This window comes from Streptomyces sp. NPDC030862 (assembly GCF_055571835.1).
This window is the reverse complement of record NZ_JBVIEN010000010.1, coordinates 1-55,599: the sequence shown is the minus strand read 5'-3', so window position 1 is coordinate 55,599 and position 55,599 is coordinate 1. Positions and strand designations below refer to the sequence as shown.

At 72.7% G+C, this 55,599-nt stretch carries 56 protein-coding genes (1 of these 56 only partly in view); 34 read left to right on the top strand and 22 right to left on the bottom strand.

Translation table 11 applies throughout. The annotated features are described in order from the left end of the window. The 10 genes from ACZ42X_RS25730 to ACZ42X_RS25685 all read left to right on the top strand — a co-directional run. Window positions 1-1,048, top strand: the 3' portion of a protein-coding gene (locus ACZ42X_RS25730) for a hypothetical protein (RefSeq protein ID WP_468294580.1). It extends 23 nt beyond the left edge of the window; the window shows 1,048 of its 1,071 coding nt (coding positions 24-1,071); the start codon falls outside the window, past its left edge; the stop codon is at window positions 1,046-1,048. Window positions 1,049-1,115: 67 nt separating this feature from the next. Further along, a complete protein-coding gene (locus ACZ42X_RS25725; RefSeq protein WP_468294577.1) occupies window positions 1,116-1,427 on the top strand; it encodes a hypothetical protein in 312 nt (103 codons plus the stop codon). A gap of 116 nt (window positions 1,428-1,543) precedes the next feature. After that, window positions 1,544-2,368 carry a helix-turn-helix domain-containing protein gene (locus tag ACZ42X_RS25720; RefSeq protein ID WP_468294574.1) on the top strand — a complete coding sequence of 275 codons (825 nt, stop codon included), beginning with the start codon at window positions 1,544-1,546 and terminating at the stop codon, window positions 2,366-2,368. Further along, window positions 2,365-2,610, top strand: a complete 246-nt coding sequence (locus ACZ42X_RS25715) for a DUF397 domain-containing protein (protein WP_468294571.1) — start codon at window positions 2,365-2,367, stop codon at window positions 2,608-2,610. Before ACZ42X_RS25720 ends, ACZ42X_RS25715 begins: the two co-directional genes overlap by 4 nt. 109 nt (window positions 2,611-2,719) lie before the next feature. Continuing rightward, window positions 2,720-3,187: a hypothetical protein gene (locus ACZ42X_RS25710; RefSeq protein WP_468294568.1), complete on the top strand. Its 468-nt coding sequence runs from the start codon at window positions 2,720-2,722 to the stop codon at window positions 3,185-3,187. Window positions 3,188-3,218: 31 nt separating this feature from the next. Next, a complete protein-coding gene (locus ACZ42X_RS25705) occupies window positions 3,219-3,788 on the top strand; it encodes an RNA polymerase sigma factor (protein ID WP_468294566.1) in 570 nt (189 codons plus the stop codon). After that, window positions 3,785-4,525, top strand: a complete 741-nt coding sequence (locus ACZ42X_RS25700) for a hypothetical protein (protein WP_468294563.1) — start codon at window positions 3,785-3,787, stop codon at window positions 4,523-4,525. The genes ACZ42X_RS25705 and ACZ42X_RS25700 overlap by 4 nt, the downstream gene beginning before the upstream one ends. 161 nt (window positions 4,526-4,686) lie before the next feature. Then, window positions 4,687-5,208 carry a hypothetical protein gene (locus ACZ42X_RS25695; protein WP_468294560.1) on the top strand — a complete coding sequence of 174 codons (522 nt, stop codon included), beginning with the start codon at window positions 4,687-4,689 and terminating at the stop codon, window positions 5,206-5,208. Window positions 5,209-5,484: 276 nt separating this feature from the next. Further along, window positions 5,485-6,141 (top strand): RNA polymerase sigma factor, encoded by a 657-nt coding sequence (locus ACZ42X_RS25690; protein WP_468295189.1) that lies wholly within the window; start codon window positions 5,485-5,487, stop codon window positions 6,139-6,141. Continuing rightward, window positions 6,141-7,301 carry a hypothetical protein gene (locus ACZ42X_RS25685; protein WP_468294557.1) on the top strand — a complete coding sequence of 387 codons (1,161 nt, stop codon included), beginning with the start codon at window positions 6,141-6,143 and terminating at the stop codon, window positions 7,299-7,301. Before ACZ42X_RS25690 ends, ACZ42X_RS25685 begins: the two co-directional genes overlap by 1 nt. Before the next feature lie 213 nt (window positions 7,302-7,514). On the opposite strand, the gene ACZ42X_RS25680 is transcribed toward ACZ42X_RS25685, so the two are convergent. Further along, window positions 7,515-8,381, bottom strand: coding sequence for a L,D-transpeptidase family protein (locus ACZ42X_RS25680; protein ID WP_468294554.1), 867 nt, complete (start codon window positions 8,379-8,381; stop codon window positions 7,515-7,517). Window positions 8,382-8,569: 188 nt separating this feature from the next. Here ACZ42X_RS25680 and ACZ42X_RS25675 point away from each other — a divergent pair, with 188 nt between their 5' ends. After that, entirely contained in the window at window positions 8,570-10,150 is a 1,581-nt protein-coding gene (locus ACZ42X_RS25675) for an acyl-CoA mutase large subunit family protein (protein ID WP_468294551.1), read from the top strand. A gap of 596 nt (window positions 10,151-10,746) precedes the next feature. Beyond that, a complete protein-coding gene (locus ACZ42X_RS25670) occupies window positions 10,747-11,445 on the top strand; it encodes a DUF2637 domain-containing protein (protein WP_468294548.1) in 699 nt (232 codons plus the stop codon). A gap of 37 nt (window positions 11,446-11,482) precedes the next feature. On the opposite strand, the gene ACZ42X_RS25665 is transcribed toward ACZ42X_RS25670, so the two are convergent. Both ACZ42X_RS25665 and ACZ42X_RS25660 read right to left on the bottom strand, forming a co-directional pair. Beyond that, entirely contained in the window at window positions 11,483-12,814 is a 1,332-nt protein-coding gene (locus tag ACZ42X_RS25665; protein ID WP_468294545.1) for a polysialyltransferase family glycosyltransferase, read from the bottom strand. After that, a complete protein-coding gene (locus ACZ42X_RS25660) occupies window positions 12,811-13,794 on the bottom strand; it encodes a glycosyltransferase family 2 protein (RefSeq protein WP_468294542.1) in 984 nt (327 codons plus the stop codon). Before ACZ42X_RS25660 ends, ACZ42X_RS25665 begins: the two co-directional genes overlap by 4 nt. A gap of 176 nt (window positions 13,795-13,970) precedes the next feature. Here ACZ42X_RS25660 and ACZ42X_RS25655 point away from each other — a divergent pair, with 176 nt between their 5' ends. From ACZ42X_RS25655 to ACZ42X_RS25600, 12 genes are all read left to right on the top strand, one after another. Continuing rightward, window positions 13,971-15,260: a DUF6716 putative glycosyltransferase gene (locus tag ACZ42X_RS25655; protein WP_468294539.1), complete on the top strand. Its 1,290-nt coding sequence runs from the start codon at window positions 13,971-13,973 to the stop codon at window positions 15,258-15,260. Then, entirely contained in the window at window positions 15,257-16,483 is a 1,227-nt protein-coding gene (locus ACZ42X_RS25650) for a cytidylyltransferase domain-containing protein (RefSeq protein ID WP_468294536.1), read from the top strand. The genes ACZ42X_RS25655 and ACZ42X_RS25650 overlap by 4 nt, the downstream gene beginning before the upstream one ends. A 13-nt stretch (window positions 16,484-16,496) precedes the next feature. Continuing rightward, window positions 16,497-17,384 (top strand): N-acetylneuraminate synthase family protein, encoded by an 888-nt coding sequence (locus tag ACZ42X_RS25645; protein ID WP_468294533.1) that lies wholly within the window; start codon window positions 16,497-16,499, stop codon window positions 17,382-17,384. Then, window positions 17,381-18,427 carry a hypothetical protein gene (locus ACZ42X_RS25640; RefSeq protein WP_468294530.1) on the top strand — a complete coding sequence of 349 codons (1,047 nt, stop codon included), beginning with the start codon at window positions 17,381-17,383 and terminating at the stop codon, window positions 18,425-18,427. The genes ACZ42X_RS25645 and ACZ42X_RS25640 overlap by 4 nt, the downstream gene beginning before the upstream one ends. Window positions 18,428-18,620: 193 nt before the next feature. Next, complete coding sequence (locus ACZ42X_RS25635; RefSeq protein WP_468295186.1) at window positions 18,621-19,847, top strand: amidohydrolase; 1,227 nt, start codon at window positions 18,621-18,623, stop codon at window positions 19,845-19,847. 289 nt (window positions 19,848-20,136) lie between these two features. Next, window positions 20,137-21,180: a BMP family lipoprotein gene (locus tag ACZ42X_RS25630; protein ID WP_468294527.1), complete on the top strand. Its 1,044-nt coding sequence runs from the start codon at window positions 20,137-20,139 to the stop codon at window positions 21,178-21,180. Between the two features lie 193 nt (window positions 21,181-21,373). Further along, entirely contained in the window at window positions 21,374-22,966 is a 1,593-nt protein-coding gene (locus tag ACZ42X_RS25625) for an ABC transporter ATP-binding protein (RefSeq protein WP_468295185.1), read from the top strand. Then, complete coding sequence (locus ACZ42X_RS25620) at window positions 22,963-24,072, top strand: ABC transporter permease (RefSeq protein ID WP_468294525.1); 1,110 nt, start codon at window positions 22,963-22,965, stop codon at window positions 24,070-24,072. Before ACZ42X_RS25625 ends, ACZ42X_RS25620 begins: the two co-directional genes overlap by 4 nt. Continuing rightward, the gene (locus ACZ42X_RS25615; protein WP_468294522.1) at window positions 24,069-25,340 is read left to right on the top strand and encodes an ABC transporter permease; all 1,272 of its coding nucleotides are present in this window, start codon (window positions 24,069-24,071) and stop codon (window positions 25,338-25,340) included. The genes ACZ42X_RS25620 and ACZ42X_RS25615 overlap by 4 nt, the downstream gene beginning before the upstream one ends. After that, the gene (locus ACZ42X_RS25610; protein ID WP_468294519.1) at window positions 25,337-25,729 is read left to right on the top strand and encodes a cytidine deaminase; all 393 of its coding nucleotides are present in this window, start codon (window positions 25,337-25,339) and stop codon (window positions 25,727-25,729) included. Before ACZ42X_RS25615 ends, ACZ42X_RS25610 begins: the two co-directional genes overlap by 4 nt. 80 nt (window positions 25,730-25,809) lie before the next feature. Continuing rightward, window positions 25,810-27,087 carry a thymidine phosphorylase gene (locus ACZ42X_RS25605; protein ID WP_468294516.1) on the top strand — a complete coding sequence of 426 codons (1,278 nt, stop codon included), beginning with the start codon at window positions 25,810-25,812 and terminating at the stop codon, window positions 27,085-27,087. A gap of 93 nt (window positions 27,088-27,180) precedes the next feature. Further along, window positions 27,181-27,528, top strand: a complete 348-nt coding sequence (locus ACZ42X_RS25600; protein WP_468294513.1) for an STAS domain-containing protein — start codon at window positions 27,181-27,183, stop codon at window positions 27,526-27,528. Here the strand turns inward: ACZ42X_RS25600 and ACZ42X_RS25595 are convergent. The 3 genes from ACZ42X_RS25595 to ACZ42X_RS25585 all read right to left on the bottom strand — a co-directional run bounded on the left by ACZ42X_RS25595 (window position 27,461) and on the right by ACZ42X_RS25585 (window position 30,522). Continuing rightward, entirely contained in the window at window positions 27,461-28,426 is a 966-nt protein-coding gene (locus ACZ42X_RS25595) for a sigma-70 family RNA polymerase sigma factor (protein WP_468294510.1), read from the bottom strand. The genes ACZ42X_RS25600 and ACZ42X_RS25595 overlap by 68 nt on opposite strands. Before the next feature lie 68 nt (window positions 28,427-28,494). Beyond that, window positions 28,495-29,145, bottom strand: coding sequence for a L,D-transpeptidase family protein (locus ACZ42X_RS25590; RefSeq protein WP_468295182.1), 651 nt, complete (start codon window positions 29,143-29,145; stop codon window positions 28,495-28,497). 87 nt (window positions 29,146-29,232) lie between these two features. Beyond that, entirely contained in the window at window positions 29,233-30,522 is a 1,290-nt protein-coding gene (locus tag ACZ42X_RS25585; RefSeq protein ID WP_468294507.1) for an MFS transporter, read from the bottom strand. A 62-nt stretch (window positions 30,523-30,584) separates the two neighbouring features. Here ACZ42X_RS25585 and ACZ42X_RS25580 point away from each other — a divergent pair, with 62 nt between their 5' ends. Then, on the top strand, window positions 30,585-31,544 hold the full coding sequence (locus ACZ42X_RS25580; RefSeq protein WP_361420867.1) for a LysR family transcriptional regulator: 960 nt from the start codon (window positions 30,585-30,587) through the stop codon (window positions 31,542-31,544). A gap of 57 nt (window positions 31,545-31,601) precedes the next feature. Here ACZ42X_RS25580 and ACZ42X_RS25575 read toward each other — a convergent pair whose 3' ends face one another. Then, entirely contained in the window at window positions 31,602-32,375 is a 774-nt protein-coding gene (locus ACZ42X_RS25575; protein ID WP_468294504.1) for an alpha/beta fold hydrolase, read from the bottom strand. 110 nt (window positions 32,376-32,485) lie between these two features. On the opposite strand from ACZ42X_RS25575, the gene ACZ42X_RS25570 reads away from it, so the two are divergent. Continuing rightward, complete coding sequence (locus ACZ42X_RS25570) at window positions 32,486-33,631, top strand: adenosine deaminase (RefSeq protein WP_468294501.1); 1,146 nt, start codon at window positions 32,486-32,488, stop codon at window positions 33,629-33,631. Between the two features lie 138 nt (window positions 33,632-33,769). Then, window positions 33,770-34,084: a hypothetical protein gene (locus tag ACZ42X_RS25565; RefSeq protein WP_468294498.1), complete on the top strand. Its 315-nt coding sequence runs from the start codon at window positions 33,770-33,772 to the stop codon at window positions 34,082-34,084. A gap of 77 nt (window positions 34,085-34,161) precedes the next feature. Here ACZ42X_RS25565 and ACZ42X_RS25560 read toward each other — a convergent pair whose 3' ends face one another. The 5 genes from ACZ42X_RS25560 to afsQ1 all read right to left on the bottom strand — a co-directional run bounded on the left by ACZ42X_RS25560 (window position 34,162) and on the right by afsQ1 (window position 37,905). Then, window positions 34,162-34,362, bottom strand: a complete 201-nt coding sequence (locus tag ACZ42X_RS25560; protein WP_361420856.1) for a PspC domain-containing protein — start codon at window positions 34,360-34,362, stop codon at window positions 34,162-34,164. 77 nt (window positions 34,363-34,439) lie between these two features. After that, window positions 34,440-34,994, bottom strand: a complete 555-nt coding sequence (locus tag ACZ42X_RS25555) for a VanZ family protein (protein WP_468294495.1) — start codon at window positions 34,992-34,994, stop codon at window positions 34,440-34,442. 79 nt (window positions 34,995-35,073) lie between these two features. Then, window positions 35,074-35,730, bottom strand: coding sequence for a hypothetical protein (locus tag ACZ42X_RS25550; protein ID WP_468294493.1), 657 nt, complete (start codon window positions 35,728-35,730; stop codon window positions 35,074-35,076). Next, window positions 35,717-37,195 carry an ATP-binding protein gene (locus ACZ42X_RS25545; protein WP_468295180.1) on the bottom strand — a complete coding sequence of 493 codons (1,479 nt, stop codon included), beginning with the start codon at window positions 37,193-37,195 and terminating at the stop codon, window positions 35,717-35,719. The genes ACZ42X_RS25550 and ACZ42X_RS25545 overlap by 14 nt, the downstream gene beginning before the upstream one ends. 32 nt (window positions 37,196-37,227) lie before the next feature. After that, complete coding sequence (gene afsQ1 / locus ACZ42X_RS25540) at window positions 37,228-37,905, bottom strand: two-component system response regulator AfsQ1 (protein WP_361420847.1); 678 nt, start codon at window positions 37,903-37,905, stop codon at window positions 37,228-37,230. Between the two features lie 170 nt (window positions 37,906-38,075). Here afsQ1 and ACZ42X_RS25535 point away from each other — a divergent pair, with 170 nt between their 5' ends. Further along, window positions 38,076-38,819, top strand: coding sequence for a SigE family RNA polymerase sigma factor (locus ACZ42X_RS25535; protein WP_468294490.1), 744 nt, complete (start codon window positions 38,076-38,078; stop codon window positions 38,817-38,819). A 189-nt stretch (window positions 38,820-39,008) separates the two neighbouring features. Here ACZ42X_RS25535 and ACZ42X_RS25530 read toward each other — a convergent pair whose 3' ends face one another. After that, entirely contained in the window at window positions 39,009-39,710 is a 702-nt protein-coding gene (locus ACZ42X_RS25530) for a uridine kinase family protein (RefSeq protein WP_468294487.1), read from the bottom strand. Between the two features lie 66 nt (window positions 39,711-39,776). On the opposite strand from ACZ42X_RS25530, the gene ACZ42X_RS25525 reads away from it, so the two are divergent. Then, a complete protein-coding gene (locus ACZ42X_RS25525) occupies window positions 39,777-40,124 on the top strand; it encodes a hypothetical protein (RefSeq protein ID WP_468294484.1) in 348 nt (115 codons plus the stop codon). 99 nt (window positions 40,125-40,223) lie between these two features. On the opposite strand, the gene ACZ42X_RS25520 is transcribed toward ACZ42X_RS25525, so the two are convergent. Genes ACZ42X_RS25520 through deoC form a run of 3 tightly spaced genes read right to left on the bottom strand, consistent with a single transcriptional unit; the run spans window position 40,224 to window position 43,514 of the window. After that, complete coding sequence (locus tag ACZ42X_RS25520) at window positions 40,224-41,132, bottom strand: aldehyde dehydrogenase family protein (protein WP_468294481.1); 909 nt, start codon at window positions 41,130-41,132, stop codon at window positions 40,224-40,226. Then, window positions 41,125-42,558, bottom strand: a complete 1,434-nt coding sequence (locus ACZ42X_RS25515) for an aldehyde dehydrogenase family protein (RefSeq protein WP_468294478.1) — start codon at window positions 42,556-42,558, stop codon at window positions 41,125-41,127. The genes ACZ42X_RS25520 and ACZ42X_RS25515 overlap by 8 nt, the downstream gene beginning before the upstream one ends. Window positions 42,559-42,563: 5 nt before the next feature. Continuing rightward, window positions 42,564-43,514 (bottom strand): deoxyribose-phosphate aldolase, encoded by a 951-nt coding sequence (gene deoC, locus ACZ42X_RS25510; RefSeq protein WP_468295177.1) that lies wholly within the window; start codon window positions 43,512-43,514, stop codon window positions 42,564-42,566. A gap of 260 nt (window positions 43,515-43,774) precedes the next feature. Here deoC and ACZ42X_RS25505 point away from each other — a divergent pair, with 260 nt between their 5' ends. The 3 genes from ACZ42X_RS25505 (at window position 43,775) to ACZ42X_RS25495 (ending at window position 46,519) form a co-directional block, all read left to right on the top strand. Continuing rightward, entirely contained in the window at window positions 43,775-45,154 is a 1,380-nt protein-coding gene (locus tag ACZ42X_RS25505) for a hypothetical protein (protein ID WP_468294475.1), read from the top strand. Between the two features lie 90 nt (window positions 45,155-45,244). Beyond that, entirely contained in the window at window positions 45,245-45,883 is a 639-nt protein-coding gene (locus tag ACZ42X_RS25500; protein WP_468294472.1) for a class F sortase, read from the top strand. A gap of 30 nt (window positions 45,884-45,913) precedes the next feature. Continuing rightward, a complete protein-coding gene (locus ACZ42X_RS25495; protein WP_468294469.1) occupies window positions 45,914-46,519 on the top strand; it encodes a PH domain-containing protein in 606 nt (201 codons plus the stop codon). A gap of 39 nt (window positions 46,520-46,558) precedes the next feature. On the opposite strand, the gene ACZ42X_RS25490 is transcribed toward ACZ42X_RS25495, so the two are convergent. The 4 genes from ACZ42X_RS25490 to ACZ42X_RS25475 form a co-directional block, all read right to left on the bottom strand. Beyond that, window positions 46,559-47,749, bottom strand: a complete 1,191-nt coding sequence (locus ACZ42X_RS25490) for a hypothetical protein (protein ID WP_468294466.1) — start codon at window positions 47,747-47,749, stop codon at window positions 46,559-46,561. Between the two features lie 168 nt (window positions 47,750-47,917). Beyond that, window positions 47,918-49,567 carry a phospho-sugar mutase gene (locus ACZ42X_RS25485; RefSeq protein ID WP_468294463.1) on the bottom strand — a complete coding sequence of 550 codons (1,650 nt, stop codon included), beginning with the start codon at window positions 49,565-49,567 and terminating at the stop codon, window positions 47,918-47,920. 135 nt (window positions 49,568-49,702) lie between these two features. Then, on the bottom strand, window positions 49,703-50,527 hold the full coding sequence (locus tag ACZ42X_RS25480; RefSeq protein ID WP_468294460.1) for a purine-nucleoside phosphorylase: 825 nt from the start codon (window positions 50,525-50,527) through the stop codon (window positions 49,703-49,705). A gap of 232 nt (window positions 50,528-50,759) precedes the next feature. After that, window positions 50,760-51,197, bottom strand: a complete 438-nt coding sequence (locus tag ACZ42X_RS25475; RefSeq protein ID WP_071965776.1) for a gamma-glutamylcyclotransferase family protein — start codon at window positions 51,195-51,197, stop codon at window positions 50,760-50,762. Between ACZ42X_RS25475 and ACZ42X_RS25470 the strand changes: the two genes are divergently transcribed. Both ACZ42X_RS25470 and ACZ42X_RS25465 read left to right on the top strand, forming a co-directional pair. Then, window positions 51,196-52,866 (top strand): NAD(P)H-quinone dehydrogenase, encoded by a 1,671-nt coding sequence (locus ACZ42X_RS25470; protein ID WP_468294457.1) that lies wholly within the window; start codon window positions 51,196-51,198, stop codon window positions 52,864-52,866. The two genes, ACZ42X_RS25475 and ACZ42X_RS25470, sit on opposite strands and share 2 nt — an antisense overlap. A gap of 188 nt (window positions 52,867-53,054) precedes the next feature. Beyond that, window positions 53,055-54,020, top strand: coding sequence for a DeoR/GlpR family DNA-binding transcription regulator (locus ACZ42X_RS25465; protein ID WP_468294454.1), 966 nt, complete (start codon window positions 53,055-53,057; stop codon window positions 54,018-54,020). A gap of 54 nt (window positions 54,021-54,074) precedes the next feature. Here the strand turns inward: ACZ42X_RS25465 and ACZ42X_RS25460 are convergent, their stop codons facing one another. Beyond that, window positions 54,075-54,680, bottom strand: coding sequence for a TetR/AcrR family transcriptional regulator (locus ACZ42X_RS25460; RefSeq protein WP_468294451.1), 606 nt, complete (start codon window positions 54,678-54,680; stop codon window positions 54,075-54,077). Window positions 54,681-54,806: 126 nt separating this feature from the next. After that, a partial coding sequence (locus tag ACZ42X_RS25455; RefSeq protein ID WP_468294448.1) for an acyl-CoA carboxylase biotin carboxyl carrier protein subunit occupies window positions 54,807-55,599 on the bottom strand: 793 nt, incomplete at its 5' end.

The following is a 55,599-nucleotide window of genomic DNA, read 5'->3' as shown; positions in this document are numbered from 1 at the left end:
CGGGACGGTGGAGCAGCTCTCCGCCGGACAGAAGCTCGACAAGGCCTTCGAGAAGCTCGGCAAGGAGAAGTCGCTCTCCTTCGAACTCGACCTGGACGCCGACGCCGCCACCCTGAAGGCGCTGGACGAGTCCTCCGAGCGCGAGCCCGGAGAGGAGCCCCTGCCCGACGAGGCGGCGAACCTGTTCAGCGGCGCGAAGGTCTCCTTCACCGTGGAGTCGAAGAAGCCGCTGGCCGAGTCCGCCGACGAGAAGGACCTCGTCGGCATGGCCATGAAGGTGAGCAACCCGGACGGCGACCTCATCGAGTACCGGCTCGTCGGCGACTACGCCTACGTCCGCAGCGACACGAAGGCCCTCTCCAAGGCCTTCGGCGCGCCCATGCCGACCGCCGACGAGCTGCCCCCGGACGCTCCGGAGGCGCTCAAGCACGTGCTCGAAGGCAAGTGGGTGAAGATCAGCGCCAAGGAGATGAAGGAGGCGCAGTCCGAGCTGAACCCGGACACGGCCGGAAAGCCCTCCCCGGAGCCCTCCCTCGACGCCAAGACGGAGAAGAAGCTCCTGGAGGCCCTGCGCGGCGTCTTCGCCCGCGACGTGGACTTCAAGACCTCCGGCGACAAGGACGGCACCGAGCACATCACCGCCGTGGCGCCCTTCCGCACGCTGGTCACCGACCTGGTCAACCAGGTCCGCAAGTTCGAGAAGGACCTGCCGCCGGGCATGCAGGAGCTGCCGACGGAGAAGGAGCTCAAGGAGCTCCCGAACGAGCAGGCCTCGGCCGACTTCACGCTCAAGAACGGCGAGCTCACCGAGGTGTACGTCGACCTCGCCAAGCTCGCGGAGAACGCCAAGGTCAAGAAGTTCGGCCTGGTCCTCAAGATGAGCTCGGGCGAGAAGCCGACGGCTCCCGCCGGAGCCACCGAACTGAACCTCGACGAGATCATGAGCGGCTTCGCCGGCGCCATGATGCAGGACGAGGAGTTCTCGGAGGAGGAGTTCCCCGAGGAGGGCTTCACGGCCGAGGAGCCGCCCGAGGGCGGCACCGCGTAGGCCCGCTGATGCGGGGGACCCGTCGTACAGGTGGGACAGGCCCTGTACGGCGGGAGGTGCGACGCGCATGGCGCGGCGGCGGCGACTGGACCCCGTGGAGATCGTCGTCCGGGTCGGCGACACCGACCCGGACGTGGGCGGGAACGAAGAGGCGTACCAGGAGTGGGTGTACCGCGCCCGCGAAGCCGGCTGGGACGTGGTGGAGTCCACCGGCTTCCGCGAGCCGCGCGACGGCGGCACGGAGTGCGGCCTCGTCGACGTCGAGGGACTCGCGTACCACGTCCACTACGGCCTCCGGGTGCGCGTGGACCTCTCGGCTGGGGAGCCGCCGGTGCTGGGGTACGCCGCGTGGGCGGAGCCCGTACGGGGTGACGACTGACCCGTACAGTCCGTGACTGTACGAGCGCGAAGAGTGGACGGTGCGCGTCACGGTCTGTGAACATGGGTGACTCGCCACGGGGGTGGACACCGCGCGAACGACCCGGGGGTCACCGGATGACAGAGAGCACCACCGAACCCGAACCGTCCGAGAGTCTCAAGACCTTCGGCGCCGTACTCCAGGCCTTCCGTGAGAACAGGGGCCACACGCAGGAGTCGCTGGCGCCCATCCTGGGGTACTCGGCGCACTACCTGGCCTCTGTCGAGCAGGGCAGACGCTTCCCGACCCGGCAGTTCGTGGACAAGGCCGAGGAGGTCCTGGAAGCCTTCGGCGCGCTGCGCAAGGCGTACCGGCACCTCACCCGGAAGCCGGGCCTCGCGATCTGGTTCCGCAAGTGGGCGCTGCTGGAGGCGTCGGCGCTGAGCCTGGACACGTACGAACCGAGGGTCGTACCGGGGCTGTTGCAGACGGAGGCGTACGCGCAGGTGCTCTTCCGCGGGCAGTTGCCGCCGCTGAGCGACGAACAGATCGAGGCGCAGCTCGCGGCGCGGCAGGAGCGCCAGGCCCTGCTGCGGGACCGGCCGAACACGGCGTACAGCTTCATCATCGAGGAGCACCTCTTCCGCCATGAGGTGGGCGGGGCGGAGGTGACGCGGGGGCTGCTGGACCATGTGCTGGAGGTCACGGAGCTCCGGAACGTGGACCTGCAGGTGCTGCCGCTGGCGCGGGGGCATCACGCGGGGCTGGACGGGCCGATGCAGATGGCGGAGACGCCGGATCACCAGTGGCTGGCGTACTTGGAGGGGCAGGAGCACGGGCAGTTCATCGCCGATTCCAAAACGATCAGCGTGCTGCAGATGCGCTATGGGAAACTGCGGTCGCAGGCCCTCACCCCTGAGGATTCCAGGGGCCTGCTGACGCGACTTCGAGGAGCGCTATGAGCACCAACGAACTGGTCTGGTTCAAGAGCAGCTACAGCGGCGGATCGGGTGACAGCTGCGTCGAGGTCGCCCTCTCCTGGCACAAGTCCAGCTACAGCGGCGGCTCCGGCGACGACTGCGTCGAGGTCGCCGCCTGCCCCTCCACCATCCACGTCCGCGACTCCAAGGTCCCCTCCGGCCCCCAGCTCGCCCTGACGCCCGGCGCCTGGACCTCCTTCGTCTCGTACGCGACCACGCGCTGACCCCCGGGCCGCCGCCTGCCGACATCCACCGCCGTCCACCCGCCGGGTGGGCGGCGGTGCTGCGCGCTGCCCGTGTGACGCTTCCGCCCCCGCCGTCGCTTGGTCTCACATGCAGGGAGACTTCAGCACACTGCCCGGCGCCCAGGACGTCCGCGCCCACGTGGCGGGCTTCGTCGCGCGGCTGACCGAGCGCAACCGGCAGCTGCCGCTCGACTACAGCGTCGCCAGCCTGCGGCTCGTCGACTTCATGGTGGACGGGCTGCGGCGCGACCGGCCGGAGCGGGAGCGGGTCGAGGCGGTGCTGAGGGGGCTCGGGGCGTACACCGGCGAGGTCGTCGTGCGCCGGGCGGGGGCGCGGTGGGTCGACTTCGACGCGCACCAGCGCGCGTACTTCGGGCAGCCCCTCGGCATCCGCATGCCCGACGGGCGGGTCTGGAACCCGCTCGGCAAGGTGGTGAACCGGTTCGAGGCCGGGCCGGAGGAGTCCGTGCAGCGGTTCTACCTGATGCTGCACGGCCGTCGGGCGGGCCGGAAGGTGGCCGCTGTGACACTTCCGGGCGCGCGCACGCAGAGCTAGGAGGGGGAACGGTCGGCACGAAGAGGGAAGTGTGGGGGCGTACGACGCGTACGACGCGGAGCTCGGCGCTGCCGTCGAGCGCGCCCAGCGCGGCGACGAGGACGCCTTCGCCCGGGCGTACCGGCTGGTCCACCCGGGACTGCTCGGTTACGTGCGCGGGCTCGTCGGCGACGACGCCGAGGACGTGGCCGCCGAGGCGTGGCTGGAGATCGCCCGCGACCTCGGGCGGTTCCGTGGTGACGGAGCCGGTTTCCGGGGCTGGACCGCGACGATCGCCCGTCACCGGGCGCTCGACCACCTGCGCAAGCAGCGGCGCAGCCCTCGCACGACGCTGATCGAGCAGGACGTACTGGACATGCCGGGCGGCCAGGACACGGCCGCCTCGGCGCTGGAGACCCTGTCGACCGAGCAGGCGCTCGCGCTGATCCGCGGCTTGCCGCGCGACCAGGCCGAAGCGGTCCTGCTGCGGGTCGTCGTGGGGCTCGACGGGCCCGCCACCGCGCGGGTCCTGGGCAAACGGCCGGGGGCGGTGCGCACCGCCGCGTACCGAGGACTGCGGAGACTCGCCGGGCGACTGGCGCAGGGCGGAGCAAGGCAATGAGACGGGAACCGGACGAGCCGCCGGAGGCGGCGGCAGCGCTGTGGGCGGCCGCCATGAGAGGCGACGACGCCGTCGATCCGGTCCGCGAGGAGCAAGCGCTCGCGGCCTTCCGTGCCGCGCGTGCCGCGGATGGCCACGCACACGCCCACGGCGTCCGCGGGGCCCGGCGGCGTGACGACTGGCGGCCGGGCCGCACCGAGGTGCGGCGCCGCCGTTCGCTGCGGGCGGCGGCCATGGGCCTGGCGGCGACGGTGCTGCTGGGCGGGGTCGCGGTGGCCGCGCAGACGGGCGCGATCCGCACGCCGTTCGGCGACGGCGGCCGTGGCGGCTCGGTGCCCCGGCCCTCGTCGGTGCCGACGGCCCCGCGCGAGGTGCCCGCGCCGCCGCTCACGGAGCAGGAGCCCGGGCGGTCGGGCGCGTCGCCCACACCCTCGGTGGGTACGCCGGAGGCGACGCGCCCCGGCGAGGCCGGGGAGGACGAGGGCCGGCCGACGACGGGCGACGACGACGAGCGGAAGGCGGGGCAGCCGCAGACCGGATCCGGCTCCGGGTCTGGTGCTGCGGCCGGGTCCGGGGCCGGGGCCGATACCGGGCCTGAGGCGCAGCCGGCCAAGGGCGCGGCGAGCGGCGGCGGCGAGGGTACCGGCGACACCGGCGACACCGGCGACACCGGCGGCGACAGCGGCGGCGAGGGTCGGAGCGGCGGGAAGCCGGCGGGCGGCGGCAAGCGGCCCTGACGGAGGGCACGCGGGGTGCGGTGCGGCGGATGAGCGCCACGCCGCCGCCGCGGGTCCTCCCGCGGTCGTACGGCACACTCGAGCACCGCCAATAGGCCGTGCCCGCCGGGGTATTGGGGAGTGGCGGCGGTAAGCCGCTCATCCCTGAGGAGGTAGGTGCCGTGCACGCCTTCAAGCGCTGGCTCGACCGAAGCCTGATCGCGCAGGCGCTATTGATCTTTCTGGTGGTGCTGGGGGTCCGGGCCGCGGTCGACCGGGACGAGCATCCGGTCTGGTGGGTGGTTCACGGCGTGCTGTACACCGCGGTCGCGGTCGCGGTCATCGCCGCGCAGCGCCGCAAGACCGCCCGCGCGGTCGGCACCGACCCGGGCGGGCTCGCCGAGCTCAACCGCAAGGTCAGGCACCGTGAGGTGCCGACCGACCCCGGGGAGCGGGCGGCCATGCGCCGTCTGGTCGACCAGCAACTCGGGCGGATGGAGCGCGCGGGCAGGTGGCTGCCGTACTGGCTGGGCTTCATGGGGCTGGTCGCGGTGGGCCTGCTGGCTCTCGGCGCGGTCGGCGGTTCATGGGGTGCGCCCCTGCTCTTCGCCGCAGGCGTGATCGGATTCTGCTGCGGGATCCTCTGGGTGCGCCGCCGCTCCCTCGGTGACCATCGCCACATGCGCTCCGCCCTGCAGGACTAGGAAGGGCCTGAGAGCCGGAGAACCGGACAGACGGAGCGACGACCGGGGCCGCCACCCCCCACAGGAGAGGCCCCGGTCGCCGTCCACGGGTCCGCGGTACGGCCCCGTACTCCTATCAGCGCCACGCGTGCGGTTTCTGTCACACCCCGGTCTGTCAGTGTGATGTTGCAGGCTGTACAAGACATGGACGTAACGCCACAGGACCACGTAGCGTGCTGCTGCGCGCTGGGCGGAGCGGCGGTGGTGGCCGGCCGCGAAGACGAACGGGTTGTGGGAGTGCTGGGGGACGACGCGGAGCTGACCGCCGCGGTGCTCGCGGCGCAGGACGGGGACGAAGACGCCTTCCGGACTGTGTACCGCGCCGTGCACCCGCGGCTGCTCGGCTATATACGCACGCTGGTCGGAGACGCGGACGCGGAGGATGTGGCCTCCGAGTCCTGGCTCCAGATCGCGCGTGACCTCGACCGGTTCAGCGGCGACGCCGACCGCTTCCGCGGCTGGGCGGCGCGTATCGCCCGCAACCGCGCGCTCGACCACCTGCGGATGCGGGGGCGGCGCCCCGCCGTCGGCGGCGACGAAACGGAACTCACCGACAAACCGGCCGAGTCCGACACGGCGGATGAGGCCATGGAATCCCTGGCCACGGGCCACACCATGAACCTGATCTCCCAACTCCCGCAGGACCAGGCCGAGGCCGTCATCCTGCGTGTCGTCGTCGGGCTGGACGCCAAGACCGCGGCCAAGACCCTCGGCAAGCGCCCCGGCGCCGTCCGCACCGCCGCCCACCGCGGGCTCAAGCGACTGGCGGAGCTGATGGGCGCGGACGCGGCTGCGCCGCTGGGGGCCGTACCGCCCCAACCGGGGCCGCACCGCGGGTCGGTGGCGCGTACGGGTGTGACGCATTGGCGCTCGCGGACGCAGAAGGACATGTGATGGCCGACGAGCGGGATGAGTGGCTCGATCAGGATGCGGCGGAGCGGCTGCTGCGTGGCGAACCGGTCGACCCTGTCGACGATCACGCGCGTGAGCAGGCCCGACGGCTGACCGAGGCACTGGAAGCGATACGGGCCGAGACGGTGGCTCCGGCGCCCCCGGCGCCGATCCCGGGGGAGGAGGCGGCACTCGCCGCCTTCCGTGAGGCCCGGGTGGAGCGGATGGCGAAGTCCGCCGGCACGTCCGCCGCGCTCTCCTCCCCGTCCGCCAGGGCCGCCGGCGCCGACCTCGGGGCCGTACGCCTCAGGGCGCCGGCGCCGCGCAACCAGGTGCGGGGCCGCTGGACGCGGCCGCTGCGCTGGGGGCTGGCCGCGTCGGTGGCCGGGCTGGCCGTCGGCGGTGTGGCCGTCGCCGCGAGCACCGGCGTCCTGCCCGTCCTCGGCGACGACCGCAAGCCGCTGCCCGCCTCGTCGTCCGCCTCGGCGGCGACGCCCGGGCCGCTGACCCCCTCCGACGCGTCGGAGGACGGCGGTACGAGCGCGGGGCCGGGCTCGGCCTCACCCAGCGCACCCGGCGATCAGGGCGCAGTGCCGCCGTCCACGGGCGAGACGCCCCCGCCGTCCCTGCCGGGGTCTCCGGCACCGGAGGGGCCCGGCACGGGCCGCGACAACGTTTCCGCCGGCAGCGGCGACGCGTCCCGCTCCGGCGGCTCCGGGCCGGGCACCGGCGTCCCGGACGTCGGCGGTACGGCCGGTACCGGCGGCGAGAAGGGCAGCTGGCACGCGCGCACCGCGCAGGCGTGCCACGACTACCGCCAGGGCCGGCTCGACAACGACAAGCGCCGGTATCTGGAGCTCGCGGCCAAGGGCGACAGCGTCAAGAATTTCTGCGACAAGGTGCTGGGCACCGACACGCGCGGCCGCGAGGGCGGGACGGCGGGTGGCGGCGACGAGGACGCCGGCGACGGCGGGACCGGCGGCGGTCACGGCGGCGGCAAGGGCAGCGGCGGTCACGGCGGTGACAAGCCCGGCGGCGGCAAGGGCGGCGGTAAAGGTGCCGGCAAGGGTGGCGGTGCCGGCAAGGGGCGCGCGGCCGCACCCGGCACGCCCCTCCCGGCGGTCCCGCTCATCCCCGTGGCGGCGCCGACGTCCACGCTCTGACCTGCGCTTTAAAAAAATCTCGGCGAGGGTGTGACGTTTTCGAACCGCCCGGCGCAGTACTAAGTGAGCCGACTGGTCATCGGCAGCGCTAGAAGAGCCGGGGTTCCCCCCGTACCTACGGCTCAGCGCATATGGCGCGGGCGGGACACGTTCCCCCGGTCCCGCCCGCGCCCTCTCTCCCTCAGACCCTCCCGGGCCCGGTCCCGGTCCCGCTCACCAGTGGACGACGACCTTGTCGCCGACCTTCACCTGGTCGAAGAGCGCCGCGATCTTCCCCTTGTCCCGGACGTTGACGCAGCCGTGCGAGGCCCCGTTGTAGCCGCGCGCCGCGAAGTCCGAGGAGTAGTGCACCGCCTGGCCGCCGCTGAAGAACATCGCGTACGGCATCGGCGTGTGGTAGATCGTCGACTCCCACTCCTTCGCCTTCCAGCCCACGCTGAAGGTGCCCTCGCGGGTCGGCGTGTTCTCCGAGCCGAAGCGGACGTCCATCGCCGAGACGACCTTGCCGTCGATCATCCAGGCGAGCGTCCGGCTCTCCTTGCTGATGCACAGCACCCGGCCGGTCATACAGCGCGCGTCCGGCGTGTCCAGCTCGTTCGTGGTCGGCGGGCGCAGTTCATCGGCCGTCGGCTTGTGGGTCTGGGCGACCAGCTTGTTCCAGGTCGCCTCGTCGACCGAGCCGGTGGCGGGCAGACCGCGCTTGTCCTGGAACGACGAGACCGCCTTGACGGTCATCGAGCCGTAGAAGGAGGTGGGGCTCCGGTCGAAGTGCCCGGCCTGGCGCAGACGCGCCTGGAGCTCGCGGACCTGCTCGTTCTCCGCCCCCTTCGCCATGAGCACCTTGGGCTTCGGTGCCTGTGTCGCCGGTGAGGCGGACGGGGACGCCGGCGCGGACGCCGACGGCGAGGGCGTAGAGCTCGCGGACGGTGAGGACGGTGCGGACGGCGCTGTGGGCGACGGCGAGGACGACGGCGCGGCGGCCCCCACCGCCTGCGCCGTGCACCCCGCGGCGGCCAGCGTGACGGCGGCGACGGCGGCCAGAGACGGCAGCACTCTGCGTATGACGGACGTACGGTGCATAAAAAGCCCCCCGGGAAGAACAGACGTGGTACCTACTTGATGCTTCCCGGGCGTGCTTGGTTGTGCACCGCGGCGCATGCTGTGAGCAAGGTCCCAGCGTGCGGCTCTCCACCGGCCGCACGCCCGCCGCTACAGTCCGTCGCGAGGGTCGCTTTACCTGCGAGTAGGTCTATCGGAAGGCACAGCACATGGCGCGCGAGTCGGAGTCGGGACTGCCTATCGAGCCGGTGTACGGGCCGGATGCGCTGGAGGGCTGGGACCCGGCGGAGAAGCTGGGGGAGCCGGGTTCGTACCCCTTCACGCGCGGTGTGTATCCGTCGATGTACACGGGCCGGCCCTGGACGATGCGGCAGTACGCGGGTTTCGGTACGGCGGTCGAGTCCAACGCCCGGTACAAGCAGCTGATCGCCAACGGCACCATGGGGCTGTCGGTGGCGTTCGACCTGCCGACGCAGATGGGGCACGACTCGGACGCGCCGATCGCGCACGGCGAGGTCGGCAAGGTGGGCGTGGCGATCGACTCGATCGACGACATGCGGGTGCTGTTCGGCGGGATCCCGCTGGACAAGGTGTCCACGTCGATGACGATCAACGCCCCGGCCGCCCTGCTGCTGCTCCTCTACCAACTCGTCGGTGAGGAGCAGGGTGTTCCGGCGGACAAGCTGACGGGCACGATCCAGAACGACGTGCTCAAGGAGTACATCGCGCGGGGCACGTACATCTTCCCGCCGAAGCCGTCGCTGCGGCTGATCGCGGACATCTTCAAGTACTGCAAGGCCGAGATCCCGAAGTGGAACACGATCTCGATCTCCGGCTACCACATGGCGGAGGCGGGTGCCTCGCCCGCGCAGGAGATCGCCTTCACCCTCGCCGACGGCATCGAGTACGTCCGTACCGCCGTCGCCGCCGGGATGGACGTGGACGACTTCGCGCCGCGCCTGTCGTTCTTCTTCGTCGCGCGGACGACCATCCTCGAAGAGGTGGCGAAGTTCCGCGCCGCCCGCCGGATCTGGGCGCGGGTGATGCGCGAGGAGTTCGGCGCGAAGAACCCCAAGTCGATGATGCTGCGCTTCCACACGCAGACGGCCGGGGTGCAGCTGACCGCGCAGCAGCCGGAGGTGAACCTGGTCCGCGTGGCGGTGCAGGGCCTGGCGGCGGTCCTCGGCGGCACGCAGTCGCTGCACACCAACTCCTTCGACGAGGCGATCGCCCTGCCGACGGACAAGTCGGCCCGCCTCGCGCTGCGGACGCAGCAGGTCCTGGCGTACGAGACCGATGTGACCGCCACCGTCGACCCCTTCGCCGGGTCGTACGTCATCGAGAAGATGACCGACGAGGTCGAGGCGGCGACGCTGGAGCTGATGCGGAAGGTCGAGGACCTCGGCGGCGCGGTCAGCGCCATCGAGCACGGCTTCCAGAAGAACGAGATCGAGCGTTCGGCGTACCGCATCGCCCAGGAGACCGACTCCGGCGAGCGGGTCGTGGTCGGCGTGAACCGCTTCCAGCTCGACGAGGAGGAGCCGTACGAGCCTCTCCGCGTCGACCCGGCCATCGAGGCCCAGCAGGCGGAACGTCTCGCCAAGCTCCGCGCCGAGCGCGACCAGGCGGCCGTCGACGCGGCGCTCGCCGAGCTGAAGAAGGCGGCCGAGGGCACGGACAACGTCCTCTACCCGATGAAGGACGCGCTGAGGGCGCGGGCGACGGTGGGCGAGGTGTGCAACGCGCTGCGTGAGGTGTGGGGGACGTACGTCCCGTCCGACGCCTTCTGAGCCCGCCCGACGCGCCGCCGCGCGGAAAGGGAATACCAGGCGGCCCGCCCGGCCGCGTGAATGAAATTGTTTTCCTTCCGGATTCCCTTTCCGCGCTTCCGTTCCGAGGCGTGCACGAGTGAGACCGCCTTGGGTCACCGGTCTGTCCGAGACCCGCCACAGGGGCGATAAAAGCACCGCAGAAACACCCATATGCCCTAGGGGTGTCACCCAGCCGCCGCGCACCCGGATCAAGATCCATGGCGTTAGGGCGAATATGACGACAGCGCATGTGTCCGCCCCGTTCTCCGGGCGCGGAACCGTTCGACCCACTCGTGCGGGCAAGTGGACGTACACGCCTCACTTCACCCCCTCCACCGGTCGGGAAAGCGCCACCTTGCACGACGGGAGCCGATGTATCGACCTGCGGTATTCCTCGGCGGTACTGGAGGAATTCCTGCGGACGATGAGCGGAATCCAGGCGGAGTTCGACCGCCTGGCGCGGGGCCGTGACGAGTTCACGGCCCCCGCTCGGGAACGGACGGGCCAGGGCCGTCATGTATGAGCATTACGGCCGGGATGCACGTCGGCCCCTTGCGCCGCTCGGCACGCTCGACATGGCGGACCTGGCATGGGACCCGGCGGAGGAACTCGCCTGCCTCCTCCAGGAGTCCGCCGCACCGGACTTCCGGACCGCTCCGGGCCCCACCCCGGCTCCCGGCCCGGCTCCCGGCCCGGCTTCCACCCCGGTTTCCGGGCCCGCTCCCGTCCCCGGCGCCGCCGACCGGCCCATGGAGCGCCTGGAGCAGATCACCGCCGAGCTGCCACCGGTGCGGCCTCCCCAGGCGAGCCACCGCCGCGTCCCCGCGAAGCGGCGCACGGTCACCCTGGTGCGGACCGCCAGCATCCTCACCGCCGCGCTCGCGGCCGTCATCGTGGCGATGGTCAGCGTCTACAGCGGAATGGTCGCCTACGACCCGCTGCGTCACATCGCCGAACCCCACACGTCCCACGGGGCGGTGGGCTGGTGGCCGCTGCTGGTCTACGGGCCCTGGATGGTCGCCTCCCTGTGCATCCTGCGCACCGCCCTCCACCGGCGCCGCGCGGCCCACTCCTGGTGCGTGGTCCTGCTCTTCTCGACCATCGCCATACTGCTGTGCGTCGCCCAGGCCCCCAGAACCGTGCCGGACATCGCGACGGCCGCCCTGCCCTCGGTCGCCGCGCTCGCCTGCTTCCAGCAGCTGGTCCGCCAGATCACCCTGACGCGCCCACCCCGCCAACGGGCGCCCCGGCACCGCAGCGCCGCCACCGGGTGACAGGCCACGTAGGTGACGGAGATCCAGGAGCCGGTCGTCAGGACGCCCTGACCAGCGCGCGCCGGAGCCGCCGTGCCCGCCGGGTCAGCGCGTTGCGCGGCACGCGCAGGCCGCCCGGTACGCCGCCGGGGAGGCCGAGGACGGTCAGGCGGCGGCGCTTGAAGTAGCGGCGGGTCCGGGCGTCCAGGTGGGCGGCGAGGTAGCGCTCCGCCGCCGGGCGGAGGTCCGGGCGGACCTGGGGGCGCATCGCGAAGCCCACGGCGTGGAGGAGGCCGGTGAGGTCGTCCACGTCGTGGGTTTCGCCGGTCTCCAGGTCCGGCAGCAGCGCGTCCGCCAGCGTCACCGGCACCCGGTTGCTGTTCTGGTACGGGGTGAGCCGGTCCAGCAGGGGCTCCGTGCCCAGGCGGGCGACCGGGATGCCGTAGAAGCGGTCCGCCGTGAACAGCGCGGTCGAGAAGCAGGCCACCACCAGGTCGGGCCGCAGCCGCCGGAAGAGCACCTCTGCGAGGACGGGCCGGTCGCAGACGGTCAGTTCGGCGCCCAGCGCCGCCGCCTCCCGCTCCAGGGCCTGCGGCCAGGAGGCGGGCGCCACGGGGTGCGGCTTGAAGACGAGCCTGCGGTGCCCGCGCGCCACCGCGCCGCGCACCATCCGCAGGTGCAGGGCCTCCTCCTCGGCGGGGGAGAGGATCCCGAGCGCCGACAGGTACTGCCCGAGCAGCAACGCCCCGCCCTCCGCGTCCTCGTCCTCGGAAAGCCCGCCCTCCGCGAGCTCCTCCTCCGCCAGCTCGTCGACCACCTTGCGGAACGCCTCCGCCGGTACGGCCTCGGGCACGGCCCCGAACTCCGCCAGCAGCAGCGGCCGCAGGCCCGCCACCAGCTCCAGGTGCAGCAGCCGCCGCACCCGCTCGCCGACCAGCGGGTCCAGCTTCACGCGGGTGGGGCCGTAGCTCATCAGCCCGTCCGCGTACACGTCGACGGGCGCGTCCGGGAACAGCTGCGCGAGCGTGAGCGCGGGCGCGACCTGGAGGGACTCGACGGCCAGCTCCACCCGCTCGCCCTCCCCGAGCCCCCACAGCAGCCGCAGGTACCGCTCCCACAGCGGTACGTCGTCGGGGCGCGGCGACCAGCCGCCCGGGTGGAACGGCGCGATGGCCTCGTTCCACGACAGGACGGCGTCGAAGCGGGGGCGCAGCCGCTCGAAGCCGGGCATCCGGTCGAGCGGGACGGCCGTCTCGGGCGCGGCCGCGTTGTTGGCGACCAGCAGCAGCCGCCGGTCCGCCGGCGTCCCCGCGAAGCAGCCGCTGTCGAGCGCGGCGGCGAGCGTCACGGCCCCGTACAGCGTCGACGCGAGGAAGATGCGCGTGGTCACGCCGCCACCCCCGCCCGGAGGCCGGCCGGGCGCCGACGGAGCCTGCGCAGCAGCGACGCCCGCTCGTCGTCCATCGTGTCGAGGGCGTCTCTCAGCACGTCCTGCGGCAGGCGGCGCAGCGCCGCCGCGCTCCGGCCGCGCAGGGCGCGCGCGACCGGCCGTTCGAAGCGGTCGATCGCACCCACATGGTGCGCGATGATCGCGCAGTACGTGCGCACCGCTTTCGGCAGGAGCCGAGCGGAATCCGGATCAGCGGCCGTTTCCTCGATGACGAGGTCGAAAGCCCGGAGGAAATCCAACTGCCGCGCGTCGCCGATCTGGGTGAGGGAGGAGGAAACGCCCCGCCGGTAGAAAACACCGAGTGTGCTCACCGCCGCGAAGGAATCCGCCTCCCGGTGCAGCCGCCATATCCACGGCCGGTCCTCGGCGGTGCGCAGGCCGTCGGTGAAATGCAGCAGCCCCCGGTCGACGAGCCGCCGGTGGTACATGCCGGCCCACGCGTACGGATAGTCCACCGACGTGGACCGCTCGGCCGGCAGGATCGCGTCGCGCGGCCGCAGCACCTCCCCGCGCCGCCCCACCGGTACGCGGTGCACCGTCCGCGCCTTCCCCGTGCACTGCACGTGGTCCGTACGGATGAAGTCGCACCCCAACTCCTCTATTGCGGCGAGGAGTCGGGCCAGCTGGCCGGGCGCCAGCCAGTCGTCGCCGTCGAGGAAGGCGAGGTACTCGCCGCGCGCCGCGTCGATGCCGGTGTTGCGGGCGGTGGCGAGTCCGGCGTTGCGCTCGTGCCGCAACAGCACCGCCCCCGGGAGCGTGCGGGCGGCCCGCCGCAGGATGTCGTGCGTCGCATCCGTCGAACAGTCGTCGACGAGCAGGAATTCGAAGTCGTCGCGGGCGTTGGCCCGCAGACTTTCCAGGGTTTCCGGGGCGTATGTCTGCACGTTGTAGAACGGCACGACGACGGAGAGCTTGACCACCCGCCCGACACTAGGCGCGGCCCCGGCATTCGCCCTGACGGGTAAAGGGATGCGCGGTGAACGCTGAGCGGCGCGCTCCTTAACCGGATCGCCGGCCGAATGCCGCCCAGTGCTGTTCACCCTTTGTTGCGGCCCTGTTGGGCCGCGAAGCGGAATGCCTTCCTAACGTCCTCGGCGTGCCTTCCACACGTACCGGCAGCAGCAGCGCAGCGGTGCGGATCGCGGTCCTCGCGGATTCCGACACCCGCTGGAAGTGGGGCGCCCTCACCGCGCGCCGCCTCACCCCGCCCGGACCGGCTCCCGAGATCAGCGGCTACGTGCTGCGCGGCCGGGCCACCCCGACCGCCCGTCAGCTCGCCGAGGTCGGCGCCGGCATCGGCGTACCCCGCGAGGTGACCGGCGCGGAGTTCCTGCGCGCGGTACGGGACGAGGCGTACGACGTCGTCGTCCTCGCGCTCGTCGGCGGCACGGTCCAGGCGCTGCTGCACGGCCTGGCCGGGATGGCGCTGCCCCGCCGCCCGGTCGTCGTCACCGGCTACGTCGGCGTCGTGTACGAGAAGCTCGCCGACGGGCTGCTGCTGCGGCACGGCGCCGACGTCGTCCTCGCCAACTCGCGCCACGACGCCGAGCGCTTCCGGGCGGTGTACGAAGGCGTCGGCGCGGACGCGTCGGCGGTGGTGGAGGCCGCGCTGCCGTTCCTCGGCGGGGCGCCGTACGCGCCGCAGCCCGGCCGCGACACGGTGGTCTTCGCCGCGCAGCCGTCCGTGCCCGCGACCCGCGAGGAGCGCGCGTACCTGCTGCGCCGGCTGGTCGAGCACGCCCGGCTGCACCCGGACCGCGAGGTGCTGCTGAAGCTGCGCTCCAAGCCGGGCGAGCACACCACGCACCTGGAGGAGCACCCGTACCAGAAGCTGGCGCGCGGCCCGCTGCCGCCCAACCTCCGCCTGGTCCACGGCCACATGGGCGAGGTGCTCGACCGTACTGACCTGCTGGTCACGGTCTCGTCCACGGCCGCGCTGGAGGCCCTGCACCGGCGCGTCCCGACGGCCGTCCTGACCGACCTGGGCGTGCGCGAGGCGCTCGGCAACCACCACTTCCTCGGCTCGGGCCTGCTCACCTCCTGGGACGCCCTCGACGCCGGCCACCGCCCCACGCCCGACCCGACCTGGCTCGCCGCGCAGGGAGTCGCGCCGGACGGCTCGTACGCCACGGCCTTCGACGCCGCCCGCGCCCGGGTGCGGGAGCTGCTGGACCGGCCGGTGCCGCCGCCCCTCGCGCCGTACTACACGCAACGGACCGCCCCCGGCTACCTGCCCGGCGTCCTCGGCCGCCACCGCCTCGACACCGAGGCGGCGGCACCGGCGGCGTCCGCCGTCCGGCGCGTGCTGCGGGACGCGGCACGCGGGCTGTACCGCCACGGGGTGCAGCGGGTGGCCCCGGTGATCCGCCGCCTGGGGGAGCTGTGACCGCGCGCCCGGCCACGGTGCTGGCCGTCATACCCGCCCGGGGCGGCTCCAAGGGCGTCCCCGGCAAGAACCTCGCCCCGGTGGGCGGCGTCCCGCTGGTCGCCCGCGCGGTACGCGCCTGCCTCGCCGCCCACCGGGTGACCGACGTCGTCGTCTCCACCGACGACCCCGCCATCGCCTCCGCGGCCCGCGCGGCCGGCGCCCGGGCCGTCGAGCGCCCGGCCGCCCTCTCCGGCGACACCGCCACCAGCGAGGCGGCGGTCCTCCACGCGCTGGACGCCTTCGAGGAGCTCCACGGCCGCCGCGTCGACGTGGTGCTCCTGGTCCAGTGCACGAGCCCCTTCCTCACGGCGTACGACGTCGACGGCGTGGCCGCCGAGATCCAGGAGCGCGGCGCCGACACCGCCCTGACCGTCGCCCCGACGCACGGCTTCCTGTGGCACGCCCCCGCCGACCCCGCCGACCCCGACGGTGCCGACGGAGCCCGGGGCGCGCGGGGCGTCAACCACGACAAGGCCCACCGCCCCCGGCGCCAGGACCGCGAGCCCGAGTACCTGGAGACGGGCGCCGCGTACGGCATGGACGCGCGCGGGTTCCGCGCGCACCGGCACCGGTTCTTCGGGCGGACCGGGCTCGTCGTCACCGACCCCGCGCGCGTACTGGAGATCGACGACCCGCACGACCTCGCCCGCGCCCGCGCCCTCGCCCCGCTCCTCGACGAACCGGTCAGGCCGACCGCCGACGACGTCGACGCCGTGGTCCTCGACTTCGACGGCACCCAGACCGACGACCGGGTGCTCATCGACTCCGACGGCCGCGAGCTCGTCGCCGTACACCGGGGCGACGGGCTCGGCGTCGCCGCCCTGCGCCGCTCGGGCATCCGGCTGCTGATCCTGTCCACCGAGCGCAACCCCGTCGTCGCCGCCCGCGCCCGCAAGCTCGGCGTCCCCGTCCTGCACGGCGTCGACCGCAAGGACCTCGCGCTGAAGCAGTGGTGCGACGACCACGCCCTCGACCCCCAACGGGTGCTCTACGCCGGCAACGACGTCAACGACCTGCCCTGCTTCGGGCTCGTCGGCTGGCCCGTCGCCGTCGCGAACGCCCACGACGCCGTACGGGCCGCCGCCCGTGCCGTCACCGCGACACCCGGCGGCGCCGGCGCCATCCGCGAGATCGCCGCCTGGCTCCTCGGCCCCACCCTGCACGTCCTCCCCGCCACGTAAAGGAACCACGAACGTGAACTCCCGCCTGCGCACCATCGGACGCACGACCGTCGGCCCCGACCAGCCCGTCTACGTCACCGGCGAGATCGGCATCAACCACAACGGCGACCTCGACAAGGCGCTCGCCCTCATCGACGCCGCCGCCGACGCGGGCTGCGACGCCGTGAAGTTCCAGAAGCGCACCCCCGAGATCTGCACCCCCCGCGACCAGTGGGACGTCGAGCGCGACACGCCCTGGGGCCGCATGACGTACATCGACTACCGCCACCGCGTCGAGTTCGGCGAGGACGAGTACCGCGCCATCGACGAGCACTGCCGTGCACGCGGCATCGACTGGTTCGCCTCCCCGTGGGACACCGAGGCCGTCGCGTTCCTGGAGAAGTTCGACCCGCCCGCCCACAAGGTCGCCTCCGCGTCCCTCACCGACGACGAGCTGCTGCGCGCCCTGCGCGCCACCGGCCGGACCGTCATCCTCTCCACCGGCATGTCCACCCCGCGCCAGATCCGCCACGCCGTGGAGGTCCTCGGCAGCGACACCATCCTGCTGTGCCACGCCACCTCCACGTACCCCGCGAAGGCCGAGGAGCTGAACCTGCGCGTGATCCGGTCCCTCATGCGTGACTACCCCAACATCCCCATCGGCTACAGCGGCCACGAGACCGGCCTCCAGACCACCCTCGCCGCCGTCGCCCTCGGTGCCTGCTTCGTCGAGCGCCACATCACCCTGGACCGCGCCATGTGGGGCTCCGACCAGGCCGCCTCCGTCGAGCCCGGCGGCCTCACCCGCCTCGTACGCGACATCCGCACCATCGAGACCGCCCTCGGCGACGGGATCAAGAAGGTCTACGAGTCCGAACTCGCTCCCATGAAGAAGCTCCGCCGCGTCCCGGCCACGGTATGACCGCCGAGCACCCGGCCCCCTGCCTGGCTTTCGTGGAGAGCCCGGTCCAGCTGCTCAACGTCCTGGAGTGGGCCCACCACACCGGGCGGCCGCGCCTCACCGTCGTCGTCCTGCCGCCCACCGACCCCATGTCACGGGGCCAGCTGCGCCGCATGGCCGGCCTCGCCCGGGACGAGGGCGTCACCGTCCGCTGGCAGGAGGCCCGCCTCGGGCGCGGCGCCCTGCCGCGCACCCTGCGGGAGCTGGCGCCGCTGCTGCGCGGCGCGGAGCGCGTGCTCGTCGGCGACCCGTTCTCGCGGTACGTGCAGCTGCTGCTGACGCTCTTCGGGCCGCGCGCCGTCACCGTCGTGGACGACGGCACGGCGACGATGGAGTTCGCGGAGCGGCTGGCGCGCGGCGAGCGGCTCGTCCGCTGGCACCGGCGCGGCCGCGGCCTCACCCCGCGCGAGCTGGCCCTGGCGCCGGTGACCGCCCTCGCCCGCCACAGGCTCGCCCCCGGACGGCGGCGGGCCGTGGAGGTCTTCACCGCCCTGCCGGTCGAGGCGCCGCCGGGCGCCACCGTCACGCCGAACCGCTTCGCCTGGACCCGCGAGCGCTTCGGGCCGCCGCGGGTGAGCGGGGGCGCGGACCTGGTCGGCACCTCGCTCGTCGAGACGGGCGTGGTGGAGCAGGAGCCGTACGTGGCGGCCGTCGCCGCCCTCGCCGCGGCGCACGGCGCGACCCGGTACTTCGCGCACCGCCGCGAGAGCGTCGAGAAGCTGCACCGCATCGCCGCCGGGACCGGCCTGGAGATCGTGCGCCCGGAGCTCCCGCTGGAGCTGATCGCCCGGCGCGGCCCGATCGGCCGTACCGTGCTGAGCTTCCCCTCCACGGTCGTCCACACCCTCCCGCTGGCGCTGGCCGGCACCGGGGTCCGGATCGCGGTGTGCGAGGTGGCGCCGGAGTGGCTGCGGGCGAGCGCGTCGCCGCGGGCGCGCGGGTTCCTGGCGGCGGTGACGGAGTCGGCACGCACGGCACACGGACCGGGCCTCACGGTCGCGTGAGCGGCGAGGGAGCGGCGACCGGGCGGCGATCGAGCGGAGATCGAAAAAAGGTCGAAAACGCGTGAGCTTACCCACTTCGCTCGCCGCTCAAGCCCGCCCAACCAGGTTTCTTTCCCCTAACGGGCTGAAGTTTTGTAGATCACACGTTAGTTGAGGGGGGAACGCGCCTACCCTGTCATGGGTGAACAAGTTGATGTCCCGCGACCCCGAAACCGACGTTCCCGGCGAAACACCTCTGCTCGGAGCGCTGCCCGACGCGCTGCGCGCCGAGCTGATCGCCTTCCGCCGGGACGTGCACATGCACCCCGAGCTCGGTTTCCAGGAATTCCGTACGACGGCCGCGCTCAAGACCCGCCTGGAGGCGGCCGGGCTGCGCCCGCGGGTGCTGCCCGGCGGTACGGGGCTGACGTGTGACATCGGCAGAGGGGACGGCGCGCGTCCCATGCTCGCCATCCGCGCGGACATCGACGCGCTGCCCATCCCCGACACCAAGACGGACGTGCCGTACCGCTCCACCGTGCCGGACCGCGCGCACGCCTGCGGCCACGACGTCCACACGACGGTGGTCCTGGGCGCCGGGCTCGTCCTGGCGGACCTGGACCGGCAGGGGCTGCTGCCGCAGCCCGTGCGGCTGATCTTCCAGCCCGCCGAGGAGGTGCTGCCCGGCGGCGCGGTCGAGGCGATCGACGCCGGCGCGCTGGACGGCGTGGGCCGGATCATCGCCGTGCACTGCGACCCGCGCGTCGACGCCGGGCGCATCGGACTGCGCACCGGGGCCATCACCTCGGCGTGCGACCGCCTGGAGGTCACCCTCGCGGGCCCCGGCGGCCACACCGCGCGCCCTCACCTGACGACGGACCTCGTCACCGCGGCCGCCCGCGTGGCGACCGACGCGCCCGCCGTCCTCGCCCGCCGTATCGACGCCCGCGCCGGGCTGGCCCTCACGTGGGGCCGCATCGAGTGCGGCCACGCGCCGAACGTCATCCCGCAGCACGCCGAGCTCGGCGGCACCGTGCGCTGCCTGGACCTGGCGGCCTGGCGCGACGCCCCGGACCAGGTGTACGCCGCGATCGACGAGGTGGCGACGCTGCACGGCGCGAAGTGCCAGATCGAGTACGTGCGCGGCGTCCCGCCGGTCGTCAACGACGCGACCGTGGCGGGCCTGCTGCAGGACGCGATGACCCGGCGCTACGGGGCGTACACCATCGAGGACACCGAGCAGAGCCTCGGCGGCGAGGACTTCTCCTGGTACCTCGAGCACGTCCCGGGCGCCATGGCCCGCCTGGGCGTCCGCCGCCCCGGCGACCCCGCCAAGCACGACCTCCACCGCGGCGACTTCGACGTGGACGAGTCCGCCATCAAGGTGGGAGTCGAACTCTTCACGGCGGCGGCGCTGCTCGACGCCGAGCGCTTGGCCTAGGCCCGGAGCCCTTCGGGGCGGGGGCGGGGCCCCTCCGGGCTCGACTCTCCCCAGGGGGTGAACACCCCCGGAGGGGCGGCTCCTTCGATACGGGGTGTCGTCGCGTCACTACGCCGCGCCGCGCGGCCGAAAGGCGCCGTACCGCCCGCCGCTACGCCAACGACGTGGGCTGTTCGCGTCGATCTGGTAACGGCTACCGAACAGGCCTTTACCTGACATCTACGCGCGTTACGATCGCCGCGAAACCAGCGCCGGAAGTGGCGCTTCGGTCAGGTCGAAGGAGCCCCCCTTGCGCCGGATCACCAGGATCGCAACCGTCAGTGTTGCCTCCGCGGCACTCGCGCTCAGCGCCACCGCGTGTGGCGGAAAGTCGTCGGACACCGCTTCCGGCGGCGACCCCAAGGCGGCCATCGCGTACGACATCGGCGGCCGCGGTGACCAGTCCTTCAACGACGCCGCCTTCGCCGGCCTGGAGAGGGCCGAGAAGGACCTCGGCGTCAAGGGCACCGAGGCGGAGCCCAGCGAGGGCGAGGGCGACCCGGACAAGGTCCAGCGCCTTACCGAGCTGGCCCGCGCCGGCAACAACCCGGTCATCGGCGTCGGCTTCGCCTACGCGCCGGCCATCGCCGAGGTCGCGCCGAAGTTCCCGAAGACCACCTTCGGCCTCATCGACGACACGTCCAAGACCGGCAAGAACATCGCCAACCTGGTCTTCAACGAGGAGCAGGGCTCCTACCTGGCCGGCGTCGCCGCCGCCAAGGTGACCAAGTCCAAGACGGTCGGCTTCATCGGCGGTGTCGAGACCCCGCTGATCAAGAAGTTCGAGGCGGGCTTCGTCCAGGGCGTCAAGGACACCAACAAGGACGTCAACGTCAAGGTCCAGTACCTGACGCAGCCGCCGGACTTCGGTGGCTTCTCGAAGCCGGACCTTGGCAAGGCCGCCGCGCAGGGCCAGATCGACGCGGGCGCCGACGTGGTGTACGCCGCCGCGGGCCTCGCCGGCTCGGGCTCCATCGAGGCCGCCGCCAAGGCCAAGAAGTGGGCCATCGGCGTCGACTCCGACCAGTACAACCAGAAGGGCCTCGCCGCCTACAAGGAGTACATCCTCACCTCGGTGACCAAGGACGTCTCCGACTCCGTCTTCAACCTGATCAAGTCGGTCAAGGACGGCAAGCCGCAGTCCGGTGAGATCCGCTACGGCCTGGACAAGGACGGCGTCGGCCTGTCCACGTCGAACCCGGCCTACACCAAGATGACCGACGTGGTCGCCGCGGTGGACAAGGCCAAGGCCGACATCATCGCCAAGAAGATCACGGTCAAGACCGCCCCGTAACGGCGCGGCCGGAACAGCCTGGTTCCGCGGGTCCGGAGAGTGCGGCGCGAGCCGCCTCTCCGGACCCGGGCCATGTCCCGCCCCCGGTTTTTTCCATTCGGGATCGCTACGCGCGTAGAGCCCCGCGTGTCGCGATAGCTTCGAAGGCCATCCCCCCTGCCCTCCGCTCCTTTCCCGCCAAGGAGAGTGCGTCATCAACGCGTCCAGTCCGTCATCGCCGCCGGCTGCGTCGGCCGCCGCCGTAGAGCTGCGCGGCATCACCAAGCGCTTCCCCGGCGTCGTGGCCAACCACGACATCGACATCACCATCCGCAAGGGCACCGTCCACGCCCTGATCGGTGAGAACGGGGCCGGCAAGTCGACCCTGATGAAGATCCTCTACGGCATGCAGAAGCCGGACGAGGGCACCATCACCATCGACGGCAAGCGGGTCTCCTTCTCCAGCCCCGCCGACGCCATCGCCATCGGCATCGGCATGGTCCACCAGCACTTCATGCTGGCCGACAACCTCACGGTGCTGGAGAACGTCGTCCTCGGCAGCGAGAAGCTGTACGGCATCGGGGGCAAGGCCCGTAAGAAGATCATGGAGATCTCGGAGGCGTACGGGCTGAACATCCGCCCGGACGTGCTCGTCGAGCAGCTGGGCGTCGCCGACCGCCAGCGCGTGGAGATCCTGAAGGTCCTCTACCGCGGCGCCCGCACCCTCATCCTCGACGAGCCGACCGCCGTGCTCGTCCCGCAGGAGGTCGACGCGCTCTTCGCCAACCTGCGGGAGCTCAAGGCGGAGGGCCTCACCGTCATCTTCATCTCGCACAAGCTGGGCGAGGTGCTCTCCGTCGCCGACGACATCACCGTCATCCGGCGCGGTACGACGGTGGGCACGGCCGACCCGCGCACCGCCACCACCAAGCAGCTCGCCGAGCTGATGGTCGGCGCCGAGCTGCCGTCGCCGGAGACCCGCGAGTCGACGGTCACGGACGTGCCGATGCTGCGCGTGCAGGATCTGCGGCTGGCGGAGACGGACCCGGACGGCATCGTCCGCGAGGTCCTGGCGGGCATCGACTTCACCATCCACAAGGGCGAGGTCATGGGCATCGCCGGCGTCGAGGGCAACGGCCAGACCGAGCTCATCGAGGCCCTGATCGGCCTGCGCGACCCCGACGGCGGCGTCATCACGCTCGACGGCACCGACATCTCCCACGCGCCGACCCGCAAGCGCCGGGAGGGCGGCATCGGGTACATCCCCGAGGACCGCCACCGCCACGGCCTGCTGCTGGAGTCCCCGCTCTGGGAGAACCGCATCCTCGGCCACGTCACCGAGGAGCCCAACAGCAAGCGCGGCATCCTCGACCTCAAGGCCGCCCGCAAGGACACCGAGCGGATCGTGCGCGAGTACGACGTCCGCACCCCCGGCATCGAGGTCACCGCGGCCTCCCTCTCCGGCGGCAACCAGCAGAAGCTGATCGTCGGCCGCGAGATGAGCCACAACCCCAAGTTCCTCATCGCCGCCCACCCCACCCGCGGTGTGGACGTCGGCGCCCAGGCGCAGATCTGGGACCAGATCCGCGCGGCGCGCCGCGAGGGCCTGGCGGTGCTGCTGATCTCCGCCGACCTGGACGAGCTCATCGGGCTCTCCGACACCCTGCGGGTGATGTACCGCGGCCGGCTGGTCGCGGACGCCGACCCCGCCACGATCACCCCGGAGGAGCTGGGCTCGGCCATGACCGGCGCCGCGACCGGCCACCTGGAGCACCACGACGAGACCCCGAACGGTGAGGGCCGATGAAGAAGTTCCAGAAGGACCGGCTGATCCTGGGCCTGGCCGGCCCGGCGCTCGCGCTGGTCGTGGCCTTCCTGCTCACCTCCGTGGTGCTGCTGGTCTCGGACCGTGACCCGATCGAGCCGTACCGGATCATGTTCCAGAGCCTGGAGTTCACCGACATCCAGGTCCTGATCCTCAACCAGACCGGCACGTACTACCTCGCCGCGCTGGCGGTCGCCATCGGCTTCCGGATGAACCTGTTCAACATCGGTGTCGACGGCCAGTACCGCCTCGCGGTGATGCTGGCGGCGGTCGTCGGTGCGGCGGTCGAGCTGCCCGGCCCGCTCCACATCCTGCTGATCGTCCTCGTCGCGATGCTCGTCGGCGCGATGTGGGCCGGTATCGCGGGCATCCTGAAGACCACCCGCGGCGTCAGCGAGGTCGTCTCCACGATCATGCTGAACGCCATCGCCACCAGCCTGATCGCCTGGATGATCCTGCCCGCCAACCTCGGCGTGCAGCCGCCCGGCTCCAACGACCTCACCACCGGTGAGATCGCCGAGTCCGGCTGGATGCCGGGCCTCGACGTGGACGGCGGCACCATCTACGGCTTCACCTTCGTCGCCTTCGCGCTGGGTGTCGTCTACTGGTTCGTCCTCAGCCGCACCCGCTTCGGCTTCGACCTGCGCGCCACCGGCGCGAGCGGTTCCGCCGCCCAGGCGAGCGGTGTCGACGCCAAGCGGATGGTCCTCACCGCCATGCTGATCTCCGGCGCGGTCGCCGGCCTGGCCGGCATGCCGATGCTGCTCGGCCAGACCCACACGTACAGCCTGAGCTTCCCGGTCGGTGTCGGCTTCACGGGCATCACGATCGCGCTGCTGGGCCGCAACAGCCCCGTCGGCATCTTCTTCGCCGCACTGCTCATCGCCTTCCTCGACAAGGCGTCGGCCTCCCTCGACCAGTACGGCTTCGAGAAGGAGATCGCCATGATCATGCAGGGCCTGATCGTGATCTCGGTCGTCGTCGCGTACGAGCTGGTCCGGCAGTACGGCCTGCGCCGACAGCAGCAGAAGGTGGGCGAGGAGCTCGCCGCCCAGGCCCGACTGAAGAAGGAGGACGTGGCAGCATGAGCGAGTCCACGAGCACTGTCACGGCCGCTGCCGCGGCGCCCAAGAAGGGCGGCGGACGCCGCAAGCTGTCCCTTCCCGTCATCCTGCTGATCATCGCGGGCGGCCTCGCGCTGTTCTCGCTGGTCCGCGTCATCAGCGGTGCCGACGACCTCACCTCCGTGGGCCAGATCTCCGGCGCCCTCCAGCTGGCCGTCCCCATCGGTCTGGCGGGCCTCGGCGGCCTGTGGTCCGAGCGGGCCGGCGTGGTCAACATCGGCCTCGAAGGCATGATGATCATGGGTACCTGGTTCGGCGCCTGGGCCGGCTACCAGTGGGGCCCGTGGACCGGTGTCGCCCTCGGCATCCTGGGCGGCGCGCTCGGCGGCGTCCTGCACGCGGTCATGACGGTCACCTTCAACGTCAACCACATCGTCTCCGGTGTGGCCATCACCATCCTGGCCACCGGCGCCACCCGCTACCTGTCGAACTTCACCTTCGCCGAGACCCCGGGCGGCTCATCCAAGCAGTCCCCGCGCATCGACCGCGTCACCGACATCACCATCCCCGGGCTGTCGGACGGGCTGGCCGACCTCCAGGCCAAGCACTGGTTCTTCGTCTCCGACCTCGCGGGCCTGCTCGGCGGTCTGGTCACCAACCTGTCGCTGCTCACCGTCGTCGCGCTGCTGCTCGTCCCCGCCTCCTGGTGGATCCTGTGGCGCACCGGCTTCGGCCTGCGGCTGCGCTCCTGCGGTGAGAACCCGGTGGCCGCCGAGTCCCTCGGCGTCAACGTCTACAAGTACAAGTACATCGCCGTGATCGTCTCCGGCGCCCTCGCGGGCCTCGGCGGCGCCTTCCTCGCCATCGTCTCCACCGGCATCTACCAGGAGGGTCAGACCGGCGGCCGCGGCTACATCGGCCTCGCCGCGATGATCTTCGGCAACTGGATGCCCGGCGGCCTCGCGCTCGGCGCCGGACTCTTCGGCTTCACCGACAGCCTCAAGCTGCGCGGCGGCGCCGAGAACGTGCACGCGATGCTCCTGCTGCTGGCGATCCTGCTCGTCGCGCTCGTCATCTGGCAGCTGTACAAGAAGAAGTACGTCTCCGCCGCCATCTCGGCCGTCGTCGCCGCGCTGCTGTTCGTCTGGTACGCGGGCACCGACAAGCTGCCCAGCCAGTTCGTGGACGCCGCGCCCTACGTCACCACCCTGCTGGTGCTGGCCCTGTCCGCGCAGCGGCTGCGCATGCCGAAGGCGGACGGCATGCCGTACAAGAGGGGCCAGGGCAAGTGACGGCCGACGACCTCTGGGAGCCCCTGCGCGACGCCGCGAGGGAGGCCATGGCGCACGCGTACGCCCCCTACTCGGGGTACGCGGTCGGCGCGGCCGCCCTCGCGGACGACGGCCGCACGGTCACCGGCTGCAACGTGGAGAACGCCTCGTACGGCATCGGCCTGTGCGCCGAGTGCGGTCTGGTCTCCCAGCTCCAGGCCACGGGCGGCGGCCGGCTCACGCACTTCGTGTGCGTGGACGGCCGCGGCGAGGTGCTGGTGCCGTGCGGCCGGTGCCGTCAGCTGCTGTACGAGTTCGGCGGCGACGAGCTGCTGCTGGACACCCCCGCCGGGGTCCTCACCCTCGCCGAGATGCTCCCCCAGGCCTTCGGCCCCCAGCACCTCGCCTAGGGGGCGTCTCGCCGGTCAGGCCGGGCCGGCCTGATCGACACGACGCCCCGCAGAAGCCACTGGAAGGAAACACCCACCCCATGGACGCGATTTCCGTCATCCGCACCAAGCGGGACGGGGGCGAGCTGAGCCCCGAGCAGATCGACTGGGTCATCGACGCGTACACGCGCGGCGTCGTCGCGGACGAGCAGATGTCGGCGCTGGCGATGGCGATCCTGCTCAACGGCATGAACCGTACGGAGATCGCCCGCTGGACCGCCGCGATGATCGCCAGCGGCGAGCGCATGGACTTCTCGTCCCTCTCCCGCCCGACCGCCGACAAGCACTCGACGGGCGGCGTCGGCGACAAGATCACGCTGCCGCTCGCCCCGCTGGTCGCCGCGTGCGGCGCGGCCGTGCCGCAGCTCTCCGGCCGGGGCCTCGGCCACACCGGCGGCACGCTCGACAAGCTGGAGTCCATCCCCGGCTGGCGGGCGCTGCTCTCCAACGAGGAGATGCTCCACGTCCTCGACACCACGGGCGCGGTCATCTGCGCGGCCGGCGACGGGCTCGCCCCCGCCGACAAGAAGCTGTACGCGCTGCGCGACGTCACCGGCACGGTCGAGGCGATCCCGCTGATCGCCTCCTCGATCATGTCCAAGAAGATCGCCGAGGGCACCGGCTCGCTGGTCCTGGACGTCAAGGTCGGCTCCGGCGCCTTCATGAAGAACATCGACGACGCCCGCGAACTGGCCTCCACCATGGTGGGCCTGGGCACCGACCACGGTGTGAAGACGGTCGCCCTCCTCACCGACATGGCGACGCCGCTCGGCCTGACGGCGGGCAACGCCCTGGAGGTCCGCGAGTCCGTCGAGGTCCTCGCGGGCGGCGGCCCCGCCGACGTCGTCGAGCTCACCCTCGCGCTCGCCCGCGAGATGCTCGACGCCGCCGGCCTCAAGGACGCCGACCCGGCGAAGGCCCTCGCGGACGGCTCCGCGATGGACGTCTGGCGCCGCATGATCGCCACCCAGGGCGGCGACCCGGACGCCCCGCTCCCGGTCGCCCGCGAACAGCACGTCGTCACGGCCCCCGCCTCGGGCGTCCTCACCCGCCTCGACGCGTACGGCGTCGGCGTCGCCGCCTGGCGCCTCGGCGCGGGCCGCGCCCGCAAGGAGGACCCGGTCCAGGCGGGCGCGGGCATCGAGCTGCACGCCAAGCCGGGCGACACCGTCACGGCGGGCCAGCCCCTGCTGACCCTCCACACGGACACACCGGAGAAGTTCGACTACGCCCTGCAGTCCCTGGCCGGCACGTACGACATCGCGGCCGAGGGCACGGCGTACGAGCCGAGCCCGGTGGTGCTGGAGCGCATCGCCTGACACGCGGACGGCTGAACGGGACCGATGGACCTCCATCGGTCCCGTTCGGCATGCCACCGATGAGTTCGCGGCCCGGAACGGGTCTCCCCCCATGTGGACACCACCGAGCCGCTCGTCTTCCGCCTCACCGGGCCCATCGGTTCCGACGACGCGCCCCGGCTCTGCGCCGAGCTGGCCGAGCTGCTCGACGGCGCGGGGGCCGGGGTGCCCGTCGACTGCGACGTCGGCGGGGTCATCCGGCCCGGCCTCGACGCCGTCGAGGCACTCGCGCGGCTGCGGCTCACCGCGCAGCGGCTCGGCCACCCCCTGACCGTCCGGGGAGCGGCGCCCGGGCTGCGGGCGCTGCTCGGGCTCGTCGGGCTGGAGGCGCTCCTCACGCCTCCAGGCGGTCCGGGAGGTCGAACAACGGGAACCAGCGCTTCACGTCCAGGAACGACGTGATGCCCGAGACCTTCCCGTCCACGATCTCGATGACCATGAGCGCCCACGGGCTGAAACCGCCCTCCGGGTCCGGGTGGTAGTGCGCGAACGCCGGCGTGCCGTTCGCCACGACCGGCACCAGACGCGAGCCGCGGCAGACCTCGCCGACGCCGAGCATCCAGCCCACGATGTCGTCGTGGCCCCGCAGCCACAGGTCGTAGGGCGGCATGGAGAGCGTCGCGTCCTCGTGGAGGAGGGCGGTCAGGGCCTCCATGTCGTACCCCTCGAAGGCCGCGACGTAGCGCTCGAGGAGCTGCTTCTGCTCCTCGTCGAGCGGATCGGCCACGTCCGTGTCGGCCGGGGGCGACTCCGCCAGCGTCGCCCGCGCCCGCTGCAGCGCGCTGTTGACCGACGCGACCGACGTACCGAGGAGCTCCGCCACCTCGCTCGCCTTCCACGCCAGCACCTCGCGCAGGATCAGCACCGCCCGCTGCTTGGGCGGCAGGTGCTGCAGCGCGGCCACGAACGCCAGCCGCACGGTCTCGCGCGACACGGCCGTCTCCGCCGGGTCCGCCACCGACGGCAGCACCCGCCCGTCCGGCACCGGCTCCAGCCAGATGAGCTCCGGACGGGCGTTGAGCTGCGCCTGCGCCACCGGCGTCGGGGCCGTCAGGTCCATCGGCCGGGCCCGGCGGTTCCCGGCGTTCAGCGCGTCCAGGCACACGTTCGTCGCGATGCGGTACAGCCACGACCGCAGGGACGAGCGCCCCTCGAACGAGTCGATGGAGCGCCACGCCCGGACCATCGTGTCCTGCACCGCGTCCTCGGCCTCGAAGGCCGACCCCAGCATGCGGTAGCAGTACCCGGTCAGCTCGGTCCGGTACTCCTCCAGCCGGTCCTGCACGGCCACATCGCCCATGATGTCCACCCCTGTCGCGCTTCCCTGCCTCACTCACGGAAGCTACAGGAGGCCACTGACACCCGGGGTCAGGTTCCCGGCTTCCGCCCGTAGACGAACACGTCGTCCCCGTTGCGCAGCAGGTTCCAGTACGCCTTCGCGTCCGCCGGCCGCAGGTTGACGCAGCCGCCCGAACCCGGCGGGTTGTGCATGGACTTCTCGACCGAGTGGAAGGCCTGCCCGCCGTCGAAGAACTGCGCGTACGGCATCCACACCTTGTAGATCGTCGACCAGTGCTTGATGGCGCGGTGGTAGACCCGCTTGGCGCCGGTCCGGGTCTCCGCGCCGTCCCGCCCCGTGCGCACCGGCACCGGACCGTACGTCAGCTTCGCGCCGTCCTGGATCCAGCTCAGCTGCCGCGTGAGGTCCACGCACGCGATCCGGCCCTTGTTCGTCGGGCACGCGCCCGCCTTGTTGGGCGTCTTGCCGGCCGCCCGCTGCGCCAGCATCGTGTTCATGGTCTGCCACGTCAGGGGTCCGGCGTACCCCGCCGACGGCGTTATCCCGTGCGCCTTCTGGAACGACTGGATGGCCTTGCAGTCGGCCGGCGACTGCCTGCCGTCCACCGGCCGCCCGAGGAACTTCTCCACCTGCTTCTGGTACGGCCCCGTCTGCGTCGTACAGGACGCCGCCGCCTGCGCGGGAGCGGCGGCCAGTGCGACCGTCAACGGCACGACCAGCCCCGTGAGTCCGAGGGTGACCCCCACCCCTCTGCGTATGCGCTTCCCACCCACGTACACCAACCCCCATCCGGTTCGGTGCGGTTGTTATGCCCTTAGGACGCTCCGGGAAGCCGCGCGGTTGTACGTACGCCGCGATTCACGCTCCTGTACGCGCGCGCTGTGCGTGCCGTACAGGGTGACGGACACGACGCCGAGGACGGCGACGAGCCCCAGCAGGACCGTGCCCGCCCAGCCGCCCGCGTGGAAGGCGACCGCGCCGAGCGTGCCGCCCGCGCTGCTGCCCAGGTAGTACGCCGACTGGTAGAGCGCCGACGCCTGCGCGCGGCCCGTCTTCGCCGTACGGCTCACGGAGGACGAGGCGACCGCGTGGCCCGCGAAGAAGCCCGCCGTGATGAGGACCAGGCCGGCCAGGACGGCGGCCAGCGCGTCCGACAGGGAGAGCAGCAGGCCCGCCGCGGTGGTGGTCACCGCCAGGTACAGCGCGCCGCGCCGCCCGAGCCGTCCCACCAGCTTGCCGGCCGCGGCCGACGACACCGTACCCACCAGGTAGATGAGGAAGATGGAGCCGATCACGCCCTGCGGGAGCGAGAACGGCGACTCGACCAGCCGGTAGCCGATCACCGTGTAGACGGCGCCGAAGACCGTCATGAACAGGGCGCCGATCGCGTACAGGCGCATCAGCAGCGGGTCCGCCAGGTGGACGCGCACGGCCTTCGCCAGCGCGCGCGGGCGCAGCGACCCCGGCGCGAAGTGGCGCGCCTTCGGCAGCATCAGCCGGAACACCACCGCGCACACCAGCGCCATCACGCCGACCGCGGCCAGCGCGGCGCGCCAGCCCCAGAGCTGGGCCGCCCAGCCGGTGACGATCCGGCCGCTCATGCCGCCGATGGAGTTGCCCGCCACGAACAGGCCGATCGCGGCGACCAGCGCCTTGGGCCGCACCTCCTCCGCCAGGTACGCCATCGCCGACGCGGGCAGGCCCGCGAGCGCGGCGCCCTGGACGGCGCGCAGCGCCACCAGCCAGGAGAGGTCCGGCGCGAACGGTACGAGGAGGCCGACGGCGACCGCGACCGCGAGGGAGGCGGTCATCAGGGTCCGGCGCCCGAAGCGCTCCGACAGGGCGCTCAGCGGCAGCACGCACAGCGCGAGCGCGCCGGTCGCGGCGGAGACGGTCCAGCTGGCCGCCGAGGCGCTCACGCCGAAGTCGGCGGAGACGGCGGGGAGCAGGGCCTGGGTCGAGTAGAGGAGGGCGAAGGCGGCGACTCCGGCGGCGAAGAGCGCGAAGCTCATCCGGCGGTAGCCGGGGCGGCCGGGGGCAAGGCGAGTGTCGGCGACCGCGTCGGTGGCGGCCGCCTTGGTACTGGCGGAAGGCATACGACGACGGTAGGCACACCTGTTTCATGCGTCCAATGCATGGAACGGCTTTAATCGTTCCCATGGCGCATCAACACAGCTCACGGGAGTGGCTGTCACCGAACAGTAACGAAGAAGACATGGGGCTGCTGCTCGCGCCGCGCCTCGCGTACTTCGCGGCGGTCGCCCGCCACGAGCACGTGACGCGCGCCGCGCACGAACTCGGCGTCCCGCAGTCGACGTTGTCGCGGGCCGTGGTCCGCCTCGAAGAGGACCTGGGCGTGACGCTGTTCGCGCGCAAGGGCCGCACCGTCTCGCTGACCCCCGCCGGGCGCACCTTCCTCGCCTCCGCCGAGCGCGCGCTGGCCGAGGTGGAGCGCGCCGCCGACACCGTACGCGCCGACGCGGACCCCGCCGCCGGGCGGGTCGCCTTCGGATTCCTGCACACCATGGGCTCGGAGACCGTACCCGAGCTGATCCGCGCCTTCCGCGTGGACCACCCCAAGGTGCGGTTCACCCTCGTCCAGAACTACGGCGAGGCCATGATCGAGCGGCTGCGCTCCGGGGAGTTGGACCTGTGCCTGACCTCCCCCGTCCCCGACGCCCCGGACCTGGTCACCCGGCGCCTCGACGAGCAGCGGCTGCGGCTCGTCGTCCCCGACGACCACCGCCTCGCCGGCCGCAAGCGGGTCCGGCTCGCCGAGGCCGCCGACGAAACCTTCGTCACCCTGGAGCCCGGCTACGGCCTGCGCCGCATCACCGACGCGCTCTGCGCCGAAGCGGGGTTCTCGCCGCGCGTCGCCTTCGAGGGCGAGGAGGCCGAGACCCTGCGCGGCCTGGTCGCGGCCGGCCTCGGCGTCGCCCTCCTGCCGCCCCCGGCGGTCCCGCGCCCCGGCGTCGTCGAACTGACGGTGACGGCCCCGCGCGCGGCCCGCGAGATCGGCGTCGCCTGGCTCGACGGCCACCCGGACACCCCGCCGGTGGCGGCCTTCAAGCGCTTCCTGCTGTCCCGGCGGGGCCGCCTGATCGACGAATCGGCGTGAGCGGGCGCGCGCGGCCGGCGACCCGGGCAGCCCGGTGGAGCGGCGCCCCGAAGGCCCCTACCGCCGCATCAGCGCCCGCCCGAACCCCGACGCCAGCGGCATCCGCAGCCCCAGCGGCGGCGGGGCCGCCAGCGCGTCGGCGACGGGGCGCGCGTACGGGCGCGAGAACAGCGCACCCAGGACGAAGTCGGCCGCCAGGGCGAGGACTTCACCGCGGTGCTCGCGCAGGGCGTGGCCGTCCGAGTGGACCTCGAAGCGGCAGGTGTCGCGGTTGACCTTCTTCGCGCGGTCGGCGAGGCGGTAGGACGACTCGGGGTCCGTGCGCGCGTCGTTCGTGCCGTGCACGATCATCACGTGCCGTCCCGCGAGCTGCTTCACCGGTTCGGGGCTGGCCGCCACGTCCTGCTCCGGCAGCCACGGCGCCAGCGCCAGCACGGAGTTGACGGCCGTGTGCCCCGCCGCGCGCAGCGCCGCCCGGCCGCCCATGCCGTGGCCGGCCAGACAGACCGGCACGTCGCCGTACCGCCGCACCACCTCCGAGGCCGCCCACGCGGCGTCCGCCGCGAGCAGCGCGTCGGCGCCGTTCCACCCGCGGCCCCGGTAGCGCACCACATGCGCCACGAGCCCCTCCGCCCGGCCCTCGCGCGCCAGCCGCCGCGCCAGCGGCAGACACGCCGCGCGCGCCAGCGCCGAGGGCCCGCGCCCGGACGCGGGCGCGCCGTCCGGCAGGAGCAGCACCACACCCCCCACCGCCGGCACCCCGGCCCCGACGGGCCGGCCCAACCGAGGAGCACGCGCGCCGCTCGTTCCTACGAGTGCGTGGTTCGCCATGGCAGAACAGTCTCAGAAGTCGAGATGTACTCCATCCGTACGGGCGGTCACTGTTGCGTATCGACGCCGAACAACCCTCCTTCTACGCGCGTAGGGGCTAGAGTTCGAAAATGACGAGCTCCATCCCCAACCTCCCGACCACCGACCAGATCCGCCGCGCGCCCAAGGTGCTGCTCCACGACCACCTCGACGGCGGACTGCGGCCCGGCACCGTCGTCGAACTGGCCCGGGACGCCGGGTACGGCGCGCTTCCCGAGACCGACGCCGACAGGCTCGGCGTCTGGTTCCGCGAAGCCGCCGACTCCGGCTCCCTGGAGCGCTACCTGGAGACCTTCGCGCACACCTGCGCCGTCATGCAGACCCGCGAGGCCCTCGTCCGCGTCGCCGCCGAGTGCGCCGAGGACCTCGCCGCGGACGGCGTCGTCTACGCCGAGGTGCGGTACGCGCCCGAGCAGCACCTGGAACAGGGCCTGACCCTGGAGCAGGTCGTCGAAGCCGTCAACGAGGGCTTCCGCCTCGGCGAGCAGCGTGCCCGGGCGGCCGGGCACCGCATCCGCGTCGGCGCCCTGCTGACCGCCATGCGGCACGCCGCCCGGGCCCTGGAGATCGCCGAGCTGGCCAACCGCTACCGCGATCGCGGCGTCGTCGGCTTCGACATCGCGGGCGCCGAGGCGGGCTTCCCGCCCACCCGCCACCTCGACGCCTTCGAATACCTCAAGCGTGAGAACAACCACTTCACCATCCACGCGGGCGAGGCGTTCGGCCTGCCGTCCATCTGGCAGGCGCTCCAGTGGTGCGGCGCCGACCGCCTCGGCCACGGGGTGCGGATCATCGACGACATCGAGGTCGCCGACGACGGCACCGTCGTGCTCGGGCGGCTCGCCGCGTACGTGCGCGACAAGCGCATCCCGCTGGAGATGTGCCCGACGTCCAACCTCCAGACCGGCGCCGCCGCCTCGTACGCCGAGCACCCGATCGGCCTGCTGCGCCGGCTGCATTTCCGGGTGACCGTCAATACGGACAACCGCCTCATGTCCGGCACGAGCATGAGCCGGGAATTCGAGCGGCTGGTCGAGACGTTCGGCTACACGCTCGATGACATGCAGTGGTTCACAGTCAATGCGATGAAATCAGCATTCATTCCTTTCGACGAACGCCTGGCCATGATCAACGATGTGATCAAGCCCGGTTACGCCGAGCTCAAGTCCGAATGGCTGTTCACGCAAACCGCTGCGACCAGCGGTTCCGCCTCCTGAACCACCTCGCGGACGGTGACCGGAAACGGTCGGGGCGTGCACGACCCGGCCGTTTCCGGTGTTTGCGGAGATCGCCGTCGGCTGACTAGCTTGCAGAGCCGCTCATCTTCCCCCGAATTCCCCCGAGGACGATTTTCGATGAAGCACTCCGCCGCCAAGACCCTCGGTGTCGCCGCTCTCGGTGCCGCTTTCGCCGCGACCGCCGCCGGAAACGCGTCCGCGGTCGTCAGCCCCACCTCCGCCGGCCTTGAGGCCACGAACAAGGTGCTGCCGATGGCCATGCCGCTCGCGGGTGCCGCCATCGAGCAGCTCCCCGGCCAGGCCATGGAGACGGTGGGCACCGCTCAGGGCCTCACCGGCGCCATCCAGGGCCTGCCCGTCGACCCGGCCGTGGTGACCGGCCTCCTCGGCGGCCTGCCCGTCGGCGGCAGCCTGCCGGCCGCCGGTCTCTGAGTCCGGAGACCGGTCCCGTACGACGAACGGGGCGCGCGACCTCATGGTCGCGCGCCCCGTTCGCGTAAGCCGACGGATCACCAGGCCGGCTTGGCGGCCTTCTCCGACGGCAGCAGTATCCACAGGGCCAGGTACAGCAGGAACTGCGGGCCGGGCAGCAGGCACGACACGAGGAAGATCACCCGCATCGTCGTCGCGGAGGTGCCGAAGCGCCGGGCCAGCGCAGCGCACACTCCGCCGATCATGCGGCCTTGGCTGGGGCGGACAAGTGCGGCCATGGTGGGCTCCTTGGTGACGGGGTGAGTCATCGTCCTTGCCTCCATACTCACCCGCCCAAGCGGGTCAAAGCGTCGGACTACGGGGCGATCCCGACCCTGGGAATCGTCGGGGTCGCACCCTGAGAGGTCTCCTCCCGGCGGACCGGACGCCCCCGGCGCGCCCCCCGCCGCAGCCGCGCCCGCGCGGCCGGCACCACGGCCAGGTGCGCCAGCGCCACCCCCACGGTGTTCAGCAGCAGTGCGTCCACGTCCACCACCCGCCCCGGCACCACGGTCTGCAGCAGCTCGATGGCCAGCGACATCAGCGCGCCGGCCGCGACCGTACGGGCCAGCGAGGCCCACGGCGAGACGTCCAGCCGGCCGCCCGCCATCGGCAGCAGCACACCGAGCGGGGCGAGGAGCAGCAGGCCCTCGCCGATCCGGCGCGCGGCCTCGGCGGCTCCGAGCGCCAGGTCCGCCTTGATGCCCGCGAACGGCTCGAGGTTGTCGGCGTTCACCCACATCACGTCCAGTGGCCGGAGCGTCAGCCATCCCACCAGCACCAGGTGCGCGAGAAGCAGGACGAACCCCACCGCGCGGAAGCCGATGCGGAACCGGATGGCGGCACTGCCGCCCGAACCTTGACGCTGCACGCCCCCCAAGACGCGCCCACCGGCAGGATCGGTTCCGCTCACGTCCAGCCGTACCCGGGCAGCCGTCCGAGCAGCCGCGTCAGGACGCGGACGCCTCCGCCGTCGGCTCCACCGACTCCGGACGCTCCTTGACCGCCTCCGTACACGCGTACCGCCGCGCCGGACGGTCCCCGGGCCCGCCCAGGACGACCGTGTCGCCCCCGGCGGTGGTCGCGGCGTTCTCCGCGTACGTGCACACCAGCTGCGACAGCGCCGCCGGCGGCAGGTCGTCGGGCTGCCGGCTCAGCCGCAGCGCCCGCGCCGGATCACCCTCCCGGCCCGCCGAGACGCTCAGCGGCGGCTGTACGTACGTGACGAAACCCGCCTGCCGCTCGCTCGCCGACGGCTCGGCCGACAGCTGGGCCAGCAGCGCACCGGCCACCGCCACGCGGCTGTCGCGGCCCTTCACGACGGGCGCCTCGTCGGCCGTGCGCCGCACCGGCTCCAGACCGGACGCGCACACCAGGTACACCGTCACCGGCAGGCCCTGCCGCCCCTCGGCCCCGGCCGCGTCGGAGCCGGAGCCGGAGCCGGAGTCGGAGTCGGATTCGGAGAGGGTGCACGGCATCCGCGAGGGCGCGGCACCCGCGTCGACCGGGACCGTCGGCCGGATCCCGCAGCCGGCGGCGAGGGCGGCGACCGCGGCGGCACCCGCGAGCACGCCCGCGCCCCGCCGCCACCGCTTACGCGTCCTCATGCCCGCCGCCATGTCCGCCGCCCTTCTGCTGTTCGTCCTCGCCGAGGGGGGTCCGCGACGCGTCGCGCGGCAGCCGCAGCACGAACACCGCGCCGTCGCCGTCGGGAGAGTTCGCCGCCGTGATGTCACCGCCGTGGATCAGCGCGTTCTCCATCGCGATCGACAGGCCGAGGCCGCTGCCCTCGGAGCGCGGCCGGGAGGCGCTCGCCTTGTAGAACCGGTCGAAGACGTGCGGCAGCACGTCCTCGGGGATGCCGGGGCCGTGGTCGCGCACCTCGATGAGGAGGTCGTCGCCCTCCGTCCGCACCGCCACCCGCACCGGCGAACCGCCGTGCTTGAGGGCGTTGCCGATGAGGTTCGCGAGGATCACGTCCAGGCGGCGCGGGTCGAGCCGCGCCATGAGGCCGCGCTCGGCGTCCAGCTCGACCGCGTCCAGCCACGCGCGCGTGTCGATGCAGGCGGTGACCTGGTCGGCCACGTCCACGTCGTCCAGCACGAGCCGGGCCGTACCGGCGTCGAAGCGGGTGACCTCCATCAGGTTCTCGACCAGCGTGTTGAGCCGCCGCGTCTCGCTGACCACCAGGGCCACGGCCGGCGCGATCATCGGGTCGAGGCCGTCCTGCTCCTCTTCCAGGACCTCGGTCACGGCGGTCAGCGCGGTCATCGGCGTCCGCAGCTCGTGCGACATGTCGGCGACGAAGCGGCGGCTCGACTCCTCCCGCGCGCTCATGTCCGCGACCTTCTTCTGGAGGCTTTCGGCGGCCGCGTTGAACGTCCGCGACAGCTCCGCCAGTTCGTCCGTGCCCGACACCCGCAGCCGTGTGTCCAGCTTGCCCTCGCCGAGCCGCCGCGCCGCCTCCCCGAGCCGGTGCACCGGCTTCAGCACGGTCGTGGCCGCCGCCTGCGCGAGCAGCGCGGAACCCAGCAGCGCCAGCAGCGTGGCTATGCCCAGCGACCAGGCCAGCGAGTTGAGGTCCTGCCGCTCCGGATCCAGCGACTTGAACATGTACCCGGTCGCTCCGCCGCCCACGATCCGCGTACCGCCCACCAGGTAGGGCGTCTGGCCGCGCGTCGTGCGCTGCCAGAACAGGTGGTACGCGTACGGATTGCCGTCGTTGACCTCGTGCCGCTCGTCCACCGCCGCCCGCAGCGCCTGCGGTACGTCGTCCAGCGTGAACCGGTCCGGGTCGGAGACCCCGACGATCGGCTTGCCCGCGTCCCGCTCGGCCAGCAGCACCACGCCGTACCCGACTCCGTTGGACGACATCTCCTCGGCGGTGCGCCGCAGCTCCTCCTCGGTGGGCCGCAGCGGCAGCGAGGCGGCCCGGTTCTGCATCTCCTGGCGGAAGTCGTTCAACGCCGAGTTCTGCGTCCGCGTCAGCACGGCCTCGCGGTTCAGCCAGTACGCGATGCCGGACGCGGACACGGCGGCGGTCAGCGCGACGAGCGCGAAGACGACCACCATGCGCAGCCGCAGGCTCGTCCAGCGAAGAGGTCTCACGAAGGTACGTCCAGCCGGTAGCCCACACCCCGCACCGTGCGGATCAGGGTCGGCGACGACGGCACGTCCTCGACCTTCGCCCGCAGCCGCTGCACGCACGCGTCCACCAGCCGCGAGTCGCCCAGGTAGTCGTGCTCCCACACCAGCCGCAGCAGCTGCTGGCGCGACAGCGCCTGGCCCGGCCGGCGGCTCAGCTCCAGCAGCAGCCGCAGCTCGGTCGGGGTGAGCTGGAGGTCCTCGCCGTTCTTCGTCACGGTCATCGCCGACCGGTCGATCACCAGCGACCCGAACGTCGCCGAGTCCGTCGACTCGCGCTCACCGCGCCGCAGCACCGCCCGGATACGGGCGTCCAGTACCCGGCCCTGCACCGGCTTGACGACGTAGTCGTCCGCACCGGACTCCAGACCCACCACGACGTCGATGTCGTCGCTGCGCGCCGTCAGCAGGATGATCGGCAGCTGGTCGGTGCGCCGGATGCGCCGGCACACCTCGAAGCCGTCGATGCCGGGCAGCATCACATCCAGCACGATCAGGTCCGGCCGCTGCTCGCGCAGCAGTTTCAGGCCGTCCTCGCCCGTCGCCGCGGTGGCCACTTTGTGGCCCTGGCGTGACAGCGAGAGTTCGAGGGCCGTGCGGATGGCGTCGTCGTCCTCGATCAGCAACAGGAAAGGCACGCCGTCATTCTGTCCCATGGTGGAGGGGCAGTTCGACCGCCCGTCGCCCCGCGGCCGGCCCCCGGCCGCTGTGACAGGTCTGTGACAGTCGGCGGACACCGCTATGAAGTCGCCCGGGCAAGCTTTTTCGCACCGGACCGAAACAGACTCCAACCGACGGGGGGCGTGAGATGAACGCAGTGCTCAGCACCGGCACCACCTCGAACGCAGTTGTCACGCGTCTCCACGACGTCACGCGGAGCACCGAGAAGTCCGGTGCCGTGAACGGGCGGGGGTGCGTTCGCGGCGCCGGACGTCAGCACAAGTCGCCGTACATGGCGGCCGTGCCTGACGGGGGAGGGTCGTACAGGGAGGCCACGGGGGAGCGGCCGAGCCGTACGGAGGCCGCGGATGCCGAAGCGGCGTTCTCCGCCTACGTACGCGAACGCCGCGCCTCCCTGTACGCCACGGCCTACCACCTCACCGGTGACCGTTTCGAGGCCGAGGACCTGCTGCAGAGCGCGCTGTTCTCGACGTACCGCGCCTGGGACCGCATCACCGACAAGGCGGCGGTCGGCGGCTACCTGCGCCGCACCATGACGAACCTGCACATCAGCGCCTGGCGGCGGCGGAAGATCGACGAGTACCCGACGGAGGAGCTGCCCGAGTCCGCCGGCGACAGCGACGCGATGCGCGGCACCGAACTGCGCGCGGTGCTCTGGCAGGCGCTGGCCCGGCTGCCCGAACTGCAGCGCACCATGCTGGTCCTGCGCTACTACGAGGGCCGTACGGACCCGGAGATCGCGGAGATCCTCGACATCAGCGTCGGCACGGTCAAGTCGAGCATCTGGCGCTCCCTGCGCCGGCTGCGCGAGGACGACGTCCTCGGCTTCGGCCGTGACCAGGAGGAGTCCTTCGGCCAGCTCGTGGCCTGAGGGAACGGGGGGCCCGCCGCGCGGCCTCGGGGGAGGCGGCGGCGGGTCATGGGTACGGGGGTGCCCACAACAGGGGGGACACGGGGGTACGGGGGAGGGGGGGGGGGGGGGGGGGGGGGGGGGGGGGGGGAGGGGGTGCACAACCCCCCCCCCCCCCCCCCCCCCCCCCCCCCTCCCCCGTACCGGTGTCTACGCCGTCGCCGAGGGCGTGGGGGTAGGGGCGCGGTCCGCCGCGGCGGTCACGCGTACGAGGGCCTCGGGCTGGTCGCAGGGGTGCGCGCCCAGGGCCGTCTGGCGGGCCACGATGGAGCGCTCGGCGCGCATCAGCCGCCAGCCCCTGCGCAGCAGGAACGGCATCGACTTGCGGCCCTCGCGCAGGTCGCGCACCAGCCGGCGGCGGAACGTCGTGGACGGGCGGCCGCGCAGGCACAGCGCGTCGGCCAGGACGCCGAGCTCCCGGCAGCGCGCCACGATGTCCGCCGCGAAGATGCCCTCGGCCACGAACAGCGGTGCGCGCGCGATGTCGAGGACGTCGCGGCCGACGCGCGCACTGGTGGCGATGTCGTAGACCGGGACGTCCGTACGACCGGTGGCGCACAGCTTCGTGATCGCCGCCACCGCGGCGTCGGCGTCCCAGGACGACGGGGAGTCCCAGTCGATGTCGGGGCTGCCCGGGACGAGCGGGAGCGTCGGGTCGTCGGCCTCCTTGTAGAAGTCGTCGAGGCGCAGCACCGGGAGGCCGGTCCGGGCCGCGAGGGAGGACTTGCCGGAGCCGGACGGTCCCGCGAGCAGCACGACGCGGGCCTGAAGGGGATGGGAACTCACGGGACACCAGTCTGAGGCATGCACCCGTGCGGGGGACCCCGCCGGGCACCCGTTGGTATCGAGCATCACATCTCGCATACGCTGCGTGGTCGTTCGGTTGCGCTCGACACACACGCGGCAGGAGCCCCTCCCATGGCACGACACACCCTTCTCCAGGCCGGGCTGACCCTCTCCGCCCTCGGCGCCGCGCTGGGCGTCGCGGGGGGCACGGCGCACGCGGTCCCGACCCCGGTGGGCGAGCTCGACACGGCGGCGGCGATGCAGGGGGTGCAGGCGGCCACCCCGCACGTGGTGGGCGCCGCCAAGAACCTGAAGATCAACCCGCTCGCCCAGACCGGTGTCGACCCGCTCAACAACGGTGTCGGCACGCAGGTCGGCGACTTCCAGCCGGTGAGCACCACCAGCATGACGGGCTCGCTGACCAGCGCCCCGAACCTGCCGGTGGCCGGACCGCTGGTGGGCGGCGCGCTGCCGGGCTAGGACGGCGCCCGGCTCCCCGTACGAGAACGGCCCCGCGCTCCCCCGGACGGAGGGGAGGCGGGGCCGTCCGCACAGGGGGCCCGTCGGACAGGGGGCCCGTCAGTACGAGGAGCCCGAGGCGCCCAGCGAACCCGTGGGGTGCCAGACCGTCTTGGTCTCCAGGAACGCGGTCAGGCGGCGCGTGCCCGGGTCGGCCGTGAAGTCCTCGCCGTCCACGGCCGCGGGGCGCAGCACCCGCTTGAGGTTGTCCGCGGCGGCGATCTCCAGCTCCCGCGCCAGCTCCGCATCCGCGCCCGTCAGGTCGAGGGCGTTGACGTCCTGGTGGGCGGCGAGCGGCCCGGCGATCTCGGCCGTACGGCCCGACAGGACGTTGACGACACCGCCCGGCAGGTCCGAGGTGGCCAGGACCTCGCCCAGCGACAGGGCGGGCAGCGGGGCCTTCTCGGAGGCGATGACGACCGCGGTGTTCCCGGTGGCGATGACGGGCGCGACGACCGACACCAGGCCCAGGAACGACGACTCCTGGGGCGCGACGACCGCGACCACGCCCGTCGGCTCCGGCGTCGACAGGTTGAAGAACGGGCCCGCGACCGGGTTCGCCCCGCCCACGATCTGCGCGATCTTGTCCGTCCAGCCCGCGTACCAGACCCAGCGGTCGACGGCCGCCTCGACGGCCTCGGCCGCCTGCGCCTTCGACAGGCCCTCCGCGTGCGCGACCTCGCGGACGAACTGGCCCTTGCGGCCCTCCAGCATCTCGGCGACGCGGTAGAGGATCTGGCCGCGGTTGTACGCCGTCGCGCCCGACCAGCCGCCGAACGCCTTGCGCGCCGCCACGACCGCGTCCCGCGCGTCCTTGCGCGACGACAGCGGGGCGTTCGCCAGCCACTTGCCCTTGGAGTCCGTCACCTCGTACACCCGGCCGCTCTCGCTGCGGGGGAACTTGCCCCCGACGTACAGCTTGTAGGTCTTGAAGACGCTCAGACGGTTCTGTTCGGTCTTGTCAGACATCGAGGTACGCCTCCAGGCCGTGGCGGCCGCCCTCGCGGCCGAAGCCCGACTCCTTGTAGCCGCCGAAGGGCGAGGTCGGGTCGAACTTGTTGAACGTGTTGGCCCAGACGACGCCCGCGCGGAGCTTGTTCGCCACCGCGAGGATGCGGGAGCCCTTCTCCGTCCAGATGCCGGCGGACAGGCCGTACTGGCTGTTGTTGGCCTTCGCGACGGCCTCGTCCGGGGTGCGGAAGGTCAGCACCGACAGGACCGGTCCGAAGATCTCGTCACGGGCGATGGTGTGCGCCTGCGTGACGCCCGTGAAGAGCGTCGGCGCGAACCAGAAGCCGTGCGAAGGCAGCTCGCAGGCGGGGGACCAGCGCTCGGCGCCCTCCGCCTCGCCGGTGTCGGCGAGGGCCTTGATGCGGGCCAGCTGCTCGGCGGAGTTGATCGCGCCGATGTCGGTGTTCTTGTCCAGCGGGTCGCCGAGGCGCAGCGTGGACAGCCGGCGCTTGAGGGCGTCCAGCAGCTCGTCCTGGAGGGACTCCTGGACGAGGAGGCGGGAGCCCGCGCAGCAGACCTGGCCCTGGTTGAAGAAGATGCCGGTGACGATGCCCTCGACGGCCTGGTCGATGGGCGCGTCGTCGAAGACGATGTTGGCGCCCTTGCCGCCCAGCTCCAGGGTGAGCTTCTTGCTCGTGCCCGCGACCTGGCGGGCGATGGCCTTGCCGACGGCGGTGGAGCCGGTGAAGGCGACCTTGTCGACGCCCGGGTGCTCGACGAGCGCGGCGCCGGCGTCCCCGTAACCCGGCAGGATGTTGACGACGCCCTTCGGCAGGCCCGCCTGGCGGCAGATGTCCGCGAAGAAGAGCGCGGAGAGCGGGGTGGTCTCGGCCGGCTTGAGGACGACCGTGTTGCCGGCGGCGAGCGCCGGGGCGATCTTCCACGCGAGCATCAGCAGCGGGAAGTTCCACGGGATGACCTGGCCCGCGACACCGAGGGGGCGCGGGTTCGCGCCGTAGCCCGCGTGGTCGAGCTTGTCGGCCCAGCCCGCGTAGTAGAAGAAGTGCGCGGCGACCAGCGGGAGGTCCGCGTCGCGGGTCTCCTTGATCGGCTTGCCGTTGTCCAGGGTCTCCAGGACGGCGAGCTCGCGGCTGCGCTCCTGGATGATCCGGGCGATGCGGAAGAGGTACTTCGCGCGCTCGGCGCCCGGCAGCGCCGACCACTTCTCGAACGCCTTGCGGGCGGCCTTCACGGCCCGGTCGACGTCCTCGGTCCCGGCCTGGGCGACCTCGGAGAGGACCTCCTCGGAGGAGGGCGAGATCGTCTTGAAGACCTTGCCGTCCGCGGCCTCGGTGAACTCGCCGTCGATGAACAGGCCGTAGGACGGCGCGATGTCGACGACCGAGCGGGACTCGGGTGCGGGTGCGTACTCGAACTTGGTCATGGTGATCAGTCCACCGTCACGTAGTCGGGACCGGAGTAACGTCCGGTGGCCAGCTTCTGACGCTGCATCAGCAGGTCGTTGAGCAGGCTCGAGGCGCCGAACCGGAACCAGTGGTTGTCCAGCCAGTCCTCGCCCACGGTCTCGTTGACCAGGACCAGGAACTTGATGGCGTCCTTGGTCGTGCGGATGCCGCCCGCGGGCTTCACCCCGACCTGCACCCCGGTCTGCGCGCGGAAGTCGCGCACCGCCTCCAGCATGAGCAGCGTGTTGGCGGGGGTGGCGTTGACGCCCACCTTGCCCGTCGAGGTCTTGATGAAGTCGGCCCCGGCGATCATGCCGAGCCAGGAGGCGCGGCGGATGTTGTCGTACGTCGACAGCTCGCCGGTCTCGAAGATGACCTTCAGCCGCGCCCGCTCGCCGCAGGCCTCCTTCACGGCCCGGATCTCCTCGTAGACCTTCAGGTAGTCGCCCGCGAGGAACGCGCCGCGGTCGATCACCATGTCGATCTCGTCCGCCCCGGCCTCGACGGCGTCCCGCGTGTCCGCGAGCTTGACGTCGAGGGCGGCGCGGCCGGCCGGGAAGGCGGTCGCGACGGAGGCGACCTTGACGTCCGTGCCGGTCAGGACGGCCTTGGCGGTGGCCACCATGTCGGGGTACACGCACACCGCGGCGGTGCGCGGGGTGGTGCGGTCGGTCGGGTCGGGGTTGACGGCCTTGCCGGCGAGCGCCCGGACCTTGCCCGGGGTGTCCGCGCCTTCGAGCGTCGTCAGGTCGATCATCGAGATGGCCAGGTCGATGGCGTACGCCTTGGCCGTGGTCTTGATCGAACGGGTACCGAGTGACGCGGCGCGCGCTTCGAGGCCGACGGGGTCCACACCGGGCAGCCCGTGGAGGAAGCGGCGCAGTGTGCTGTCGGACGCGGTCACGTCAGCGAATGCGGAGAGGGTGGTGGGCATGGTCACCACTGGAGCATATCTACGCGCGTAGCGGCCTGTACAGCCCCGTATCCGGGGCTGTGGAAAACCCCTGGTGGCAGCGGTGGACACGGGGAGCGTGAGCGCTGTCACACGCCTGTGACAGGGAGCGGACGACTCCCCCACACAAGATCCATAACTTTGTTCGTGCAGCCCCGCCCCACACTCAACGGCCACACCGACGAGGCAAGGCAGGCATGCGGCTCTTCCATCCGAAAACCGACCTGTTCACAGGAGTCGTTATGCGTTCCGCCCTTCGCACCGCCCTTGCCACCGCCGTCCTCGCCGGCATCGCCCTGACCCCGGCCGTCACCGCCGGCGCCGCCTTCGCGGCGGACGGCACCGCGCCGGCCGCCGGCGCCCACAACGCCGACACGAAGGCCGGCGACAGCAAGACCGCCGAGCGCGTGCACGTGCGGACCGAGCAGCTGCTGGCCGGTGTGGTCGCCGAGGTCTACAAGAAGGGCGACGGCCGCTTCGTCGCCGAGTTCTCCAAGGACGGCAAGCTCCTCGGCAGCCTCACGAGCGGCGACAAGGTCGTCAGGGGCCGGTTCGCCAACGTGGGCGTCGAGCTCAGCCCGAACGGCCACCTGCTGGCCTTCCTGACCACCCCGGGCTCCCAGGGCGAGCTGATCAAGACCCACATCCTCCCCAAGGAGATGGTCGCCCACGTGTTCAAGGTCAGCGACGAGGTCTACTCCGCGGAGATCGTCAAGGGCGCCGACTCCGTGGGCGCCCTCAAGGCCGGCACGGCGGACTTCCTCATGCCGCAGGACTGGAAGGTCTTCGACGGGGTCAAGGTGACCCTGAAGGCGGACGGCACCCTCACCTGGAGCCTGCTCGACGAGGGCGGCAAGGGTGACAGCGGCAAGGGTGAGGACGGCAAGGGTGAGGACGGCAAGGGCGACGCCGCCAAGGGCACCTTCGTCCGTGACGAGACCCTCTCCGACGGCACCCTCGTCAAGATCTACAAGGTCGCCGTCCGGCACTACCGCGGCGAGTCCTTCGTCAACGGCCACTCCATCGGCGTCGTCGACGCCAACGCCCGCTCGGCCGCCGGCAACAACAACGGCAGCTTCTTCGTCCTGAACCCGGACGGCTCCACCCACCACTGGGTCGGCAACTTCACCACCGGCGGCAAGCCCGGCCAGTACAAGCTCGCCGACGGCACCGTCCTGGAGCTCGGCAAGAAGGACGGCATGTACGGCCTCCAGCTGGTGGAGAACGGCAAGGGCCGCGGCTTCACCTACACCAACGGCGAGGCCCGCCGGGTCTTCTTCTACGGCGCCTCCGTCGTCGTACTGGAGCAGGACGGCGGCATCGCGGCCTACCACCTCAAGGGCGGCAAGCAGGGCGCGCCCGTCTTCCTCGGCAAGGGCGCCGCCCAGACCACCGGCGGCGCCACGCCGCAGGGCGGCACCACCGGCAAGGCGTCCACGCAGCAGACCTCCGCCACCACCCAGACCACCATCGTGCCCAAGGGCGGCGTCGCCGCCGGCGCCGAGGTCGAGGAGGGCGACCACCTGCTGGTCGTCGCCGGTGCGGGCGCCGCCGCCGTCACCGCCGCCGGGCTCGGCTTCGTCGCCCTGCGCCGCCGCACCGGCGCCGGCACCCGCGCCTGACCACCCCACCCCCACCGGGCGGGCCGCCGCACCCCGCGGCGGCCCGCCCGGGCCCGTACCACCCGTCCACCGTCCCCCTGGAGCCCGCCCATGCCCGCCGTCGCCGCCGTACCCCGCCGCATCGCCGCCGTGCTGCTCGCCCTCGCCGCCCCGGCCGCCCTCGCCGGCTGCGGTACGCCCGCGGCGGGCGGCCCCGCGAAGACGGCCACCCCGCCGGCCCACATCGAGCCGGCCACCGCCGCCCCGGCGGCCGTCCAGGGCAGGCAGGCCGCCCCCCTGGCCCGGTCCAAGCCGGTACGCGTGCGCGTGCCCGCGGCCGGTGTCGACACCGGGCCCGTACTGGACCTCGGTCTCGCCGCCGACGGCACCGTCGAGGTCCCCTCCGTCGCCGACGCCGACAAGATCGGCTGGTACGACAAGGGGGTGACGCCCGGCGAGACCGGACCGGCCGTGCTGATCGGCCACTTCGACACCGAGAAGGGCCCCGCCGTCCTCAAGAACGTCGCCAAGGTGCGCACGGGCGACGAGATCAGCGTCCAGCGGGCCGACGGCACCACCGCCGTCTTCCGCGTACGCGAGCTGGAGCAGGTCGACAAGAAGGCGTTCCCGACCGCCAAGGTGTACGGCGACACCACCCGGCCCGAGCTGCGCCTGATCACCTGCGGCGGCGAACTCGTCGACGGGCACCGCCCCGACAACATCATCCTGTACGCCGATCTCGTCGCGTGAGCCCGCGCGGGGTGAGGCAGAATCGGCCGCATGACGAGCCCACAGCAGCCCGAGCCCGCCGCCGACCGGTCCTACCGCTCGCCCCTGGCGATCGTGGGCGGCCTCCTGTTGCTCGCGTTCGCCGCCTGGATCGGCGGTGACGCCCTCATCCGCGGCGAAGGGCGGGCCCGCTGGGTCGCGCTCGCGGCGCTGCTCCTCGTCGTGCCGCTCATCGCGGCCTTCACCTTCCGGCCGGTCGTGCGCGCGAACCACGACCGGATGATCGTGCGCAACCCGTTCCGCACCATCGAGCTCCCCTGGGCGGCGGTCTCCACCGTGCGCGCCGGATACTCCAGTGAGGTCTTCACCAAGAGCGGGACCAAGTACCAGCTCTGGTCGATACCCGTCTCCCTGCGGGAGCGGAAGCGCGCCGCCCGCCTCCAGGACCGCGCGGCGGCGAAGTCCGGCGGCGCCCCGAACCCCGTCGCCGACGCCATGGGTGCCGACCGCAGCATCGCCGAGCTGCGCCAGCTGGCCGAGCAGTGCGCGGACCGGCCCACCGCGCAGGGCGAACCGCGCGTGCGCTGGGCGTACGAGGTCATCGCGACCTCGCTCGTGGGCCTGGTGCTGCTGGTGGTGCTCACCACCACCGCGTAACGGCCCGTCCGTCACGGTCCGCCCGTCACCGTCCGTCCGTCACGGCGGCCCGGGCCACACCAGCAGCATGTACGCGCCCAGCCACGCCGACACCAGCACCGCCCCGCCCAGCACCAGCCCCACCACCACCCGCCGCGCCCGGCACACCGCCAGGGCGAACGGCAGCAGCAGCGGGAAGCCGGGCACCAGGAAGCGGGCTCGCGGGAAGTAGACCCCGCCGCTGCCCAGGACGACGAGCAGCAGCACCCCGCTGAAGACCAGCAGCACCAGCGGCTGCCGCTCCGCCAGGCACAGCACGTACGCCGCCGCCGACAGCACCAGCACCGCCGAGACGGCGACCAGGAACAGCTGCGGGTTCCTGTCGTACACGAGGAGGTACCGCAGCTCGCGCAGGGTGCCCGCGCCGCCGTCCCATGCGTTGCGCCACAGCCGCTGCACGGCGAAGTAGCCGTCCCAGCGGCCGATCCGGGCGCCCACCCAGGCCACGTAACCGAGCCAGCCCAGGGGGGCCGCGCAGGCGGCGGCGAGCGGCGCCCCACGCCGGGTGCGCGCCGCGGCGAGCAGGCCGGCCACCGACACCGCCGCCGCCACCGCGATCCCGGTGGGCCGGGTCAGCCCCGCCAGCACGGCGAGGGCACCCGCCGCGTACCAGCGCCCGGTCAGCACGGCGTACAGCGCCCAGGCGGCGAGCGCCGTGAACAGCGACTCCGTGTACCCCATCCACTGGACGACCGCCACCGGCAGGGCACCCCACAGGACGGCCAGTACGGTGCCCGCGCGGCGCCCGTGCAGATGGGCGCCGACGGCGAACACCCCCCATGCCGCGACCAGCGAGAAGCCGACCGCGAGCACCAGCGCCACCGACGCGCGTGAGCCGGGCGTGACGCCCGCGACGGCCTTGATCAGCACCGGGTAGAGGGGGAAGAACGCCAGGTTGTTGGCGTTGTACGCGGTGCCGAGGGAGTCCTGGTAGCCGTGGTCGGCGATGCCCAGGTACCAGTCCGAGTCCCAGGACGTGGCGAGCGTCGGCCAGACGCCGTGCCCCTTCAGATGGGCCCAGCGGGCCAGGACGAGCAGCCCGAAGAGCCGCACCGTCAGATAGCCGACCAGGGCGGGCGCGGCGTACCGGAGGGACCGGGCGGTCCGCTCCCGGACGCGTACGGCCGCCGGGGACGGGGGCCGCCGGGACGCGGGGACGGTCGGGCGGGCGGTGATCGCCGACGGCGGCACGGTGGGACTCCCAAGAGGCTCGGCTGCGCTATGGGGGTCACCCTGCTCGGCGGCCCGGGGTGCGTATCGGAGCCGTGCGTCACCTGCCGTACGAGAATCACCCGCAAGAGGGCCCGTACGGAGAGCTCGGCGAAGCTCTCCGTACGGGCCCTCTCAAGGGTGGCCGGCTCAGATACCGGCGGCGGCCGCCAGGTCGCGCTTCAGCGCGCCCAGGACGTCACCGGCCTTGGCCCGCGCGTCGGCCAGTCCGCTCGCGTCGGCGACCGGGACGACGACCTCCAGGTAGCACTTCAGCTTCGGCTCGGTGCCGGACGGGCGCACGATCACGCGCGCCGTGAAGGCACCCTCCAGGTAGTACCGCAGCCCGTCCGTGGGCGGCAGCGCCTCGCTGCCCTCGTTCAGGTCCTCGGCGGAGGTCACCGTCAGCCCGGCGAGCGCGGTGGGCGGCTGCTCGCGCAGCCGGCGCATGGCGTTCGCGATGATGCTCAGGTCCTCCACGCGCACCGACAGCTGGTCCGTGGCGTGCAGGCCGTGCGCGACGGCCAGGTCGTCCAGCAGGTCCGTGAGCGTACGGCCCTGCTCCTTGAGGACCGAGGCCAGCTCGGCGACGAGCAGCGCCGCCGTGATGCCGTCCTTGTCGCGGACGCCCTCGGGGTCGACGCAGTAGCCGAGCGCCTCCTCGTAGCCGTACGCCAGGCCCTCCACGCGCGCGATCCACTTGAAGCCGGTCAGCGTCTCCTCGTACGGCAGCCCGGCCGCCTCCGCGATCCGGCCCAGCAGCGACGACGACACGATCGACTCGGCGAAGGTGCCCCGGGCGCCCTTGCGGACGAGGTGGGCGGCGAGCAGCGCGCCGACCTGGTCGCCGTGGAGCATCCGCCAGCCGCCCGCAGCGGAGTCGTCCGGGACGGCGACGGCGCAGCGGTCGGCGTCCGGGTCGTTGGCGATGACGATGTCCGGACCGGCCTCGCGCGCCTTCGCGAAGGCCAGGTCCATCGCGCCCGGCTCCTCGGGGTTCGGGAACGCGACGGTCGGGAAGGCCGGGTCGGGCTCGGCCTGCTCCTCGACGAGCACCGGCGCGGGGAAACCGGCCCGCTCCCAGGCGGCGAGGACGACGTCCTTGCCGACGCCGTGCATGGCCGTGTAGACGACGTTCGCGGTCCGGGGGGACCCGGGGCTCAGGACGGCGTCCGTACGCGCCAGGTAGGCCTCCAGGACCTCGTCCCCGAGGGTCTCCCAGCCGGACTCCGGACGCGGTACGTCGGCGAGGCGCGCGACGGCCGCGATCTCGGCCGCGATCTCGGCGTCGGCGGGCGGCACGATCTGTGAGCCGTCGCCCAGGTAGACCTTGTAGCCGTTGTCGCGCGGCGGGTTGTGGCTCGCGGTCACCTCGACACCGGCGACCGCGCCCAGGTGCCTTATGGCGTACGCCAGGACGGGCGTCGGCAGCGGCCGCGGCAGCACGGCGGCGCGCAGCCCCGCGCCCGTCATCACGGCGGCGGTGTCCCGCGCGAAGTCGGCCGACTTGTAGCGGGCGTCGTAGCCGATGACGACCAGGCCGCCCTCCTGGCCCTTGCCCTTCAGGTACGCGGCGAGGCCGGCGGCGGCCCGGATGACCACGGAGCGGTTCATCCGCATGGGCCCGGCACCCAGCTCACCGCGCAGCCCGGCCGTCCCGAACTGCAGCGTGCCGCCGAACCGGTCCGCGAGCGCGTCGAGGTCACGGGCCTCGATGAGCTTGGCCAGCTCGTCGCGGGTCTCGCTGTCCGGGTCCTCGGCCAGCCATGCCTCCGCCTGCGCGATGAGGTTCTGCTGCACGGTGGTCTGCCTCTCTGGGAGTCGTACGGATTGGTCTGCGCTACGGGTACCCCGCCCCGGGGCGGAGCAGGGCGCGGCCCCGGACCGCTGAGAGTTCCGGGGCCGCCTGGCCCGTCGCGTAGGACGGGGGTGGTACTAGATCCTGTCCAGGACCCGCGTGAGCAGCTCGCCCATGCGGGCGGCCGAGTCGCGGCCCGCCTGGAGGACCTCCTCGTGGTTGAGGGGCTCACCCGAAAGGCCCGCGGCCAGATTGGTGACGAGGGAGATGCCGAGCACCTCGGCGCCCGCCTCGCGGGCCGCGATGGCCTCCAGGACCGTGGACATGCCGACGAGGTCGCCGCCCATCACGCGGACCATGTTGATCTCGGCCGGGGTCTCGTAGTGCGGGCCGGGGAACTGGACGTACACGCCCTCCTCCAGCGTCGCGTCGACCTCCTTGCACAGCGCGCGCAGGCGCGGCGAGTACAGGTCGGTCAGGTCCACGAAGTTGGCGCCCACGATGGGGGAGGTCGCCGTGAGGTTGATGTGGTCGCTGATCAGGACCGGCTGGCCGGGGCGCATGCCCTCGCGCAGGCCGCCGCAGCCGTTGGTCAGCACGACCGTCTTGCAGCCGGCGGCGACGGCGGTGCGCACACCGTGGGCGACGGCGGCCACGCCGCGGCCCTCGTAGAAGTGCGTACGGCCCAGGAAGAGCAGCGCCCGCTTGTCGCCGATGCGGTACGAGCGGATGCGGCCGCCATGGCCCTCGACGGCCGGCGGCGGGAAGCCGGGGAGCTCCGTGACCGGGAACTCGGCCTCGGGGGCGCCGAGCGCGTCGACGGCCGGCGCCCAGCCGGAGCCCATCACGAGGGCGACGTCGTGGGTCTCGGCGCCGGTCAGCTCGCGCAGGCGCGCGGCGGCGTCGGCGGCGGCGGCGTAGGGGTCGCCCTGGAGGTGGTCCGGGGTGGCAGTTGCGTTCACAGAGTCTCTCGCCTCGCGAAGTAACAGTCGCCCCGGACCGCTGCGCGGGGCCGGGGGCCGGGGGCGGGCCCCGGAAAAACACGTACGGACAAGAGCGTAGCCCGAGATTGCCTACGCGCGTAGATGACGATGCCCACGGAGCTCGGATCGTTGCCTTGTCGTTTCCGACAAGAGCCGGCCGGGAGCGCCGCGGCAGTGCCTCCGCGGCGCCCGGGCGGCTTCCGGCAGCGCCTCAGCAGGGGCGCTTGCGCAGCTCCATCACGTAGTCGTGGGGCGCGCCCGCCGACTCGGCGGCGTCCGCGATCTCGCCCAGGTAGCGCGCGGAGGGCAGGCCGCCCTCGTAGCCGTTCAGGACGTAGACCCAGGCCGGCTCCTCGCCGTCCAGGGTGTGCACCCGCACCCGCATGCGCCGGTAGATGTCCAGGCCGACGCCCTCCCACCGGTCCATGGAGTCCTCGTCCATCGGCGCGATGTCGTACAGCGCGACGAAGACCTGCGAGCGCGGCGCCTCGACGATCGTGGCGAGGGCGCCCTCCCAGCCCATCTGCTCACCGCCGAAGGTCAGCCGCCAGCCGTTGAGCCAGCCCGTGCCGCGCAGCGGGGAGTGCGGGGCGCGGCGGGTCATCAGCCGCGCGTCGAGGTTGCCGGCGTACGCGGCGTAGAGCGACATGGGTCCGAGGGTACGGGAGCGGCCCGGGCGGGCGCTGTTCCCCGTGGGGCGGCCACCTGATCGGGACCCGCCCGGCACCCGCCCCACGGCCCGGGCACGGCCCGGCCACCGCCCGGGCACGGCGCGGCCGCGGCGCGACCGGGACCCGACGGGAAGCCGCGCGGAGGGTGCGGGACAATGGGCTACGTACTCCATCCCTGCCGTGACGAGAGCGCGAGGCGTAACCCCAGTGACCCGGATCGTGATCATCGGTGGCGGACCCGGCGGATACGAGGCGGCCCTGGTGGCCGCCCAGCTCGGCGCGGAGGTGACCGTCGTGGACCGCGACGGCCTCGGCGGAGCGTCCGTCCTGACCGACTGCGTCCCCTCGAAGACCCTCATCGCCACGGCCGAGGTGATGACCACCTTCGACTCCTCGCACGAGGAGCTCGGCATCATCGTCGCGGACGACACCCCGCACATCGACCAGCCCGCCCGGATCGTCGGCGTGGACCTCGGCAAGGTCAACCGCCGCGTCAAGCGGCTCGCCCTCGCCCAGTCCCACGACATCACCGCCTCCGTCACGCGGGCCGGCGCCCGCGTGCTGCGCGGCCGCGGCCGGCTCGACGGCCGCCAGGCCGTGGACGGCTCCCGCCAGGTCATCGTCACGGCCGCCGACGGCAGCGAGGAGACCCTCACCGCCGACGCCGTCCTGATCGCGACCGGCGGCCACCCGCGCGAGATCCCGGACGCCCTGCCCGACGGCGAGCGCATCCTCAACTGGACGCAGGTGTACGACCTCACCGAGCTCCCCGAGGAGCTCATCGTGGTCGGTTCCGGTGTCACCGGCGCCGAGTTCGCGGGCGCATACCAGGCGCTCGGCTCGCGCGTCACGCTCGTCTCGTCCCGGGACCGGGTGCTGCCGGGCGAGGACCCGGACGCCGCCGCCGTCCTGGAGGACGTCTTCCGGCGCCGCGGCATGAACGTGATGGCCCGCTCCCGCGCGGCCTCCGCCAAGCGCGTCGGCGACCGCGTCGAGGTCACCCTCGCCGACGGCCGGGTCATCTCCGGCACCCACTGCCTGATGGCGGTCGGCGCCGTCCCCAACACCGAGGGCATGGGCCTGGAGGAGGCCGGCGTACGGCTCAGGGACTCCGGCCACATCTGGACCGACCGGGTCTCGCGCACCTCGGCGCCGGGCGTCTACGCCGCCGGTGACGTCACCGGCGTCTTCGCACTCGCCTCGGTCGCCGCCATGCAGGGCCGCATCGCCATGTACCACTTCCTCGGCGACGCGGTGACCCCGCTCAACCTCAAGACCGTCTCCGCGAACGTCTTCACCGACCCAGAGATCGCCACGGTGGGTTACACCCAGGCCGACGTCGACGCCGGGAAGATCGACGCCCGGGTCGTGAAGCTGCCGCTGCTGCGCAACCCGCGCGCCAAGATGCAGGGCATCCGGGACGGCTTCGTGAAGATCTTCTGCCGTCCGGGCACGGGCATCGTGGTCGGCGGCGTGGTCGTCGCCCCGCGCGCCAGTGAGCTGATCCACCCGATCTCGATCGCGGTCGACAACAATCTGACCGTCGAACAGATCGCAAACGCTTTCACCGTGTACCCGTCGCTGTCGGGCTCGATCGCCGAGGTGGCACGGCAGTTGCACACCCGGAAGACGACCGCCGAGGCGTAACGCCCCCCGGTCACCGGGACAACACCCGGCAACCCCCGGCAAGTCGGGACATCGACCGGTCGAGGCCGATCGTCGTACGTACACGGACGGGGCCGCCCATACCACTTGGCGGCCCCGTCTGTTCGCATCTTCTCGTATTCGGTGCATACGGCTGCAAACGCCCGCGTGCTGGGGTTACTGTCAGTTTCGTGTTCGCTGCAGAACGTCGCCAGTTGATCCTCGAAATGGTGCGCGCCAACGGGGCGGTATCGCTCCGTGAGCTCGCCCGCGTCGTCCAGACCTCCGAAGTGACCGTACGGCGTGACGTGCGGGCCCTGGAGGCCGAAGGACTCCTCGACCGCCGGCACGGCGGTGCGGTACTGCCGGGCGGTTTTACGCGAGAGTCCGGCTTCCCGCAGAAATCCCATCTCGCGACCGCGGAGAAGACGGCCATCGCCGACGCCGCCGCGGCCCTCGTCGAAGAGGGCGAGGCCATCGTCGTCGGCGCCGGGACGACCACGCAGGAGCTGGCCCGCCGGCTCGCCCGCGTCCCCGGACTGACCGTCGTCACCAACTCCCTGCTGGTGGCGCAGGCGCTCGCGCACGCCAACCGCGTCGAGGTCGTCATGACCGGCGGCACCCTGCGCGGCTCCAACTACGCGCTGGTGGGCAGCGGGGCCGAGCAGTCCCTCCAGGGGCTGCGGGTCTCGCGGGCGTTCCTGTCCGGGAGCGGTCTGACGGCCGAGCGGGGCCTGTCCACGTCCAACATGCTGTCGGCGAGCGTCGACCGGGCGCTGGTGCAGGCGGCGGCGGAGGTCGTGGTGCTGGCCGACCACACGAAGCTCGGCACGGACACGATGTTCCAGACCGTGCCGACGGACGTGATCACGCGGCTGGTCACCGACGAGCCGCCCGCCCATGACGAGCGCGCCGCCACGGAGCTCCAGGCCCTCGCGGACCAGGGCGTCCAGCTCACGGTCGCGAGCTCCGGCTCCGCCGGAGCCTCGGACGCCTCCCCGCCGGGCCGCCCGCCGCGCCGGGACGTGCCCCTGCCGGGCCAGCGCGGCGCCCGGCACCCGGGTGGCCCCCTGCGCTCGGCCGCGTCGGCCTCCCTGTCCGCGGACGACCGCGCCGCGGAGCGCGGCGCCCGGGTGGCGGACCTGCGGCGCCGCTGAGCGCGCGGGGCGAGCCCCCGTACGCGGTTCGCGCGGGGCGAGCCCCGCACGCGGTTACGCCTTCAGGCCGCGCAGGGTCAGCCGCAGCAGGCGGTCCGCCAGCTCCGGGTCGTCCGGGGACTGCTCCGCCGCCAGGGCGATCGCGTTCGTCAGCTGCATGAGGTCGTCGATCGAGACGCCCTCCCGTACGGAGCCGCTGCTCACGGCCCGGTCCAGCAGGCGGGCGCCCGCCTGGCGCAGCGGTACGTTGCACTCCGACAACGCCGAACTCCGGTCGTGCGACGCCGACATCAGCGCGCTCGCCAGGCCGCGGTACTCGCCTGCGTGCGTGATGATGGCGCGCAGCCAGACGACCAGCGCCTCGCACGGCTGCTCCGCGTCGGCGAGCTGCCGTGAGCGCTCCAGCAACGAGCCCAGCGCCTCCTGGAAGACCGCGCCCATCAGCGCGTGCCGGTTCGGGAAGTGCCGGTACAGCGTGCCGATGCCCACCCCCGCGCGGCGTGCGATGTCCTCCAGCGACGCGTCGGTGCCGTGCTCGGCGAAGGCGGAGCGCGCCTCCGACAGCAGCCGCTCGTAGTTACGGCGCGCGTCCGCCCGCATGGGGCGCGCCGAGCCCGGTGGCGTACCCGGTGCCGTGCCCGCTGCCGTACTGGTCGTCATGGCGCCTCCTCCCTGCTCCGCCGTGTGTCTCCAGCATGCCATCGCCCAGCCGGAGGCCCTCTCCGCATGCGGAAGGGGCCCGCCGGTCACGACCGGCAGGCCCCTTCGCAGGAAGACGTACGGACGTCAGTCCTTGATTTCGCAGATGGGGGCGCCGGAGGTGAGGGAGGCGCCGACTTCGGCGGTGAGGCCCTTGATGGTGCCCGCGCGGTGGGCGTTGAGGGGCTGTTCCATCTTCATGGCTTCGAGGACGACGATGAGGTCGCCTTCCTTGACTTCCTGGCCCTCTTCGACGGCGACCTTGACGATGGTGCCCTGCATGGGGGAGGTGAGGGTGTCGCCGGAGGCGGCGGAGGCGGACTTCTTCGCGGCGCGGCGCTTGGGCTTGGCACCGGCGGCCAGGCCCGTGCGGGCCAGGCTCATGCCCAGCGACGAGGGGAGGGAGACTTCCAGGCGCTTGCCGCCGACCTCGACGACGACCGTCTCACGGCCGGCTTCGTCCTCGGTCTCCTCCGCACCGGCGGGGGCGGCGAAGGGCTTGATGTCGTTGACGAACTCGGTCTCGATCCAGCGGGTGTGGACCGTGAAGGGGCCCTCGGCCGGGGCGAAGGCGGGGTCGGTGACGACCTTGCGGTGGAAGGGGATGGCGGTGGCCATGCCCTCGACCTGGAACTCCTCCAGCGCGCGGGCGGCGCGCTGCAGCGCCTGCTGGCGGGTGGCGCCGGTGACGATGAGCTTGGCGAGCAGGGAGTCCCAGGCGGGGCCGATCACGGAGCCGGACTCGACACCGGCGTCGAGGCGGACACCGGGGCCCGACGGGGGGTTGAAGGTGGTGACGGTGCCGGGGGCCGGGAGGAAGTTGCGGCCGGGGTCTTCGCCGTTGATGCGGAACTCGAAGGAGTGGCCGCGCAGCGGCGGG

Coding starts and splice junctions, on each gene's coding strand:
- ACZ42X_RS25680 (WP_468294554.1), bottom strand. CDS start 8,381: ATGCACCGTACGTCCGTCATACGCAGAGTGCTGCCGTCTCTGGCCGCC.
- ACZ42X_RS25500 (WP_468294472.1), top strand. CDS start 45,245: ATGCCCGCCGTCGCCGCCGTACCCCGCCGCATCGCCGCCGTGCTGCTC.
- ACZ42X_RS25585 (WP_468294507.1), bottom strand. CDS start 30,522: ATGCCTTCCGCCAGTACCAAGGCGGCCGCCACCGACGCGGTCGCCGAC.
- ACZ42X_RS25605 (WP_468294516.1), top strand. CDS start 25,810: ATGGACGCGATTTCCGTCATCCGCACCAAGCGGGACGGGGGCGAGCTG.
- ACZ42X_RS25720 (WP_468294574.1), top strand. CDS start 1,544: ATGACAGAGAGCACCACCGAACCCGAACCGTCCGAGAGTCTCAAGACC.
- ACZ42X_RS25710 (WP_468294568.1), top strand. CDS start 2,720: ATGCAGGGAGACTTCAGCACACTGCCCGGCGCCCAGGACGTCCGCGCC.
- ACZ42X_RS25560 (WP_361420856.1), bottom strand. CDS start 34,362: ATGGCCGCACTTGTCCGCCCCAGCCAAGGCCGCATGATCGGCGGAGTG.
- ACZ42X_RS25670 (WP_468294548.1), top strand. CDS start 10,747: ATGGCGGACCTGGCATGGGACCCGGCGGAGGAACTCGCCTGCCTCCTC.
- ACZ42X_RS25575 (WP_468294504.1), bottom strand. CDS start 32,375: ATGGCGAACCACGCACTCGTAGGAACGAGCGGCGCGCGTGCTCCTCGG.
- ACZ42X_RS25580 (WP_361420867.1), top strand. CDS start 30,585: ATGGCGCATCAACACAGCTCACGGGAGTGGCTGTCACCGAACAGTAAC.
- ACZ42X_RS25535 (WP_468294490.1), top strand. CDS start 38,076: ATGAACGCAGTGCTCAGCACCGGCACCACCTCGAACGCAGTTGTCACG.
- ACZ42X_RS25525 (WP_468294484.1), top strand. CDS start 39,777: ATGGCACGACACACCCTTCTCCAGGCCGGGCTGACCCTCTCCGCCCTC.
- ACZ42X_RS25550 (WP_468294493.1), bottom strand. CDS start 35,730: ATGAGGACGCGTAAGCGGTGGCGGCGGGGCGCGGGCGTGCTCGCGGGT.
- ACZ42X_RS25615 (WP_468294522.1), top strand. CDS start 24,069: ATGAGCGAGTCCACGAGCACTGTCACGGCCGCTGCCGCGGCGCCCAAG.
- ACZ42X_RS25715 (WP_468294571.1), top strand. CDS start 2,365: ATGAGCACCAACGAACTGGTCTGGTTCAAGAGCAGCTACAGCGGCGGA.
- deoC (WP_468295177.1), bottom strand. CDS start 43,514: ATGCCCACCACCCTCTCCGCATTCGCTGACGTGACCGCGTCCGACAGC.
- ACZ42X_RS25725 (WP_468294577.1), top strand. CDS start 1,116: ATGGCGCGGCGGCGGCGACTGGACCCCGTGGAGATCGTCGTCCGGGTC.
- ACZ42X_RS25700 (WP_468294563.1), top strand. CDS start 3,785: ATGAGACGGGAACCGGACGAGCCGCCGGAGGCGGCGGCAGCGCTGTGG.
- ACZ42X_RS25460 (WP_468294451.1), bottom strand. CDS start 54,680: ATGACGACCAGTACGGCAGCGGGCACGGCACCGGGTACGCCACCGGGC.
- ACZ42X_RS25685 (WP_468294557.1), top strand. CDS start 6,141: ATGGCCGACGAGCGGGATGAGTGGCTCGATCAGGATGCGGCGGAGCGG.
- ACZ42X_RS25520 (WP_468294481.1), bottom strand. CDS start 41,132: ATGTCTGACAAGACCGAACAGAACCGTCTGAGCGTCTTCAAGACCTAC.
- ACZ42X_RS25475 (WP_071965776.1), bottom strand. CDS start 51,197: ATGTCGCTCTACGCCGCGTACGCCGGCAACCTCGACGCGCGGCTGATG.
- ACZ42X_RS25515 (WP_468294478.1), bottom strand. CDS start 42,558: ATGACCAAGTTCGAGTACGCACCCGCACCCGAGTCCCGCTCGGTCGTC.
- ACZ42X_RS25545 (WP_468295180.1), bottom strand. CDS start 37,195: ATGGTGGTCGTCTTCGCGCTCGTCGCGCTGACCGCCGCCGTGTCCGCG.
- ACZ42X_RS25565 (WP_468294498.1), top strand. CDS start 33,770: ATGAAGCACTCCGCCGCCAAGACCCTCGGTGTCGCCGCTCTCGGTGCC.
- ACZ42X_RS25505 (WP_468294475.1), top strand. CDS start 43,775: ATGCGTTCCGCCCTTCGCACCGCCCTTGCCACCGCCGTCCTCGCCGGC.
- ACZ42X_RS25675 (WP_468294551.1), top strand. CDS start 8,570: ATGGCGCGCGAGTCGGAGTCGGGACTGCCTATCGAGCCGGTGTACGGG.
- ACZ42X_RS25635 (WP_468295186.1), top strand. CDS start 18,621: ATGTCCCGCGACCCCGAAACCGACGTTCCCGGCGAAACACCTCTGCTC.
- ACZ42X_RS25470 (WP_468294457.1), top strand. CDS start 51,196: ATGGGTCCGAGGGTACGGGAGCGGCCCGGGCGGGCGCTGTTCCCCGTG.
- ACZ42X_RS25570 (WP_468294501.1), top strand. CDS start 32,486: ATGACGAGCTCCATCCCCAACCTCCCGACCACCGACCAGATCCGCCGC.
- ACZ42X_RS25495 (WP_468294469.1), top strand. CDS start 45,914: ATGACGAGCCCACAGCAGCCCGAGCCCGCCGCCGACCGGTCCTACCGC.
- ACZ42X_RS25530 (WP_468294487.1), bottom strand. CDS start 39,710: ATGCTCGATACCAACGGGTGCCCGGCGGGGTCCCCCGCACGGGTGCAT.
- ACZ42X_RS25640 (WP_468294530.1), top strand. CDS start 17,381: ATGACCGCCGAGCACCCGGCCCCCTGCCTGGCTTTCGTGGAGAGCCCG.
- ACZ42X_RS25620 (WP_468294525.1), top strand. CDS start 22,963: ATGAAGAAGTTCCAGAAGGACCGGCTGATCCTGGGCCTGGCCGGCCCG.
- ACZ42X_RS25595 (WP_468294510.1), bottom strand. CDS start 28,426: ATGGGCGATGTGGCCGTGCAGGACCGGCTGGAGGAGTACCGGACCGAG.